The organism is Streptomyces chrestomyceticus JCM 4735 (genome assembly GCF_003865135.1).
Classification (GTDB): domain Bacteria; phylum Actinomycetota; class Actinomycetes; order Streptomycetales; family Streptomycetaceae; genus Streptomyces; species Streptomyces chrestomyceticus.
In genome coordinates this window covers 8,748,826-8,805,996 of sequence record NZ_BHZC01000001.1, presented here as the reverse complement: position 1 = coordinate 8,805,996, position 57,171 = coordinate 8,748,826, and the positions used below count along the sequence as shown (strand labels likewise).

Below are 57,171 nucleotides of genomic sequence, written 5' to 3'. Positions count from 1 at the left end.
CCGGTGTCGGCGAGCCGGGCGGTCCGTACGTCGACGGCGTCGGTGGCGCCCAGCTCGCGGGCCAGCGCGAGCCGTTCGGGTGCGATGTCGGTGACGACGACCTCGGTGGCGCCGAAGGCACGGGCCGTCTGGACGGCGACCAGGCCGATCGGTCCGGCGCCGGTGACCAGCACCCGCGAACCGGTGCCGACCCGCCCCTTGCGCGCCGCCCACACACCGACGGACAGCGGTTCCAGCAGGGCAGCGGTCTCGGCCGTCAGCGTGTCGGGGACGGGGCGGGCGAAGTGCTCGTCGATGACGACGTACTCGCACAGGGCGCCGTCGACCGGCGGTGTCGCGAAGAAGGACACGTCGGGGCACAGGTTGTAGCGGCCGTGGCGGCACTGCGTACAGGTGCCGCACGGGATGCCGGGTTCGAGCGACACCAGTTGCCCCGGCTGGTGCAGGGAGGCGCCGGGGCCGAGGGCGGCGACGGTGCCGCCGGGTTCGTGGCCGAGCACCATCGGGGCGCGGACGACGAAGTCGCCGATCCGTCCGTGCTCGTAGTAGTGCACGTCGGAGCCGCAGATGCCGACGGCTTCGACGCGGACCAGCACCTGCCCCGGCCCGGGGACCGGCACGGGCCGCTCCTCGATCCGCAGGTCCTTCGGCGCGTGGAGTACGGCGGCGCGCATGGTCGCGGGTACGTGGGCGGGCAGCGGTGCGGGCATGGGCGGGCGTCCCTCGGGAGTCGGCGGGCGGCATCGCGCGGATGACGGTGGACGGCGTGTTCGGCGGAGGTCTGCTGCATTGTTAACACATTTTGCGTGAAGTCGCTGGGGGCTGGAGCCGCGCGGGTCGGCCCGTCCCGGCGCCTTGTCCCCGGCGTCCCCGCCGCCGGTCCCCCGTTCCCGGCGCCCCGGTCTCCGCTGCCGGCACCGCGGCGGACCGATCGATTCCGGTCAGTGGCCGCTCGCCTCCTTGCTCTTGGAGGCAGTAGGACAAAGGCATGGGTCATTACCGGCCACTTCTCACGGTGATCGGATGGGCGCTGTTGAATATCAGCCGTCATGAGGCAGGCTCCCCCGACCGGTCGCGTGCGGGTGCCTTCCGTACGCCGTCCGCAGCGACCGCGGGACGGGCGCGGGTGCCTTCGAAGAGGCGACGAGGTGCCATGGTCCGGTGCGACAACGGCGTTGCCGGTTCCCGGCCGGAGGAGGGCGGTCCCCCACGGGGGAGCGAGCCGATGACCGGGGCCGTGCCGAGTGCCGCGCGTGTCGCGGAACTCCTCGTCAGGCATCTCGGGTGCGACGCGGCGCAGGCCCGTGCCTGTGCGAGCGGGCTGCTCGGACTGCTGGAGGCTCCCTCGGCGGCCGGCGAGGCGAGCATGCGGGGAGGGGGCATACGGCTCGAAGGCGTCGCCGATACGAACCTCCCGGGCCAGGCGGTGCCCGTCCCGGCGCGTTCCGGTGCCGGAGCCGTTCCCGGTGTCCCGGGGAACGGCTCGGCCGCCTCCGCCGGAACGGTGCGCGGCACCGGAAGCCTGACCGGCGACGCGGAACACCACGCCCTGCGGACCTCCCTGGCCGACGGCCGTGCCGGAACGGTCCCGCACGGCTGCGACCCCAGCCCCTCCCACGCCCCCGGCATCAGCCCCGGCCCGACCGACGACGCCGTGGACCTGGCCACCGCCCCCGGCCCGGTCGAACTGGCACAGCGGCTCTACGAACGGGTCAAACCCTCGGGCGCCACGGCGGTGCTGCTGGCCGTCCTCGACATGGAAGGCGTACTCCGGATGACCGGAGCCGCCGGCCCCGCCGCGCGGGCGGACGGCGACTGGTCGCAGGTGCCCCTGCACCGCGTCCTCCCGCTGGCCCGTAAGGCCGCAACGGACCACCAGGTGTGGCTCGACGACGAGTCCGGCGGCCGGACGCTGACCTGGATCTCGGCCAGGAGCGACGCGCCGGACACTCCCTGCCACCCCACCGGAGCCCGGGAATCCGCCATCGGCACGGGAGCGAGGACGGCCACCGGCACCAACGCCCTGGTCTGCGTCGTCAGGCCGGGCTCCGCGCCCCCGTCCCCCGCGGCCCGGGCGCGGCTGGAGGCGCTGACCGACTGTGCCGGGCGGCGGCTGCGCGGACTGGCCGCACTGGGGCTGCCGGACGACGGCGTGCGGGCGGCCTGGCTGGGCGCGGCCCTCGACGCCGTCCCCGTACCGGCGGCGCTGCTCTTCCCGGTACGCGGCCCGCTCGGCCGGGTGGTCGAGTTCACCGTCGACCGCTGCAACGCGCACGCCACCGGCCTCCTGGGCCGTACGCCCGAGCAGATCACCGGCAGCCGCCTGCTCGACGTCTTCCCCGGCATGCTCCTCTCGGGGATCTTCGACGCCTGTGTGACGGTCCTGGAGACCGGCGAGCCGCTGGACCTGGACCCGTTCCCGTACGAGGAGCCGCGGCGGGGCGTCCTGCATCCGGCCCTGCTGAGCGTGCGTGCCCGGCGGGTCGGCGGCGGGCTGCTGGTGAGCTGGCAGTTCCACGACGAGCAGGCGCGGCTGACGGCCCGTATCGACGACGCCGAGCGGCTGGCCGATCTCGGCTGGGCGGAGTGGAACCTGGCCACCGGCGAGGCCACCTGGTCGCGGCGGATGTACGACATCTTCGGCCTGGCCCCGGGCAGCGGCCCGTTGTCGCTCGGCGCGCTCTCCGGGTACGTGGTCGAGGACGACCTGCCCGCCGTCGTCCGGGCCGTGCAGTCGCTCTCCCGCAACCACGGCCCGGTGTGGTTCGAGGTCCGTACGCGTGCCGCCGGCCGGCTGCGCCACGTGAGCGTCAACGCCGAGCTGGTCCGCGACAGTCTCGGCAACCCGGTGGCGCTGCGCGGGGTCGTCCAGGACGTCTCCCGCGTCCGGCGGGTGGAGGCGGCGCTGGACGCCTCCCGGCGGGAGGCCGAACGCCGGCAGCTCCGGATGGCCGAGGAACTGCAACTGGCGCTGCTGCCGCGGGCCCACACCGCCCTGCCCGGCCTGCGGGCGGCCATCCGCTACCAGCCCGCCGAGAACTGCGCCCGCGTGGGCGGTGACTGGTTCGAGGCCACGCCGCTGCCCGACGGCCGGGTGCTGATCGCCATCGGCGACGTACTCGGGCACGGTCTCCAGGCCGCCGCCGGGATGGCGCAGTTGCGCAACGCGCTGCTCGGGATCGCGTACACGGGTGCCGACGCGGCGCACGTCCTCGAATGCCTCAACCTAGTCGCCTTCCATGGCCACGACGAGTCGCTGACGGCGACCGCCGCCGTCGGTCACTTCGACCCGGTACGGCGCACGCTGTCCTGGGCCCGCGCCGGTCACCCGCCGCCCGTGCTCGTACGCGGCGGACGGGCCACCGAACTGGTCAACGACGACGGAACCACCCTCGGCGCCAGCCTCGATCCCGGCTACGTCTGCAAGACGCTTTCCCTGACTCCCGGCGACCGTCTGATCCTCTACACCGACGGCCTGGTGGAGCGCCGCGCCGACCGGGCCGGCGACCGCGAGGACCTGCTGCTGGCCGCTGCCCGCCGAGGTGCCGCCGGCAGCCCCGAGGAACACTTGGAGACCCTGCTGTCCGTCCTGCACACCAATCCGGAGGACGACACCTGCGTCATCGTCCTCCACGTGGGGAGTTGAGCGACGATGCCCGTCACCACCCGCCGTGCCCCGGCCCGGGCGCGGCGCCCCGCGGCCCGTACGGCAGGTTCCGGCAGGCAGGAAGGGGACGCCCGTGGCTGACCTCGTCGTCGCCTGTTCCGGTGTCCGCCCCGAGCCGTGCGCGGCGGCTCCCACCCTGCTCTTCCGGTTGCGCGTCGAGGAACGCAGCGGCCTGGACGTACGGGCCGTGGCCCTCCGGTGCCAGCTTCGTGTCCAGCCGCACCGGCGGGTGTACAGCCGGCTGGAACAGGCGCGGCTGGCCGTCCTGTTCGGCACTCCGGACCGCTGGGCCGCCACGCAGCGGCCCTTGCAACTGGCCACCGTGACGGTGATGGTGCCGGGCTTCCGGGACAGTACGGAGATCGACGTGCCGGTGCCGTGCTCGTACGACCTGGAGGTGTCCTGCGGCCAGTACTTCCATGCCCTGGAGGGTGGCCAGGTGCCGGTGCTGATGCTGTTCAGCGGGACGGTCTTCTCGGCGGGGCAGGTCGAGATGGTGCCGTGGGACCAGGAGTGCACGACGGAGCTGCCGGCGGCCGTGTGGCGCGAGGTGATGGACCTGTACTTCCCCGGCAGCGGCTGGCTGCGGCTGCGCCGGGAAACCCTCGACGCGCTCCAGAAGTTCAAGCACGAGCGGCAGCTCACCACGTGGGAGGAGACGGTCAAGACGCTGCTCGACCGGGTGGGGACGAGTCCGGTGGACGGGGGCGGCTCCGAGGGCGGAGAGGGCCGAGGGGGCGGGGACGGCTGCGGCACTGAGGACGGAGAGGGCCAAGGGAACGGGGGCGGAACGCGGGACAGCCGCGGGGAAGGCCGGTAACCGCCGGGAACCCGCCCCTGGCCGGAAGGCGACGCGCCCATGACACCTGTCGAGACGGTACGTCTACTCTGCGGACCGTCCTGATGGATCTTCAGCGCGCGAAGGAACCCCCGCATGAACCCGAACCGCATACGCACCATATGCGCCGCTCTCGGCCTCGCCGCCGGCCTGCTGGCGGCGCCCGCGGCGAGCGCCGCGCCGCAGCCGGAGGACCGGGCCGCCACCGCACCGGCCGCGGCGTCGCGGCACCAGCCCGAGCCCTGCACGGGCGCGTACCACGGGGACGCCCGGCTCGGGCCGAAGTGGCTGCCCGGGAAGCAGCAGGCGCCCGTGGGCCCGCTGCTCAAGGGCTACCAGAGGACCGGGAAGCTGTCGGACCCGGCCTTCCTGAAGAAGTACTGGGAGGGGCCGGCGGACACGGGCGGCTGGAAGTACCCGCCCAACGACGGTTTCGGCGAGGTCAACGGCACGGTCGACAAGGAACCCGCGAAGCTGCGCCCGGGCCAGCGGCTGGACCGCTTCGGCTCGGAGTTCGGCGGCTTCCTGGCCCCGGCGGGCGACGCGTACGCCGAGCGCTCGCTGCCGCCGCAGAATCTCAACACACGCGAACCCGCGGCGCCTTGCGACTACCACGTCTACAAGGTCGCGAAGCCGTTCTGGGTGTGGCAGGGCAGCATCGCTCCGTGGTTCGAGCAGCCCGGCGGCGGACAGCAGATCAAACTGGACGCGGTGTTCCTCGACCCGGGCCAGGGGCAGCGGCTGAACGTGAAGTGGCTCGTCGAGCACGGCTTCCTCACCCGGGTGGCCACCTGAACGCCGGGGCGACAGGCCGCCGTGGTGAAGTGACCACCGTGGCTTCCTCCATGGACCGGGACGCCCCCCTCGACCGGCACGCGGTGCGCACAGCGCTGCGCGCGGCAGGGGTCGCCGACGGCCACTACCGCATCGAAGGCGTGCACGAACCGGTCCCCACGCCCCCGGACTTCCTGTTCCTGCGACAGGCACCGGACGGCGCGTGGGAGACCGGCGCGTACGAACGCGGCGCCCATCACGTCATCGGCCGCCACCCGGACGAAGCGGCGGCCTGCGCCCATCTGTTCCGTCTGCTCACCTGACCACCCCACCGGGTCGGGCGTCCGTCCTGCCCGTTTCGCCCGAACCGGTGACCGCTTGTTGTCCGATCCGGAATCTGGACCTCTGCCATCTTGACTGGTACAGACCAAGCGAGTTGAGTACCACCCAACCTGTGATCGCGCTTGCGAACCGGAGCGCGGTCCGTGGCCCTCGTCGTGCGCCGGACCGTCCGTCGCCGACCGAACGCGGCCCTGCCGCACTGAGGAGTGATCACATGTTGCTCAAGCAGCGTATAGCCGCCGTGCTCTCCGCCGCCGCCTGTGCCGCGACCCTCACCGTCGCTGCGCCCTCCGCCACGGCAGCACCCTCCTCCGGCTCCGCGGCACCCGCCGCGAGCTGCAACTTCTCCATCTGGACCGCCGGCAAGGCGTACCGCACCGGAGACATCGTCAAGTACACGAACGGTCAGTACTACCGCGCCACGCACGACAACCCGGGGTACGACCCGGTCATCAGCACCTGGTACTGGGAGCCGTACAACTGCGGTGGCGGCACCAACCCGTCCGGCTTCGTGGTGAGCGAGGCGCAGTTCAACCAGATGTTCCCGAACAGAAACCCGTTCTACACGTACAACGGTCTGAAGGCCGCCCTGAGCGCTTACCCCGGGTTCGCCAACACGGGCAGTGACACCATCAAGAAGCGCGAGGCCGCCGCCTTCCTCGCCAACGTCGGCCACGAGACGGGCGGCCTGGTCCACGTCGTGGAGCAGAACACCGCCAACTACCCGCACTACTGCGACCGCAACCAGCCGTACGGCTGTCCGGCAGGCCAGGCGGCCTACTACGGCCGCGGGCCGATCCAGCTCAGTTGGAACTTCAACTACAAGGCGGCGGGCGACGCGCTCGGCATCGACCTGCTGCGCAACCCGAACCTGGTCCAGACGGACGCGGCCGTCGCCTGGAAGACCGGCCTCTGGTACTGGAACACCCAGCGCGGCCCGGGCACGATGACGCCGCACGACGCGATCGTCAACGACCGCGGCTTCGGCGAGACCATCCGCAGCATCAACGGCAGCCTGGAATGCAACGGCGCCAACCCCGGCCAGGTCCAGAGCCGGGTCGACAACTTCAAGAAGTTCACCCAGATCCTGGGCACGTCCACGGGGGGCAACCTGACCTGCTGACCCCGCGCCGCGGCGGACTGAGCAGGTGAGCCCGCACACGGGAGCCGGCCCCGGATCGCGCACCTCGGCGGTGTGACGGCGATCCGGGGCCGGCCTCAGCGGCGCTCGTCCGGCGACCGGGCGTCGGAGTCCTGACCGCGCCGGCCGTCCTCGTCGCCCCCGTCGTCCACGTCCATCAAGGCGACCAGCGGGCTCAAGCGGCCGATCTCCACCAGGAGATCGCCCATCGCCGCCCGCGCCCCTTCGACGGCAAGGGCACCCTTCTGGGCCCACTCCTCGCCCTGCTCCCGGATACGGGCTTCGCCGACCGGGGACAGCGGCTCGTCGGAGCCGGGCAACGGCCCGCCGTACCAAGGCGTACCACGCCGTTCGGTCATGCCGCATTGTCCTCCCGGGATGCGGGAGATCGCCATGGTGAGCCGTGGCGGGCCAACGTGAGCCTTGGCCGTCCTCAACGGCTGCCCCGTACCGCACCGGGCTGCGGCCGTGCCCCCACGCTGCTCACCCCTCCCCCAGCACCGCCCGGATCACATGCCGGGCGTTGCACGCCATCGCCGGGTTCGTGCGCCGGTAGTACGGCAGCGCGATCAGCGCCTGCGAGAGGGTGCGGCCCCGGCCCCGGCGCCAGGTCGCCTCGTCCACGCCGAGCGCCTCGCGGAAGACCTTCCTGGCGTCGGGCGGCAGCAGGTTCCACGCCGGGAAGAGGTCGCAGGCCGGATCGCCCGCTCCCGCGCACCCGAAGTCGATCACTCCCGTCAGTCTGCCGCCGTCCACCAGCAGGTTGCCCGGCATCAGGTCGGCGTGCAGCCAGACCGGCGGCCCGTCCCACTCCGGGGCCCGCAACGCGTCCTCCCATACGGCGGTCACCGCGTCGCAGTCGACGTCCTCCTCCGGGACGCCGCGCAGTTCCTCGATCGCCGCCCTGGTCCCCGCGTCGAGCGCGGCGAACGGCCCGCCCCGGTGGGCCGTCGGCGCCCCCGGTAGGGTGACGCTCCGCATCGCCGCCACGAACCCGGCCAGGTCCCCGGCCAGCAGCACGGGGGCGCTCAGCGCCCCCGCCTCGGGGTTCGCGCCCGGGAGCCATCGGTACACCGACCACGGCCACGGGTATTCCCCGGCGGGCTCCCCGGCCCCCAGCACCTCGGGGACGGCCACGGGCAGCCGGGGTGCGAGGCGCGGCAGCCACTCCCGTTCCATCAGCACGTCCCCGGCCCCGCCCGCGATGAGCGGCAGCCGTACGACCATGCCGTCGCCGAGCCGGTACATGGCGTTGACCGTGCCGCCCGACGGGAACCGCCGCACGGCAAGCCCCGCCCATCGGGGGAACTGCCCGGCGACCAGCCGCCGTACGAGGTCCTCGTCGACGGGCTGCTGGGAGTGATGCATCTGCTGCCTTTGCTCGGCGCTCATGGGGCGCCATCCGACCGCCCCGCGTCGACCGGCGTCAAACGGTTTCCGGGGCCGTCGGACGATGAGCGTCAAAGAGATGTCCTGCGCACTGGGAGCCGCTGCGCGGGGACGCTCTGGCCGCCGGTGAGACCGCCCGTGAGGTGCTACCGGCCGGTGCCGAGTGGGTCAACAACACCGGTGGCCCGAACCTGCCGGACTTCCGCTTCGCGGCCGGGCCGTACGACGCCGAAATGGCGCGGCTCGCGCGGGGCTGAGGCGCTTCCGGCCGGGTTCCTCCCGGTCGACGCCCTGGCCCGGCCGTCCGCCGAACCGATCTTCACTCGCGGGAGTGGAGCTGTGCCCGGCTCCCGGCACCGGTTCCGCTTGCGCGGGACACTCGACGGGCCGGAGGGACGGGTCGGAGTGTCGGGGCGGAAGGTGGCGGCGGTGACGACGGAGGAACAGAACAGCCAGGGCCGCGAGCTGCCCGGAGCGGACGTACGCAACGAGGTGTCCGCGCCGGTCGGGGGCCATGTGGTGCAGGCCGGGGTGGTGCACGGCGGGGTGCACCTGCATCCGGGGCGGGAGCGCCCGGTGGTGCCGCACCAGTTGCCCGCCGCGCCGCGGGTGTTCACCGGCCGGGCCGGGGAACTGGCCGCGCTCACGGCCGCGCTGGACGACGCGGCGGACACCGGCGCCACGGTCACGATCTCGGCGCTCGGCGGCGCCGGAGGCATCGGCAAGACCTGGTTGGCGCTGCACTGGGCACACCGCCACCTCGACCGGTTCCCCGACGGCCAGCTCTTCGTCGACCTGCGGGGTTTCACCCCCGTCGGCGAGCCGGTGACGGCGACCGAGGCCGTACGCGGATTCCTCGGTGCCCTCGGCGTGGACCCGGCCGGCATGCCGACGGACCTCGACGCGCAGGTGGGGCTGTACCGGAGCCTGGTCGCCGGCCGGCGGCTGCTGATCGTGCTGGACAACGCCCGTGACACCTCGCACGTGGCCCCGCTGCTGCCGGGGAATTCGGCCAGTACGGTGCTGGTGACCAGCCGCCGTCAACTGGCCGGCCTGGTCACCACCCACGGCGCCCGGCCGCTGGACCTGGACGTGCTCCCCGAAGCCGAGGCCCGCCAGTTGCTGGCCGGTCACCTGGGCGACGCGCGGGTCGCCGCGGAGCCGGCGGCGGTGGACGCGTTCCTGGAGTGCTGTGGCGGACTGCCGCTGGCGCTGAGCATCGTGGCCGCCCGCGCCACCGCCCACCCCGGCTTCCCCCTGCGACTGCTCGCCGAGGAACTACGGGACCACACCACCCGGCTCGACGAGCTGGACGCCGGTGAGATTCCGCTGAACCTGCGGGCGGCGTTCTCGTCCTCGTACGCCGCGCTGACGGCCGAGGCGGCCGTCCTGCTCGGGCTGGTGGGGCTGGCGCCGGGGCCGGACATCGGCCTCCCGGCCGCGGCCTCGCTCGCCGGGCTGTCCGTGCCCCGGGCCCGCGCGCTGCTGCGGGAGCTGGAGACCGCGCACCTGGTGTCGCAGCCGTCCCCGGCCGCTACCGGATGCACGACCTGATCCGCCTCTACGCGTCCGAACAGGCCCACGCCCACCAGGCGGCGGACAGCCGTGACGAGGCGTTGCGGCGGCTGGTGGACTTCTACCTGCACACGGCCTACGCCGGTGACCAGGCGCTCGATCCGCACCGTGAGTCGGTGGCCCCGGCCCCGCCCCGGCCGGGCTGCCGCCCTCTGCCGCTGCCGGACGAGACAAGGGCGCTGGAGTGGCTGGACGCCGAACACCCCTGCCTGATGGCGGCGCAGCGGCTGGCCGTCGAGCGGCGGTGGCACCGGGCCGTGTGGCAGTTGGCGCCGACGCTGCACACCTATCACTGGCGGCGCGGGCTGCTCGCCGATCAGGCCGCCGTCGCGAGCGACGGGCTGGCCGCCGCGCGGCATCTGGGGGACGAGGCCGCCCAGGCTCCGGCGCACCGCCTGCTCGCCGAAGTGTGCGCCCTGATGGGCCGGCACGCCGAGGCGCTGGAGCGCCTGCACCAGGCGCTGGCCCTCGCCGAACGTACCGACGACGTGCCGAGCCAGGCACACACCCACCGCGTCCTCGCGTGGGCCTGGGGACAACAGGGGGAAGCCCGGTCTGCGCTGGATCACGCGACCCGTTCCCTCGCGCTGTTCCAGGCGCTGGAGGACCAGGAGTGGGAGGCGCGCGGCTTCAACCAGTCGGCGTGGTACTCCGCGCAGTTGGGCCACTTCGAGCAGGCGCGGGCGTACTGCGAGAAGGGCCTGCTGCTGCACCGCGGCCACGGCAACCGCAACGGTGAGGCGCTGTCGCTGGGCGTCTACGCCTACCTGGGGCTGTGCACGGGCCGGTACGCCGACGTCCTGGAGCACGGCCGGCAGGCCCTCGGTCTGCTGCGCGACATCGGCAACACCTACCACGAAGCCGTGTTGCTGCACGGCCTCGGCCAGGCGTACGCCGCCCTGGGCCGGCCCGGCGAGGCCCGTGAGGCGTGGGAGCAGGCGCTGGAGCTGTACCGGAGCCAGCACCGGTCGGGCGAGGCCAAGCGCCTGCAACTCCAGTTGTCCGAGCTGATCGAGCGGGAGCGGGAGGGCGAGCGGGACCCGGGCGAGGCGCGTCCGCCGGACACCCCTCCGCCTCCTCCCGACGGCCTTCCGCGCGAATAGGGCGGACGGGGGTGGCGCTGGTCGGCACGGCCGGCCGGTTCGCCGCCCTCACCCGGTGCGGCGGGGACGGGAACGGCACGGCGGCCGAGGCAAGGTGCCATGGGAGCGGATACGGCAGATATCGGCCACGGCTCAGGCGCCGGCCGCGCGCTTCGCCGATCATCCGCACGTCAGCCGGGTCGCGTGCCCGGAGGCCGCCGATCGATCCCGGCCACATGATCGCGTCCCGGCAGCCGCGCGACGGCTTCAGTGGCATGCTGTCCCTGCACGTCAACGGCGACTGGCAGCGTTCCCTGCGTACGGCAGAGAACGGCGAACTCTTCACCCGGGCCACGTCCTTGGGCGGGGTGGAGAGCCTGGTGGAACACCGCCGCGCCTTCGAGGGGCCGGACAGCACGTCCCCAAGGACATGATCCGTCGGTCCGGAGGACCCGGCCGACCCGGAACAGGCACCGGAACGCGCCGCAAAGGAAGACCGTTGAGTTCGGACACCACCAGCGACATACCGCCGACCGGCACCCCTGCCCCACCGACGGCCCCGGCCCCCGGTGGCGCCACGGAAGGCTCACCACCGGACGGCTCGCCCCGGATACGCCCGTCCCTGTTCCGCGACGCCTCGTTGTCGGCCGTGCTGGCCGGCTTCGTCGCCGTCGTCGTGTCGTACTCCGGGCCGCTGGTCATCGTGCTGGCGGCCGCCCACGCCGGGCATCTGGACCAGGGCCAGACCAGCTCCTGGGTGTGGGCCATCTCCATCGGCAGCGGCGTCACCTGCATCGCGCTCAGCCTGCGCACCCGGATGCCGGTCATCACGGCCTTCTCGACCCCGGGCGCGGCGCTCCTGGTCACCAGCCTGGGCGCGTACTCGTACGCCGAAGCCGTCGGCGCCTTCCTCGTCACCGGGGCCGTCATCACGCTCGTCGGGCTGACGGGGGTGTTCGGGCGGCTGATGCGGCAGATTCCGACGGCCGTGGTCTCGGCGATGCTCGCGGGCATCCTGTTCTCCTTCGGCACCGGGGTGTTCACGTCGCTGCGGACCGCGCCGTGGATCGCCGGCGCGGTCCTGGTGGCGTATCTGCTGGGCAAGCGCTTCGTCGCGCGGTACGCGGTGCTGCTGGCGCTGGCCGCCGGTGTGCTGTTCAGCGCGGTCACCTCGCGGCTGGACATCCACATCGACCATGTCGAGCTGGCCAAGCCGGTGTTCACCGCCCCGTCGTTCTCGGCCGGTTCGCTCATCGGCATCGCCGTACCGCTGATCCTGGCCACCCTGGCGTCGCAGAACGCGCCCGGTATGGCCGTACTCAGCGCGTCCGGCTACCGGCCCGACGACCGGCTGCTCATCGGCTCGACCGGGCTGGCCTCCACGGCCCTGGCGCCGTTCGGGTCGCACGCGATCAACCTCGCCGCGATCACCGCGGCGATCTGCACCGGCCCCGAGGCGCACCGCGACCCGCGCCGCCGGTACGTGGCCGGTGTCTCCTGCGGCTTCTTCTATCTCCTGGTCGGCGCGTTCGGGTCGACGCTCGTCGTGCTGTTCGCCGGGCTGCCCAAGGAGTTGGTCGCCGCGGTGGCCGGTGTCGCGCTCTTCGGTGCCCTGGCCGGCGGCCTGACCGCCGCGGTCAAGGAGGAGAAGGACCGCGAGGCGGCCCTGATCACGTTCCTCGCCACGGCGTCCGGGGTGACCATCGCGGGCATCGGTTCGGCGTTCTGGGGGCTGGTGTTCGGCGTCGTGGCGCACCTGGTGCTGACGCGGCTGCGTTCCCGGAAGGCCACGGCGGTCTGATCTCCGGAGCGGTGCCCGAGCCGTACGGGCGGCTTGCGCACCGCCGCCGGAGGCCGCTGCCCCTGCGGCGTTTCGGCCGGAACCGGGGCGTGCCCTCTGGCCGTACGGGCGCCGCGATCTCATCATGGGCGCATGGGAGACGACAGCGGGCCTGCGGGAGACGGCAGCGGCTACGGGGGCGGCCGCATCGAACCTCAGGGAGACAGCGGCTACGGTGTGCTCCTCCGGGACGCCCGGCGGCTGCTGCCGCGCATCACCGCCGTACGCCGTGAGATCCACCGCGCACCGGAACTGGGGACCGCCCTGCCCCGTACCCAGCAGACCGTGCTGCGCGAGCTGTCCGGCCTGCCGCTGACCGTCACCACGGGCGACCGGCTCACCTCCGTCACCGCCACGCTGACCGGCGCCCGGCCGGGGCGGACGCTCCTGCTCCGCGCCGACATGGACGCCCTGCCGCAGACCGAGGAGACCGGGCTCGACTTCGCCTCCGGCACGCCGGGCGTCATGCACGCCTGCGGGCACGACACCCACACCGCGATGCTGCTCGGCGCCGCCCGCCTGCTCGCCGCCCGCAGGGAACGGCTGGCGGGGCGGGTGGTGTTCATGTTCCAGCCCGCGGAGGAGATCTGCGGGGGCGCGCAGCCGATGATCGAGGAAGGCGTGCTGGAGACGCCGGACGGCGGGACGGTGGACGCGGCGTTCGCCCTGCACATCACCACCCGGCACCCGTCCGGCACCGTCCACCTGCGGCCCGGCCCGCAGTCCGCCGCCGCCGACATGCTGGTCATCACCGTCCACGGCCGGGGCGCGCACGCCGCCGCGCCGCAGCGGGGCCTCGATCCGGTGCCGGTGGCCTGCGAGATCGTCCAGGCGCTGCAGACGATGGTGACCCGTACGGTCAATGTCTTCGAACCGGCGGTCCTCACCGTCACCCGTGTCACCGCCGGTACGGCGACCAACATCATCCCCGACACGGCGGAGATCGCCGGCACCTTCCGCACCCTGTCCGACGCCACTCGCAAGAAGGTCCGTGACGGCATCGTCCGGGTGGCCGACGGTGTGGCGGCGGCGCACGGGCTGACCGCCGACGTGGAACTGCCGGACGTCACGCCGGTGGTGGCCAACGACCCCGGCTTCACCGACCTGGTCACCCGGGCGGCGACGGAACTCCTCGGAGCCGGGCAGGTCCGGCTGCTGCCCCACCCGATCATGGCCGCCGAGGACTTCGCCTTCGTCCTGGAACGGGTGCCCGGAGCCATGGCGTTCCTCGGCGCCTGCCCGCCGGGACAGACCGCGGGCCAGGTGCCCGACAACCACTCCAGCCGGGTCGTGCACGACGAACAGGCCCTCGCCTCTGGCGCCGCCGTGCACGGCGCGGTGGCCCTGGCCTATCTGAGTCCGGTCTGAGGGCGTAGGCGGCGTACGGCTGCGGGGCACGCGGACCGGCGGCCCCCTACCGGCCGAGTACCTGCTTCGCGTACGCCGCGACGCGTGCCCGCATCCGTTCGGCCGCCATGCCTTCCGTACCGGCCAGGTGCTCCACGAGGTCGGCGCGGGTGGCGGCCAGCAGGGCGTGCGCGGTGAAGCTGCTGTCGGCGGAGCCGCTCACGGCGAATTCGGGGAGGCCGTCCAGTGTTTGCCGGAGGGTGGTGTGCCACCACTGGTAGTGCTCCGCCTGGTACGGGCTGCCGCTGCCCGCTTCCTCCAGGGCGAGGGCCAGATGCCGGTTGGCCAGCTTGAAGCCGACGACGGCGTCGAGCAGGGCCGGTACCCGTTCGTGCGGCGGGGTGGCGGGGCCGAGCGGTGCCGGCCCGCTCTCGACGGCCTGGCGCAGCGGCGCGATCCGTGCCTCGACCAGGGCGCGGATCAGCCCGGTGCGGTCGCCGAAGCGGCGGAAGAGGGTGCCCTTGCCGACTCCGGCGGCGGCCGCGACGTCGTCCATGGACACGCCGCGCGGGCTGTCGCTGCGGGCGAAGAGGCCGTCGGCGGCGGCGAGTACGGCCTCCCGGTTGCGTGCGGCGTCCACGCGCTCCTTGCGTGCGGTCACGGCTCCTCCTTCGGTCGTCAGGGCACCCGTTCACAAAGCGGACCGCCGGTCCGTATGATGCTTCCGTCCAGCTAAGCGGACCTACGGTCCACATCATAGAGGGAGAGCCCGCCCATGCCCGTTTCCGTTTCCCGGGTCCGCCGGCCATGACGGCTCAGCGGAGCACCCGCCACCACCCCGCCGTCCTGGTCACCGGAGCCACCGGCACCACCGGCAGCCGCCTCGTGGCCCGGCTGGCCGCGCTCGGCTGCGAGGTCCGGGCCGCGAGCCGCCGTGCGACACCGGTGGCCGGCGCCCGCCCCGTCCGGTTCGACTGGTACGACCCGGCCACGCACGCCGAAGCCCTGCGCGACGTGGACCGGATCTACCTCGTACCGCCCGTCGGCGACCGCGACCCGGCCGCCGTCGTACTGCCCTTCCTCGACCGGGCCCGCGCGGCCGGGGTACGGCGCGTGGTGCTGCTCAGCTCCTCGGCCATCGCCCGGGGCGGCCCTGCCGTCGGCCGGGTGCACGACGCGCTGCCCGGGCTGTTCGGCGAATGGGCTGTCCTGCGGCCTTCGTGGTTCATGCAGAACTTCGGGGGCGAGCATGTGCACGCGCGCAGCATCCGCGAGGACGGCGTGATCGCGACCGCGACCGGCGACGGCCGCGTCGGGTTCGTCGACGCGGCCGACATCGCGGCGGTCGCCGCCCATGCCCTCACCGACCGGAGCGCCCCCTGCACCGACCTGGTCGTCACCGGCCCCGAGGCGCTCAGTTACGACACGGTCGCCACCGTCCTCACGCGCGTGACGGGGCGGACGGTGATCCACCAGCGCCTGAGCCACGAGCAGTTCCGCGACCGCCTGGCCGCCACCGGTGTCCCCGGAGAATTCGCCACACTGCTGGCCGACTTGGACCGGTCCGTCGCCGACGGCTCGGAGGACCGCACCACCGACACCGTCGAGCGCCTCACCGGCCGCCCGCCGCGCAGCTTCCTCACGTACGCGCGGGAGGAGCTGGCATAGACCGGTGCGGTGGGTGGAGCGCCTTCCCACGCGCGGAGCCGCGGGTCTGGAACCGGTACCCGCAGTACGCCTCGGCGTCGGTGAGGACCTGCGCGGTACTCAGGTCGTTGTCGCCCAGCAGGCTCTCCCGCCCGGCCACGGCGAGGGCCACCAAGCCGGGGTCGTCACTCGATCCGAGCAGGGTCACGGTTCCCGCCCACCAGAACTGCAGGCCCTGGTCGGTGGCCACGTTCAGGTCGACCTGAAGGTTCCGGCGTACCCCTGCCGCGCACGCCCGGTCCCACGGCACGGCACCCGGACGCAGGACCAGGTACGGCTCCAGCGCGGACCGGACGGCCGGCTGCCGCGCCGCGTCGACCTGCGCCGGCGTCAGCCCGACGCTCACCGCGGCGCAGGTGGCGGCGGTGAGCACCGCGCCGCAGCCGGCGAGGAAGCCCCGGATGCAGCGCGCAGCCGTTGACCGCGTGCGGCTTCGGGCGCGTGGTGCCGGTTGCGGTGCTGGTGCGGTCTGTCGCCGAGGGAGCAAGCGTACGGAAAGCAGGGAACGTACGGAGAGGACGGCGACGAAGATCACCATGATCGCCAGAGCGGCACAGACACCGCACAGCAGCATCCAGCGGCCGAAGACGACGGCTTCCCGCAAGGGCAGCCGCGCGCTGAAGCACGCTTCGATGTCGCTCCAGCCGCAGATCGCCAACTGCACGTGGAACAGCACCAGCGGAGCCGCACCCGGCGCCGCGGCGGCCGCGCCGAGCAGCAGCAAGGGAAAGGACCCGCGCATTCGGCGGCCGGGAGCCGGAGTGCCACGCCCCGTCAGCGCCACCACCAGCCCGGACAGCGCGATGCAGCCGGCGCCCACCAGTGCGGTGGGGAGAAACGCGGCATAGCCGGATTGCAGGGTGGCCGGATTGGCGCCGCTGCGGGCCTGTGCGTCCGCGCGTTGCAGCCCGGACAGCAGGTCCGCGTGCAACGGGCTGCCCAACAGCAGGAACACGGGGATCACGGCCAGCGCGCACAGCCCCACCACCCACCACCGCGGGCCCGGCACCGGCACGTCAGGACGGTGGGCCGCCCGCCACCCCGCTCCCCGGCGCAGCCCGCGCAGCAACCAGGGAGCGGCGGCGAACGCGACGGCCGCGCCCAGGGCGCCGACGGTGAGGTTGTCGATGACCCGGCTCAGGAGGCCCGCCGCCAGATAGCTGCCCGACGTCTGCGCGAACAGCAGTCCCGACAGGTCGAAGAACCAGCGCCCGAGCAGATAGCCGAGCAGCGGCGGGCCCACCAGCAGCGCCGCGATCACGGCACCCGGGCGCGGCCGCACCTCGCTCGCCAGCCACCACTCGGCGGTCAGCGCCTGCCAGGCGGTGAAGCCCCACACCATGGCCAGCAGCACCGCGCCCCAGGCCACCCCGACCGCCGGAGCGTGCTGCACCACGGACCGCCACACCGCGACGGGCGGTGTCAGCGGCAGCAGGACCTGCCCCGCCAGGATGCCCGCGGTGGCGGCCGCCGCCAAGGGGAAGGTACGGGCGGGCGGCCCGCCCTCCACCACGGACCGCCATACGGCACGCCACACCGCGAGCCCGAGCACACCGGAGAGCAGCACGGCGTAACACGTACCGATCAGCCAGGGTTGCAGCCGCGGGCCCGGCGCCCACAGCGAGTCCACGACCGACGACAGCGGCTGGTAGCCGAAGCCGACCAGGATTCCCGCCGCCCCGCTTCGAACAGGGAAGGAACCAGCAGGCTGGTGGGGTGGGTGACGCGGTGTTCCCGCAGGGCCCAGTCCGGGTGGTACGAGAACCAGCGCCGGAGGCGCGACAGGGCGCGCGTGCGTGCCGTGCCGGTGACGCCCTTGCGGAGGGTGCCTTCGACGGTGGCGTTCCCGGTGGCGGTGGGCAAGGCCGCCGCGGTCCGTAGGACCTGCGGGTAGTCCGGGTGCTGTACGGCCGCGTCCGCCAGCAGTTCCCGCGCCCGTAGGACGGCTGCCCGCTCGAACCAGAGGAGCAGCAGTGCCACCGCGGTCTCGGCCACCGCGTACCGGATGTCGAGCGGTCCCAGCAGGAGGGAGGCCAGGAGCGCGGGCAGGGCCACGGTCGCCAGGAAGGCCCACCACAGGGCGATGGTGAGCTGCGTGATGCCGATGTCCCGGTTGCGGACATGCGCCAACTCGTGGCGCAGGACGCCGGGCAGCAGATGGGGGTGGTGTGCGTGGTGCACGGCGAGCGCCAGGGACAGCACGATGCGGTAGCGGCCCGGGAAGCCCACGCAGCGGCCCGTACGGCCGGGCTGGAGCGGGGCGAAGACCACGGTGACGGAGGCGGGCGCCGCCTCCTCGGCCAGCACCTGCCGTACGGCGTCGACGGCTTCCGTACGCCGTGGGTCCGCCGCCAGTCGGTCGAGGCCGAGGGCGGGGCCGGTACGGGCGCGCCGCGCGTGGCCGAGGTAGAGCACGAGCGCCACCGCGCAGGTGAGGAGGACCAGGGCGGCGGTCCTCAGGACGACGGACGCGGCGATTCCGTGGACGCAGCCTTCGAAGTCGCGGGTGAGGACTGCCGCGTCGGAGGTCTCCGTCGCGCCCGCGGCCGTGCTCCTGAGCGTGTCGGCGCAGGCGGTCTGCTGTGCCTGCCGGGAACGGCCGAGGGCTTCCTCGACCATGAACAGCGTGCCGGCGTGCAGCATGGTCGAGGCCGCGACGACGGTGACGGCCAGCAGGGCGAAGCGGGTCGCGGTCGCGGACGGCGGTGGCGGCGTACCCGGCCGCGGCCTTCCGCCGTGCGGGCCCGGTACGGCGGCGGTGCCGGTCACGGCCGGTCATTCCGCCGGCGCGGGGGCGGGCGCGGGGACGGCCGGGGGCGGCCCGGTGGCGGCGGGCGGCTCCAGCTCCGCGCGGACGGCCGCGGCGATGGCAGCGGCCTGCCGGGGTGTGGCCGCCTCGCGGAGGGCGGCTGCCGCGATCTGCCGTTCCAGTGCGTCCCAGTCGGCGCCGGGCGGTGCCGTGAGCCGGGCCCGGTCGGGTGCCGGGCGTTCCCGCCGCCACCGTCCCGGCCACCACCACCGCCGCTGTCGCTGTCCGGTGGTGGTGCGCAGCCAGCCGGCGAGCAGGTCCGAGGCCGTGCCGGTGAGCACCGCCAGGACGACGGGGGTGACCAGGGCGGCCGCCTCCGGGACGCCGAAGCCCGTGGGGATCCGGCGGCGGTACGGCCGCTTCGGCCAGTACGGCCACCGGCCGGGCCGTCGCACCGCGGTACTCGCGAAGTACGCGTCGGCGGTCAGGCCGAAGTACGCGGACTCCTCCGGGGCGCAGCTCGCCACCACCCGTTCGGCGAGGTCACGGACGGTCGGTGCGGGCGGGATGCCGCCGTCGGCCGATACGGGCTTTTCGTCCATGAGGTCCCCGAGGCTCGGACGGACGAGCCGAGGTTCCAGACTAGGCATCCCGCACCGGGTGGCCAAGGCGAACGGTGAACTACCGTCCTGCCGGACGCTCCACCCCGTCACCGCCCGCGCCGCTTCCGCCGTCGCCTGCTCCTATCTGGGCGCCGGTCGCTTCGAGCGCCGTGGTGACCGGCTGGAAGAAGGTCTCGCCGCCCTGTGTGCAGTCGCCGCTGCCGCCGGAGGTCAGCCCCACGGCCGCGTCGCCGGAGAACATCGGCCCGCCGCTGTCTCCCGGCTCGGCGCACACGTCCGTCTGGATCAGCCCGTCGACGATGTCGCCGTTGCCGTAGTTCACCGTGGCGTCCAGGCCGGTGACGGTCCCGTCCGAGAGTCCCGTCGTGCTGCCGGACCGCTGTACGCGCATCCCCACCGCGGCCTCCGCCGCCCGGGTAATCCGCTGGGTGCCGCCGTTCCGCAGGTCGACCGCGCTGTCCGGCCTGGCGGCCGGGTCGTCGTAGGTCACCAGGGCGAAGTCGCTCGCGGGGAACCGGGCGTCGGCCACCGTACCCAGCGGCTGTGCGCCTGCCTGGTCGGCCGTCCAGTTCGCGCCGGCTTTGCCGCAGTGCCCTGCGGTCAGGAAGGCCGGGGCGCCCTGGACGGTGACGTTGAATCCCAGCGAACAGCGCACGTTGCCACCAAAGATGGCGCTTCCTCCTACGGGCAGCGCTCCCGTACTTCCGTCACCTTGTCCGGCCGAGCCGCCGCCGGAGCCACCGGAGGCGCCGGGATCTCCCGTACCACCCGAGCCACCAGAACCTTCCGAGCCGCCGGAGCCCTCCGAGCCGCCGGCATCGGTCGCCGCTCCCCCGACGCCGCCCCCGCCGTGATACCGCCGGAACTCTCCCGCCGACCGCTTGATACTCGCCATGCCACCACCGCCCACCCTTTCGACCGCTGCGGTGAGAGCGGCGAGTTCCGCACCGGTGACCGTGCGGTCGGCGACGACCGAGACCTGGTTGGTCCTGGGGTCGATGGACCACGCGGTCCCGGGGATGGCCGCGGTCTCACGCAAGGCGCGCGTGGCCGCCTGTAATTCGCTCATGCTGTTGCGTACGACGCGCGCCACGGCGCCCGCCGCCTCGACCTTTCCGACGTCGTCCGTCGACAGCACGTTCATCACGAGCCGTCCCTTCCCGGCGTCGAGGTACCAGCCCGCCGTCCGGTCGGCGCCGAGTTCCGCTTTCAGGGACGAGGCGGCCAGCGCGGCCGACGCGGCGGAGAAGGTCCGCTCCGGCTCTGGCCGTTCCGGGCTCGCGTTGGCCTGCGGCAGTACGATCGCCGCCGCCACGAGGGCTGTCGCCGCGCCGCCGACGAGGACGCCGGTCCGCTTGTTCACCTGTCGACGGCTCTCGCTCGCGTATCGGTGGCTCACTTCTCTGACCTCCAACTGGGCCACAGGGGAGCACACGGGGACGTACGCCGTGGTGGCGCAGTGGCCCCCGTGCACGGTGGGCACCCAGTTCTACGGAGGACACAGAGGTACCGACTCAGTGCTCCGCGCAACGCGATGAATTCCGCCCGCCCGGTGCGCCGCCCCCTTACACTGCCCCGCTCGCGCGCCGTACCGGCGGACGGGCCGGGTTCAGAGGTTGTCGCCCCAGCCGCCCTGGATCATGGTCTGGAACGCCCACTTCCCGTCCCGCCGGATCAGGATGTCGGCGTACCGAAGCTGCTGGCTCCGGCCCTCCTGGGTCATGGTCGAGTCCGTGAAGACCACGGCCATCGAGGGTGAGAGGAAGACCGGCGTCCGGGTGGAGGTGAAGGTGATGTCCTCGCTCCCCTCGCCCATCACGTGGGTCATCGTCGCGACGTACTGCTCCCGGCTCCACTGCGCCGAACGTCCGTCGCCCGCCGAGTCGTCGCTCACCAGGTTGAGCGGGAACACCGCCATCTCGGCCATGCGCTCGACGTCGCGCTTCGCGCTCCGCGCGTCGTACTCCGCGAACCAGGCGTCCAGGCTCGCGCGGTCCTCGTCGGTCGGTACGTAGCCGGTATCGGGCAGAAAGGTCACGCGTGGTTCCCCTCGTTCGGTCTCGGGCGCGCACCCGTCACACGTGGCTGCGCAGAAGGAAAGTACGCCCGGCGGGTCGGCTAGTCAAGCTTGATTAGCTGAGGGAGGAGAGAGCACCTTGAGCCGCCGACCTCCGCTCCCGTCGAACGCGCGTGATCCGCCTCAGCACTCGAACCGGTGGTTTCCGATCCCCGTACGAGTGAGACGGCCTGCCGGTCCCGGGTGGCCGCAGCGACGCTCTCCACGTGCCGGGGCGGCCCTCGCCCGGCACCGGAAGGTCGACATCTCCCTATCTCGACAAGGAGTCATGCATATGAGCCTTCGCCGTTCCCTGCTGGCGATTCTCGGCGCCACGGCCCTCGCCCTCGGCATGTCCGTCGCGGGCGCGCCCGGCGCGTCCGCCAACCCCTGCGGCTTCTACGAGACTTCGAGTGACGCGTACTACAACCACTGCACGAGCGACGGCTCACGCGTGATCATCGAGGTGGAGGTGTTCGGTCCCAACTACGAGCGCTGCGTGGGCCCGGGGGTCACCTGGCTCGGCTCCGCCGGCAAGATCGACGGCGCGCATTACGTGGGGCGCACCTGCTGACCCATTCGTAGCGGCCGCCCGCACGGGCCGATGAGCTGATGAAGCCCCTGGCAGCGTCCGCCGCGCAGACAAGCCGGTGGACGCTGCCAGGAGGGACTTCAGCGTTGGAGGAAGGTGAAGAGGTTCTCCCAGCGCTGGACGATCTCGTCGGTGGCGTAGCGCTGGATGTTGGTGCGGGCGGTCTCGCCCATGCGGTCGCGCAGGGCCTGGTCGCTGATGAGCGTGTCCAGGTGGCGGGCGAGTTCGCTGGTGTTGCCGGGCGGGGCGAGCAGGCCGTCCTCGCCGTGCCGGATGATCTCGCGCACCCCGGGGGCGACGTCGAAGGCCACGCACGGCACGGCGGTGGCCATCGCCTCCATCGGCGCCAGCGGGAAGCCCTCGCCGCGGGAGCTGAGCACGAACACCGACGCCTCGCGCAGCGCGCCGGGCACGTCGCTGGTGCGGCCCATGAAGGCGACGCTGTCGGCGATGCCCAGCTGCGCGCTCTGCTTGCGCAGCGCCGCCTCCTCCTCCCCCGCCCCGTACAGGCGCAGGGTCCACTCGCGGTGGCGGGCGGCGATCAGGGCCCAGGCCTCCAGCAGCAGGTCGACGCCCTTCTCCTCGTGCAGCCGCCCGATGCTGGCCACCACCTTCGCCGTGCGCGCCGACGGCGTCTCGGGGAAGAAGGGCAGGGGGTTGGGCATGAAGCCGACGTTGTCCAGGCGCTGGCGGATCCAGGCGTCCGCGTCCTCGCGGGTCAGCGCCAGCATCCGGTCGACGTCCTTGTAGAAGGTCTTCACGCGCGTGAAGCGCGAGGACTTGCGGCAGGTCTCGAAGGACTCGTGGCTCATGCCGATCACCGTGTGCCCGCACGTGTCGGCCAGCGCCACCCACTCCATCGCCCAGACCTGGGTGACGATGACGACCGCGCCCGGCCGGGCCGCGGCGAACAGCGCGGAGAGTTTGGCGGCCTGGGCGCGCATGCCCGCCTCGCGGGCCGCCCGGCGCCGGTGCTCGGCGAGGTTGGCCCGGTCCTTGAGCGTGCGCACCGGCCGCACCTGCGGCGGGTGCTGGTCATAGAGCGTCGTGGTCGCATACGGCAGACCGTCGGCCAGGGGGCGGGCGCGGCCGGGCGGCGGCGGGGTGATGCCCACCAGGTGCACCCGGTGGCCGCGGGCCGCGAACAGCTCCGCCATCTGGTGCGACCAGCTGGTGATGCCGCCCAGTTCGTTGACGCTGTTGGAGACGAAGAAGATGTCCCGCACCGGCACAGCCGGGGCGGCGCCGCCGGCGTCGGGGGCCGGGTGCGGGTCGGCGGGTATGGGGGTGGTGGTCATCAACGGCTCCAGTGGGAGAAGAACTGCTCGACGAGGGTGCGGGCGGCGTCCCCGCGCTCGTACTCGCCGAAGTGGGCAACGAAACGCTTGCGGGCCGCGGCGTACTCCGGCCCGCCCGCCCCCAGGCCCTGAAGCGCGGCGAAGAAGGCCTCCTCGGTCTCCACCAGCGGGCCCGGCGCGTGCTCGCGCAGATCGAAGTAGGTGCCGCGCTGCTCGTGCACATACGCCTCGTAGTCGTAGGTGAAGAACACCATCGGCCGGTCCAGCAGCGCATAGTCGAACATCACCGACGAGTAGTCGGTCACCAGCACATCCGCCAGCTCCAAAAACGGCGCCACATCATGATGCGCCGAGACATCGAGGACCGAGCCGGCCACCGTCGGCGGCAGCGTGACATGGTTGAGATAGTGCGAGCGCACCAGCAGCACATACCGGTGTCCGAACCGCTCCGCGAACCGCTCCACATCGAACGGCAGCTCAAAGCGGTGCGAGCGCCCCCCGCTGGTGCGGAACGTCGGCGCATACAAAATGACCTGCTTGTCCGCCGGGATGCCCAGCTCCGCCGCCAGCGGGCCGCGCACCCGCGCCCCGCCGACCTCCTCGGCCTTGCGGGCCTGGACCAGGGCGTCGTTGCGGGGATAGCCCACCCGCAGCAGCGCCCGCTCCGGCAGCCGGAACGCCTTGGCCAGGGTGCGCACATCATGCTCCGAGCGCACCAAGAACCGGTCGAAGCGGTCCAGCGCCCGCTGCTGCTCCGCCTGCTGCGCCCGCGTCAGGGTCTTCTGGGCGGGCTGGTCGAAGCCCATCTTCTTCAGCGCCGACCCGTGCCAGGTCTGCAGATACGTCGTCTCCGGGCGCTTGGCCAGCTTCAGCGGGAAGGACTGGTTGTCCACCCAGAACTCCGCCTGCGCCAGCGCCTTGAGATACGGCAGCGACCACCGCCGCACCAGCGTCGCATCCGCCGGGAAGGCCCCCGGATCCCCCGAGTAGGCCCAGTACGCCTCGAAATCCAGACCCTGGCGGCGCATCTCCTCATACAGCGCCCGCGGACTGTCGCTGTACTGCCGGCCCAGGTGGCTTTCGAAGACCACCGTGCGCTTTTTGACCGGCAGCCGCGAAAACACCTCGTGATACGCCCGCAGCTTGGCCTCCCCCGAGGTCAGCTGCTTACGCAGCGCCCGGGCCCGGCGGTAGCCGGACTTCGCCAGCGCCCCCGGCCGGCCCTGGACCGACTTGGTGATCAGCTCCCGGGCCCGCTCCCGGCCCGGGTCCTCGCCCACCAGCTCGAACGCCAGATGCCCCTTGGCCGAGACGTGCGGGCGCACATGGTCGGCGACCATCCGCGTCAGCCGCGGCCGCACCGGCAGCGGCCGCCCCGACAGGTCGGTGTCCGCCACACTCAGCCGCGTCGTGGTCCGCACCCCGTCCGCCTCAAGCACCAGGCGCACGTCCCACACCGCGTCGATGATGCCCAGCGGCCGCAGCCGCCCACTGACATCGGCCACCGCCTCCCACTCGATGACCTCCCCCGCATGCCGCACCGCGGCCACCGGGAAGGTGAACGCCTGCAGCCCCCGGCGCCGCGCCGAAAACTGCAGCTCCGCCCGCAACTGCGCCCCCTCGCCGATACGGCCCAGGGCGTTGGTGATACGCCCGGCCAGCCGCACCCCGCCGCCGGCCGCCGCCTCGAAGGCGGTCAGCTGGTTGCGCAGGAACATCTTCTCCAGCGGCCGCGTGTGATACCCCAGCTCCGTGACATCCAGCACCTGGCGGCCCAGCGGATCGTCCAGGTGCTCGGCGCACCAGAACACCCGCCCGTCCCGCTCGGCCAGCGGCACCGCCACCTTGCCCGGATTCAGCAGCGCGTCCACCGCCGGAATCAGATTCGCCCAGTCCCCCCGCCCCAGCAGATACCCGCAGACCGCCTGCAGCGGCTGCGCCCGCCCATAGGCCTCGGGATCCAGCGTCGCCAGATACTGCGCCGACAGCCGCGCGAACTCCGCCCGGTACTCCGCATCCCGAAACGGCAGATCCCGCAGGTGCAGCACCAGATCGTGCTTGAGGAACTTCACATCCTTCGCCACCCGCATCTCGGCCATGCCCCGCTCCGCGAGCATCGCATCGATCCGCCGGTGCACCTCCAGCCGGTGCGCGTAATTGGTCATCTCATGACGCCGGTTGGTCACCGACTTGACCGCCGCCGCCTGATGCACATGCCAGAAATACACCTGATTCGGAATCAGCGTAATCCGCGACGCCGCCAGATACGCCTGCGCGATGAACTGCAGATCCTCATAGAACATGCCCTTGGGAAACCGCAGATCATGCTCCAGCAGAAAATCCCGCCGGTAACACTTGTTCGTCGACAGCGTGTCCCACACGAACAGATCCGGCAGCTCCGCCACCGACTCCAGCGTCCGCGTCTGCCGGTACAGCCACGCATACCACTCATTACGCTTCTCCACCGGCGCGTCCTTGTGCAGCCGCACACACAGACCCGACACCAGATCCGCCCCCGTCGCCTCCGCGGCCTCCACCAGATTCCGGCAGGCATTCCGCTCCAGCACATCATCACTGTCCAGGAACATCACATAACGCCCCACCGCCTCCCGGACACCCCGGTTACGCGGCTCACCCCCCGCCCCACTGTTCTCCTCCAGCCGAAACGCCCGCACCCGCCCCGGCCACCGCCGCGCCAGACCCTGCGCCACCGCAAAAGAACCATCCGTACTGCAGTCGTCGACAATCACCACCTCGACATCACCGAACGACTGCCCCAGCACCGACTGCACCGCAGCAGGCAACCGCTCGGCATCGTTGTAGACGATTACGACGACAGATATCTCAGTCACAGAACACCATCTCTGAAGTAAACAGATTCCCGGGGCGGCGCGGTCGCCTCGCGGAAGGGGCGGACCCGACGGCCGCGCCGAAAGGGCGCTGCGCACGAACGCGGGCGGTCCGTGCGCAGGCCGACCGTCGCGTCGGGGGCACCCGGTCAAACGGTCACAGGGTCAGCACAACTGGTCGCGGGTGGGCCGGCTCCCTCCGGACGGTACGGAGCCGCCGAGTGGAACGGCGTCCCGGGCGCGCCCGCCCGCGCGGCACCGCGGCGCTCCGCAGCGGCCCGCCGGGCGCCCTGTGGCGGTCGGCGTGCGAGGTGCGTGACGACGTGTGCGCTGCGCTGGCAACCCGGTTCCCCCCTGTGAAGAGCGCCACCCGCCCCGCATGTCCGGAAGACGGACGGCATCAGCCGCTTTCCGGGACGATACCGCCAGTCGACTGATTGCCGGGTATGAGGTGAATACCTGTGACGGAACGATCGGATAACAGGACCGTCCGTCACCGCGCGGCCACGCAGTGCGTGCGGGCGGCCAAGCGGCGGATATCGGCCAGAAGATCATCGATCATCCGACTGTCCGCCAAAATGATCTTCTTCGGTCACATCCGGACTCCGTCGGGTGGTTACGGATTACCCGTGTCCGCACCTACACTATTTCTTCTCGCACCTCGCCTGACCTGCGAAAACAAAGCACCGTCCGACACCGACGGGCCGGTTCCGGAGCGTGAGGGGGAAGCCCTGTGTTCTATCAGGTTCTCAAGTATGTGTTTCTGGGGCCGTTGCTGAGGCTGATTTTCCGGCCGCATGTGGAAGGGCTGGAACATGTGCCGCCGACCGGGGCGGCCATCATCGCGGGAAATCATCTCTCGTTCTCGGACCATTTCGTGATGCCGGTGATCGTGCCACGCCGGGTCACCTTTCTGGCGAAGGCCGAGTATTTCACCGGCCAGGGAATCCGGGGCCGGTTGACCGCCGCGTTCTTCCGGGGCATCGGGCAGATTCCGGTGGACCGGTCCGGCGGAAAGGCGGCGCAGGCCGCCCTGAAATCCGGGCTGGCGGTGCTGCGGAAAGGGCGGGTGCTGGGAATCTATCCGGAGGGCACCCGGTCGCACGACGGCCGGCTGTACAAGGGCCGTACGGGCGTGGCGGCGATGGCGATCAAGGCCCAGGTGCCGGTGGTGCCGTGCGCGATGATCGGTACGTTCGAGGCGCAGCCCACCGGTCGGCGGCTGCCGCGCGCCATGCGGATCACGATCCGTTTCGGCAAGCCGCTGGAATTCGAGCGGTTCGCCGGGCTGGACGGCGAGCACGCCGCGCTGCGCGCCGTCACCGACGAAATCATGTACGAGATCCTGCGGCTCTCCGGGCAGGAGTACGTGGACATGTACGCGAACGAGGCGAAGGCGCAGCAGCAGGCGCCGCGCGGCCTGACCCGGCGCCTGCGCCCCGAGCGCGGTGTCAGGTCTTCGGATTGAGCTTCAGGCCGAAGTGGTTGAGGATGTCCGTCGCCTCGGTCCAGTACAGATAGTTGCCCGCATTGGTCTGGTACGGGCCCGCCAGCGCCGAGACGATTCCGCGCGCCTGGCGTACGGAGCCTTTCGGGGTGAACACCAGGGCGCCACTGTCCCCGTGTGCGGCGGCCCACGGTTTGCCGGGCAGTCTGGTGCCTTCGACGCCCCGGACCTTCCAACCGGTGTCCAGCTTGTAGGTGATGTCGTCGTTGGTGACCTTGATGCCGCAGACGGTTTCCCGCTTCATGAAGAACGAGGCGGCGCCGTTGTGGCAGACGAAGTCACCGTTGTGCGAATAGGCGACGCTGGTGAGGGGCCGGTAACTGGTCGTCTCGCTCACAGCGGCGTTGTTGCCGGCCCCGATGAGCAGTTCGGCGTCCCAGCCGGTCGCCACGCCGTTCACCGTACCGGTGTAATTCCCCGTCAGTCCGTTGAGGCCGTCGTAGAACTTGCCGAAGGCGGGAGTGGCGCCGGAACCGGTGTATATCTTGGTGCCGTTGGCGAAACAATGGGCGGCCGTCACCATGACGGGCTTGTTGTCCTTCTTGCGTACGGTCGGCAGCCCCGCCGAGCAGTACTGCCCGCCGTCGGTCAGCACATCACCCGCGATGAATGGCGTGGCGTCCTTCCACTTCACGTCGGCCCAGGTTCTGGCGGCGGAGGATATCCGCCGCCCCTGCTTGAAGACGAGCGGCACCTCGTGCGCCGGTGCGGCGCTGCGCGCGCTCGGCTGCCGTCGCGCCTTCGCCTCCGCCTTGGCCGCCCTGGCCGCCGCATCCGGGTTGTCCACGGCTATTTCCAGGGACGAAGCATCGGCCGCGACGGCCACCGTGTGGATGGTGTACGGCAGTTCTCCGGCCTTTTCCCGGGCGAACAGCCGGTCGCGCTCCGCGTGCAGCGCCCGGCGAGTCTGTCCCGCCTGCACCGGAACGAGTCTTCGGGTGTCGGCGCGGTGGTCCGCCGCCGATACGGCGGTGCGGAATGCGGCGGCCCGGGAAAGGTCGGTCAGTTGGACCTGCACGGTGCCGCGAGGCGCGTCGATGCGTACTCCCGCGTAAATGTCCGCCGCCTTACCGCCCGAACCCACGCGTGCCACGGCGTCCGCCAGGGTACGCAGCGGCGCGAGCAGTTTCTCCTGTTTCTCCGGTGCCATGGCCGCTATCTCGGCTTCGGTGACCGGCGGGTGCGACGTGGCCGGCCGGGCCTGGGCACCGGGCGTCATGGTGGTGAGCAGCGCGAGTCCGGCCGCGCCCAGCGCCGTTGCGGTCTTCGCGGTGGTCTGCACGGGTATCTTCACTGGCCCCCCAGCTCGTCGGCATGCCTGACCGGCACACCGCGCGGCCCGGCGTCAGCGATGTCACGGACGGGGCCGAAGCGGTGGCGTGCGGCAGCGGGAGCATATAGCAGCGATCAGAACGCATGTCCGGCGCCATGGGGCCGACAGTCGAACAGCCGCCCGGGAGGGGCGGCTGTTCAACGGAATCGATGAGCGGAGGGCCCGGCCCGGCCGTCTGTGCCGGTCAGCGGACCCAGCCCGTGTAACTCTGCCGGCCCCCGTGCCGCTGGTGGCCGGACGGGCGGCCACGCTCGCCGGGTTCCAGTGCCGAGGCGACGGCCCGTACGAGCCAGGCGTTGACGGACAACCCCTCCTGGCCCGCCGCGTCCTCGACCCGGGTCTTCAGGTGGGCGGGCAGTCGGAAGTTGATCCGCGCCGTGCCACCCTCACCCCCGTCGGCGGGGGCGGGGGCGGGAGCAGGCGCGGCGGCCCAGGCGCCGCCCGGTGCGCTCTCGGGCTCGTCCCGCTCGTACGGCTGCGGGGCCGGCGGCGCCGTCACCACGAACTCGGGGTCGAGCCCGCGCAGCCGTACGTCGACGGACCCCGGCGCCAGGTCCCGGGTGACCTCCCCCATCGCGGCGGACAGCGCGTTCAGCAGGGTGAGGCGGGCGGCCGACTCCAGCGGCGCGGTGAGCCGCTCGGCGAGGGCACGCGCTTCGTCTCCCCCCGCGTCCGCGGCCACCGCGAGCTCGTGCCGGAGGTTGTCGACGTAGGGCGTGAGATCCATAACGCCATGGTGGCACACCTATGGCGCCATATTTCCCCGGGCGGCACCACATGAGCCCTGTCCGTCCGTTATGCCTTGCCCGGCTCCGGGGTGGCGTGCGGGGCGCACGTCACGTCCTTGGCGTCGGTCTTCCCGGTCAGGAAGTAGGTGTCGACCCGGTCGTTGATGCAGGGGTTGACCAGACCGGCGACGCCGTGCGAGCCGGCGCCCTGCTCGGTGATCAGGCGCGAGCCCTTGAGGCGCCGGTGCAGCTCGACGGCACCGCCGTACGGAGTCGCCGCGTCCCGGGTGCTCTGCACGATCAGGACGCTGGGCAGGCCCTTGCCGGTCCGCACCTTGACCGGAGTCCGCTGCTTCTCCGGCCAGGTGGCGCAGGGCAGGTTCATCCAGGCGTTGGCCCAGGTCATGAAGGGGGCCTTCGCGTGGGTACGGGTGTTGTCCCGGTCCCACTTGCGCCAGTTGGTTGGCCACTTGGCGTCGTTGCACTCGACGGCCGTGTAGACCGCGTTGCTGTTCTCGGCGGCGGCGTTACCCGCCTTGTCGCCCAGGTCCGGGCCCGCGTTCTGGATCAACGGCTTCGCGTCGCCCGACAGGTACGCGCTCCACACCTGGGCGGTCGAGGCCCACGCGGAGTCGTAGTAGGGCGCGTTCTGGAAGAAGCTGGTCAGCTCGGCCGGTCCGACGACGCCACCGATCGGGTTCTTCTTGGCGGTGGCGCGCAGTTGCTCCCACTTCGCCTGGACCTCGGCCTCGGTGGTGCCGATGTGGTAGACGGCGTCGTGCTGGGCGACCCACTTCTTCCAGTCGCTCCAGCGCGTCTCGAAGGCGAGGTCCTGGTCGAGGTTGGCCTGGTACCAGACCTTCTCGCGCGACGGGTCGACGACCGAGTCGACGAGCATCCGGCGGACGTGGTCCGGGAAGAGCGTGGCGTACACGGCACCGAGGTAGGTGCCGTAGGAGACGCCCAGGTAGTTGAGCTTCTTCTCGCCGAGAGCGGCCCGGACGACATCCATGTCCCGGGCCGTGTTCGGCGTCGTCAGGTGCGGCAGCAGGGCGCCACCGCGCTCCTTGCAGCCCTGTGCGTACTCCTCGGCCAGCTTGCGCTGGGCACGCTTGTCGGCCTCGCTGTCCGGCACCGGGTCGGCCTTGGGCGCCTTGACGAACTCCTGCGAGTCGGCGCAGGAGACCGGGGCGGAGTGGCCGACGCCGCGCGGGTCGAAGCCGACGAAGTCGTACGCCTTCGCGGTCTTCGCCCACACCGCGTTCTTGCCGGTGACGCGGGTCGGGAACTTCATGCCCGAGCCGCCGGGCCCGCCGGGGTTGTAGAGGAGGGAGCCCTGGCGCTCGCTCTTGCCGCCGGTGTTGCCGATCCGGTCCACGGCGATCTTGATGGTGCGGCCGTCGGGCTCGGCGTAGTCGACCGGGACGGTCACGTAGCCGCACTGGATGGGGGCCTTCAGGCCCCAGTCGGCCGGGCATGCCTGCCAGTCGATACCCTGTGCGGCCGCGCGGGCGGCGGCGGCCCGCACGCCGCGGTCCTCGGCCGAGCCGCGGTGGTGCCGCTGGTCCGCGCCGGCGGGCGTGGCGGATATCGCTCCGGCTATGAGCGTGCCGGTCACCAGGGCTCCGGCGGCGCCGAGCGCCGTTGTTCGTCTCATGTGGGGGTCCCCCTGTACAAAGCGCCGCGCGAGCGACGGTGATTCACAGAGCTGCACGGGGATCCTGTCTCCTGCCACCCCTCTGTGAACAGGGCTCACTTCCATTTCTTTACCAAACCGCAGGATTCGCTCGGCGATCTGTGATATTGACGGGCGCACCATGGCTTACGACCTGGTTTGTGGCCGGATGTACGGCTTGACATCCGTCCCGGCCCTGAGGCCGTCCGGCTCGGGCGGCGCGTCGGCGAAGGGAAGATGCGGTGCACGTCTGGTACGTGTCGTACGGCTCCAACATGCACGGCGCACGGCTGCGCCACTACCTGACGGGCGGCCGCCCGCCGGGCGGTCTGCGGACGTGTCCGGGATGCCGTGATCCCCGGCCGCCCGCCCGTTCCGTGCCGGTCGTGCTGCCGGGCACCATGTACTTCGCGCTGGAGTCACTGAACTGGACGGGCGGCGTGGCGTTCTACGACCCGGACGGGCCGGGCGAGGTGTGGGCCCGTGCCCACCTGGTGACGCGGGGCCAGTTCTCCGACATCGCCGCACAGGAGATGCACCGGGTCCCGGCGGCGGACCTGGACCTGGCGGAAGTACTGGACCGGGGACGGGCGCAGTTCGGCCCCGGCCGTTACGAGACGCTGGTGCATCCCGGCGCGCTGGACGGGCTGCCGCTGCTCACCTTCACGGCGCCGTGGGGCGCGGGCGAGGTCCCGCGCACGCAGCCGACCGACGCCTATCTGGCGCATCTGTCGTCGGGGCTGCGGGAGGCGGGCGGGTGGGACGACGAGCAGATCACGGAGTACTTGGACCGGTGCCGGCTGGGCCTGACCGTACGGCCCGGGACGGGCAGGCGGCGGGGGCGTTCCGGGCACGGCACGGGACCTGTCTGCCGGGCCCTGGAGGTGGACCGCCGGGTGCCGGAGCCGGAGGCCGAGAGCCAGCGACCACGCTGGGTTCACGGCTCGTAACACATTTCGCCCGGCCCGTCAGCAGTCCATACGAATCCTGAACACACCCAGCCGCACTAACCGGACATTCGCTCGACGGCCGAAAAAATGGTCGCCGGGTGAACGTTTGGTGAGGATGTAGCAGGTCACCTCAGGGCAGGGTGGACCGGAGAGAACGGACGGTTTACGACAAAACATTCGCACAGCGTCCGGAATGCGGATCAAGCTGTCCGGAAACCCTACGGTCGTTTTGACCCGCCCCCTCTTCATCACCAAATGTCAGCCATGTGACCACCTCACGAGCCTCCGGCAGCCGCGCCGGTGACGGGCTCCTCCGCCATCGCGACTTCCGGCTGCTGCTCGCCGGAGCCGCGGCCAGCCAGGCAGGCACCCAAGTGGCCCTCGTGGCCCTGCCCCTGGTGGCCGTCGTCGGGCTGCACGCCTCGGCTTTCGAAGTGGGCCTGCTCACCGCGGCCGAGACCGCCGCGTTCCTGCTCATCGGGCTGCCGGCGGGCGCCTGGGTGGACCGGGTCCGGCGGCTGCCGCTGCTGATCCGTACGGATGTGGTGCGCGCGATGGCGATGGGCAGTGTGCCGCTCGCCGCGGCGTGCGGCGCCCTGACGATGGCCCAGTTGTACGTGGTGGCCTTCGTCACCGGCGTCGCCACCGTGTTCTTCGACGTCGCCCACCAGAGCTACCTGCCGAGGGTACTGCCCGGTCCGCAACTGGTGGCCGGCAACGGGGCGCTGGAGACCGCGCGTTCAGCGGCGCAGGTGGCCGGGCCCGGACTAGGTGGCGGCATCGTCCAACTGCTCGGGCCGCCGGTGGCCGTACTGGCCAACGCGGCCGGATACCTCGCGTCCGCGCTGTTCCTGCGCGGCATCCGCGTCCGGGAGCCGGAGCCCGAGGTCACGCCGGGTGTGTCGCTGTCGGCGCAGGTCAAGGAGGGCCTGGCCTTCGTGCTGCGGCACCCCGTGCTGCGCATGATCGCGCTGACGACCGGGGTGGCGAACTTCTTCTCGGCGATGCTCGTCGCCGTACAGACCGTGTTCCTGACCCGCGAACTGGGCCTGCCGCCCGGCGTGCTGGGGCTGATGCTGTCCGCCTCCGCCGTCGGCGGTCTGACCGGGGCACTGTGCGCCGGGACGGTCGCCCGGCGGCTGGGGCAGGCCCGCATCATCTGGCTCGCGCCCCTGGTCACCGGGCCGTTCGCCCTGCTGTGGCCACTGTCCGGGCACGGCGCCGCCGCCGGATGGTTCGCGCTCGGCTCGGGCGCCGTCTTCTTCGGCGCGGTCGTCTACAACGTGGCCCAGGTGAGCTTCCGGCAACTGCTCTGCCCCGACGCGCTGCTGGGCCGGATGAACGCCACGCTGCGGTTCATGGTCTGGGGGACCATGCCGCTCGGCGCGCTGGCCGGTGGTTCCATCGCCGGAGCGGCCGGGCCCCGGGCCGCCGTATGGGTGTGCGCGATCGGCTTCCTGCTCGTACCGATCCCCCTGCTGCTCTCCCCCCTGCGCAAGCTGAGGGACCTGCCGGCCGCCGGAGAGGCGGCACACGGAACGGGAACCGGAGCGGCCTCCGAGGCAGTTGATGCGCCCGGAGCGGCCGGCTGACCCACCCGCCGACGTGGGTCAGCCGGCCGGTGGGCCGGAGCCTGTGGTCCGGCCGCCGTGCCCCGCGTGGTTCCCGCGTGCGCGGCTGCGCCCGCACGCCGCACACCGCTCGTTCATCTCGTACGTCACACGCGGCCCATACGTCTCGTACGTGTCCGCTCTGTCTCGTACGCCTTACACGTCTCGTACGCAACGCCCCGTCCGCGGCGGCGCGAAGGAGGTCATCGTGGACCCCAGCACGACAGCCGGTATCAGCACCGGCCAGCCGGCCGGCACCGGCGTCCGTACCCGCTTCACCACCGGCGCCGGTGTCCGCCGGGTCACCGGCAACATCACGGAGCAGTACCTCGCCCGCTACGAGAAGGCCGCCGCCGGGGTGAGCGACCCGGCGGCGCTGCTGCCCGTCACCGGTGCGCAGCGCCGGTTCCTGCTCGCCCGGCGGCTGGCGCCCGGCGGCCGGCCCGATGTCGTACCGCTGTTCTTCGCCTTCCCGCGCGGCACCATCGACCTGGAGCGGCTGCGCGCGGCCGCGGGCTATGTGACCGCGGCGCACCCCGCGCTGCGTACCCGGCCCGACGTCCTGCGCGGTGCGCCCGTCCAGCGGCTCGGTGCGCCTGAGGCTCAGGTGAACAGGGTGACTCCGCGGCCCGGCGAGAGCGCGGCGGCGGCCCTGCGCCGGACGCTGCTGGCCTGGTCGGCCGAAGGGCCGCCGCTGCGGCTGTTCCTGGCCGATGCCCACGCGGACGCCGGTGCTTACGCCGACGCCGACGGCGCCACGGGCCCCGTGGAGATCCTCGCCCTCGCCCTGGACCACGCCGTGTGCGACGAGCAGTCGCTCGGCCGGATCTCCGCCGATCTCGGCGAGGCGTACGGGCACGGGCTGGGTCCCGGCGATGTGCCGCAGGACCGTGCCGCGGTGGAAGTGGCCGGGTACCGGGAGGCCGTACGCCTGCAACTCGACGCGGAGCAACGGGCGTCGGGGCCGGACGCGCTCGCGTACTGGGCGCGCAGGATCGCCCCGGCGCTCGCGGGCGGTGACGCGAGTGCGGGTCCCGGCCAGCCCGCGACGCAGCAGACACAGCAGGCCCAGCAGAGCCAACAGTCCCAGCAGGCGTCCGCACCGGCTGCGCCCCGGCCCACCGGCTCACTCCAGGCGCGCCTGCCGGTCCGTGACGGTGACGGGCGGGCCACGGCCTTCCCCGTACTGCTCGGGGCGTGCGGCAGTGTCGCGCGCGCCCTGGCCGAGGCGGGCGCGCCCGGCCGTACGCCGCTGCTCGGTTACCCCTGGGGCGGCCGCCCCGCCGCGGCGCCGCCCGTCCTCGGCTGCTTCCTCAACACCGTCGTGCACCCGGCCTTCGCCTGCGGCCCGGACGACCTGACCACCACCTGGTGGGACGACCTCGACCACGCCGACACCCCGTTCGACGAGGTGGTCCGGGCCGCCCGGACGGCCACCGTCCCCTGGACGGGGCAACTGGACGGCCTGCTGACCTTCGAGGACCTGCACCGCCGTCCGCCGCTGGAGCTGGACGGCGTCGCGGGCCGGGAGGTGCACATCGACGGGCGGCCGCTCCAGGCGCCGTTCGCGGTCTCCGTCTCGTACGGGACCGATCTGCTCGTCCGGCTGGCCTGGGACCGGGACGCCTTCCCGGACGGGCTCGTCCACGACGCCTTCGCCGCCCTGACCGCCGAGTTGTCCGGGGAGCCGACCGAATCGTCCGGTGAACCCACCGAACCGTCCGGGCGGCCCGCCGAGTCGTCCGGCCAGCCCCGTACCCCTTCCGCCACCCCGGTGGCCTGACCCGCACGCCGGCACCCCGGCCCCCACCCAGGGCCGGCCCGGCTCCGCCGTACCGCACCACCCCGCCCGTCCCCGCGTCCGACCGACAGCGGGCGCCGGGCCGTGCTCACCCTCATCCACCACCCGAAGGATGGACCATGTTCGGACTCTCACCGTCCCAGGACGTCGTCTGGCTGCACGAGCAGATGCTGCCGGGCAGCCGTGCCTACAACTTCACGGCGTCGATCGACCTCTGGGGCCGGCTCGACGAGGCGGCCCTGCGCACCGCGCTCGGCGCCACCCTGGACCGGCACGCCGGCCTGCGCCTCGAACTCGTCGAGCGGCCGGGCGAGGTACCCGAACAGCGGGTACGCGAACGATGTACGCCGCGGATGCGCACCGTGGACCTGTCCCAGGAGGCCGACCCGGAGGCCGCGTTCCAGGAGCTGCTGCGGGCCGAGGCCGAGACGCCGCTCGACACCACCGAGGCGCCGCTGCTGCGCTGGTGCCTGGCCCGGCTGGGCGAGCGGCACCACCGTGTCGTGCACGTCGAGCACCACCTGATCCACGACGGTCACTCCTTCGCGATCCTGCTGGACGACGTGTTCACCGTGTACCGGGGTCAGGTGCTGGGCGAGCCGGTGGAGCTGTCGGCGGCACGCTCGTACGAGGAGCACGCGCGCGCCGCGGCCGTCGCCGACCGGCAGGCGAGCCTGGCGCACTGGACGGCCGAGCTGTCGGACGCCACCTTCGACCTGCCGCTGCCCGGTCTCGCCCGGCCCGGTGCGCAGCGCCGCCACGCGGGCGGGCAGCTCCGCCAGGCCATCGGTGCCGACCTGGCCGAGCGGCTGCGGGAGAGCAGCCGCGCCCAGGGGCACACGCCGTTCTCCACGCTGCTGAGCCTGTTCGCGGAGCTGTTGCGCCGGCACAGCGGACGGACCGACATCGTTGTCGGTACGGCGGTGGGCAACCGTCCGGTGGGCTTCGAGGGCACCGTCGGCATGTTCGTCAACACCATCCCGCTGCGCCTGCGGCCGGACCCGGCCGCCGCGGCGCTGGAGACGGTGGACGAGGTCACCGACACGCTGATCCGGGCGCTGCCGCACCAGGAGGTGCCGGTGCAGGAGCTGACCCGGGCGCTCGGGCGGCACACCTCCGGCGCGGACAACCCGCTGTTCAGCGTGATGTTCAGCGCGCACGACGCGGCGCTGCCGGAGATCGAGGTGCCGGAGCTGGAGGTGGCGCTCTACGAGGGCTTCAACACCGGTACCACGCGCTTCGACCTGGACCTGGTGCTGATGCCGGACGACCGGCGGACGGTCGGCCCACGGCAGGGCGCCGCGGGGATGACGCTGGTGTGGGACTACGACCGTGACCTGTTCGGCGAGGACGTGGTCCGGCTCCTGTCGGAACGTTTCCTCGACGTCCTGCGCGCCTACCTGGCGACGCCGGACGCGCCGCTGGCCTCCCTGGGGGCCTCGCTGGGAGCCGACCGGCAGGAGGCCGGTGCCGGTGACGCGGAGAGCGGTGCGGCCCTCCCCACCGACGAGGTGCTCGACCCGGTCGCCCGCCAGGACCCCGCCCGCCCGGCCCTCGTCGGCGGCGCCCAGAGCCTGACGTACGGTCAGCTCGGTGCCCAGGTCGACGACCTGGCGCGCCGGCTCCGCGCGGCCGGAGTGACCGAGGGCCGTCCGGTGGCCGCCGTCCTCCCGCGCGGCACGGACTCCGTCGTCACGCTGCTCGCCTGCCTGCGGACCGGCGCCGTGTACTGCCCCCTCTCCCCCAACGACCCGGCCACCCGCCTGAAGACGCTGGTGGAACGGCTGAACCCGGCGCTGGTGCTGGCCACCCGGGAGAGCGCGCTGTCCCTCCCGGCCGAAGGGCTGCCGGTGGCGCTGCTGGACGGCCCCGCGTTCCCCGAAGCTGCGGCCCCGGCTCAGGACGCGGGCCCGGACGCCTTCAAGGACGCCGCCTACGTGATCCACACCTCCGGCTCCACCGGCCTGCCCAAGCCGGTCGTAGTGAGCCGGGCGGCGCTGGCGCAGCACGCCCGCGCCACGGCGGACCGGTACGGCCTGACGGAGCGGGACCGGGTACTGCTCTTCGCCCAGCCGTCCTTCGACGTGGCGCTGGAGGAGGTGCTGCCGTCGCTGCTGGCCGGTGCCTGCCTGGTGCTGCCGCAGCGCGAGGTGCCCACCCCGGACGAGCTGACCGCGGTCCTCGCGGCCCGTCGCGTCACCGTCGCCAACCTGCCGACCAGCTACTTCCTCGCCGTACGGCAGGAGCTGGGCGAGGCGCTGCGGGACGGCCGCTGGGCGCCGCGCACGATCGTCCTGGGCGGTGAGCGGCTGCCGGTCGGTGCGCTGCGCGAGCTGTTCGACGCCGTGGACGCCGCCGCCGGGTCGCCGTCGGTCGCCGTCCTCAACGCGTACGGCGTGACCGAGGCGGCGATCACCAGCACCGTCCACGAGGTGACCCGCGCGGACCTGCGGGACGGTGCCGAGGTGCCGCTCGGCGTGGAACTGCCGGGCACCCGGGTGCATGTGCTCGACACCGGGCTGCGGCCGCTGCCCGCGGGCGCGGTCGGTGAACTGGCCGTCGCGGGCGCCGGGCTGGCCGACGGGTACTTCGGCAACGCGCAGGCCACCGCCGAGCGCTTCGTGACGCCGGACGCCCTGGGCGGCGAGCGGGTGTACCGCACCGGCGACCTCGGCTACCGGGACCTGGCCGGGCGGCTCTGCTTCCTGGGCCGCCGCGACAACCAGGTCAAGCTGCGCGGCTACCGCATCGAGCTGGAGGAGGTGGAGGCCGCCGCCTCCGCCGAGCTGGGCGGCCGGTCGTCCGCCGTCGTGCTGGACCCGGGCGGGCCCGCCGGGCCGCGGCTGATCGGCTTCCTGGAGTCCCGCGCCGGGGACGGTGCCGGCCTGGACGAGCAGGAGCTGCACGCCGCGCTGTCCCGCCGGCTGCCCACCGCGCTCGTTCCGTCCCGCTGGATACGGCTGGACGCCATGCCGACGCTGCAGGGCGGCAAGCCCGACCGCGCGGCCCTGACCCGCCGGGTGGCCGAACTGCCGCCCGAGGAGGCGGCCGGGAGCACCGCGGCCGAGGGGTCCGGTGAGCCCGCCGACCCGGAGGTGGCGCTGCTCGCCGAGGCGTGGCGTGAGGTGCTGGGCCACGACGACTTCACCCCGGCGTCGCACTTCTTCCAGATCGGCGGCCACTCCCTGCTGGCCGCGCAGCTCGCCGCCTGGCTGGAGCCCCGGCTCGGCAGCCGGCCGCCGCTGCGGCTGTTCTTCCAGAACCCGGTGCTGGCCGACCAGGCCCGTGCGGTGCGGGAGGTGGCGGCGTGAGCAGCTCCCCCTCGTCGGTCCTGGAGGCCGGCCACCGGGAACTGGTGGCGTCCTTCGAGACGTTCATACGCAAGGAGCTGGTGCCGCTGGCGGCGGACCTGCCGGAGGACGCCGACCTGCCCCCGGCCGAGCTGCGGGACTATGTGCGCCGTCGCTCGGCGGCCCTCGGCTTCTACGCGGGCGACTATCCCGAGGAGCTGGGCGGCTCCGGTATGCCGTTCACCGCCGTGGTGCTGCTGCACCACGCGGCGGGCCGCAGCGGCTGCCCCCTCGCGCCGTACGCCCTCGCCGGTTCCGACGGCCCGAGCCCGCTGCTGCGGCACGGTACCGCGGAGCAGATCGAGCGCTATCTCAAGCCGCTGGTGCGCGGCGAGGCGGTGCGCTGCCTGGCGCTGACCGAACCGCACGCGGGCTCGGACGCGTTCCAGCTCACCACCACGGCCGTGCGGGACGAGGCGACCGGCGAGTGGGTGCTCAAGGGCCGCAAGACCTTCGTGAGCAACGCGGACCGGGCGGACTTCACCCTGGTCATAGCCTCGGCCGGAGGTGAGCCGACGGCCTTCGTCGTGGAGGCGGGCAATCCGGGGCTGCGGATCGGGCAGCGGTACGACGGCATGTCGGGCGAGCCTCTGTACGAGCTGCTGCTGGAGGACGCGCGGGTGCCGGAGGACGCGGTGATCGGCGGCCCCGACGGGGTCGGTTCGGCGCTCGGCAACGGCATGGACAGCCTGTCCCGGGGCCGCCTGGTGGTGGCCGCGATGTGCGACGGCATCGCCGAGTACGCGCTGGAGCAGGGCATCGCGTACGCCCGTGAGCGGCGGGCCTTCGGCGAGCGCATCGGCGCGTACCAGCACGTGCAGGAGCACCTGGTGACCAGCCGCGCGGAGATCGAGGCGGCCAAGCTGCTGACGCTGGCCTGCGCGCGGCTGGTGGACGACGGCACGGAGGCGCCGGAGAACGCCGCGCTGGCCAAGCTGACCTCGTCGGAGACCGCGGTGCGGGTGGTGGACCGGGCCCTTCAGGTGCACGGCGCCACGGGGTGGGTGCGCGGGCACCCGCTGGAGTTCCTGTACCGCTATGTCCGGTCGATGACGATCATCGAGGGCACCTCGGAGATCCAGAAGGTGATCGTCGCCCGGTCCATGGGTCTCGGCTGAGCCGTCCGCCCCCTGGGGCCCCGGGGCCGGACCACCGCCCCCGGCCCCGCCCCTTTCGAATGCGTGAACTTGCGAACCGCAGAGGAATCATGAGTACTTCAGCGCACGAGCGTCCCGGCAGCAGTCCGCAGGACGACCTGCTCAGCATCGCGTACGGCGCCGCACCCGGTACGCCGGCGGGGGCCGCCGACCGGTCCGACATCCTCGCCCGGTACGAGCACTGGGTGCGCGGCACCCCCGACGCGCCTGCCGTCGAGGACGGCGAACTGTCCTGGAGCTACGCCGAGGTGGACGCCCTGGCGCACGTCGTGGCCGAGTCGCTGCGCGGCCGGGTGTCCCCCGGTGACCTGGTCGGTGTGTGCCTCGACCGCTCGGCCGCGCTGGTCGCGGTGGCGGTCGGGCTCGCCCGGCTCGGTGCCGTCTACCTGCCGCTGGGGCCGCGCCCCGGCGAGCACCGGCTGACGGCGGTGACCGAGCGGCTGGGCGTGGCCTGCCTCGTCGGCGACCCCGCGCTGCTGCCGACGGCGTACCGTACGGGGGCCGGGACGAGCACCCTGTCCCTGCCGCTGCCTTCCGAGGGCGCCAACGCGGCCGGCAGCGTCGTGGCCGCGTTCCGCGCCGGGCCCGTCACCGCCACCGCGCCGACCGCTCCGCCCGGCACCTTCTACGCCGTACTGACCTCGGGTTCCACCGGCACCCCGAAGGCCGTCGCGGTGGGCCGTCCGTCGCTCGGCTCGCTGCTGGACTGGTACCACGCGTACACCGGGGCCCGGCCCGGGGATCGGCACAGCCTGCTGATCGGGGTCTCCTTCGACCCGCACCTCAAGGAGCTGTGGGCGGCGCTCACCTCCGGTGGCACGCTGAGCGTGCCGCCCGAGGAGGTGCGCTGGGACCCGGACGCCCTCACCGGCTGGTGGCGGCGCGCCAGGGTGTCCGTCGCCATCCTGCCCACGCCGCTCGCCGAGACCGTCCTCGAACGGCCCTGGCCCGAACTCCCCGACCTGCGCCACCTGGTGGTGGGCGGCGACCGGCTGCGCCGCCGTCCCGCGCCGCAGGTCACGGCCCGGGTGCACAACGCCTACGGGCCCGCCGAGGCCACCGTCGTCACCACGGTGCACCACGTCGGGGCCGACGAGGGCGACACCGCTCCCCCGCCGATCGGCACACCTGTCGACGGCGCCGTCGTCTGCGTCACCGACGAGGCGGGCCGGGTGGTCCCGCGCGGCGAGGCCGGTGAACTGCGCATCGGCGGCGATGTGCTGTCGCTCGGCTACCTGGACGCGGACCTGACGGCGGCCCGTTTCGTGGCCCCGCCGGACGGCGTCACCGGGACCGCCCGGGTCTACCGCACCGGCGACCGGGTACGGATGCGGCCCGACGGGGTGCTGGACTTCCTCGGGCGGCTGGACGACCAGGTCAAGGTGAGCGGCGTACGCGTCGAACTCGCCGAGGTGGAGGCCGCGTTCGAGCACCACCCGGGCGTACGGCGGTCCGCGGTCGCCGTGCGGACCGCCACGGGCGGGGTCACCCGGCTCGTCGCCTTCGTCCTGCCCGTCCCCGGCGCGCCGGTGCCGACCGCGGACGAGCTGATCCGCGAGGCCCGCGGCTGGCTGCCCGAACAGGCCGTACCGGCCGTCGTACGGTTCCTCGACAGCTTCCCGCTGGACGCCAACGGCAAGGTCGACCGGGCCGCACTCCTGGCGGCCGAAGAGGCGGCGGCCGACGGAGCCGCGGCTCCGGAGGGTGACGGCACACCGCAGTCGCCGACCGAAGAACTGGTCCTGCGGCTCTGCCGCGACCTGCTCGGCAACCAGGTCCTCGGCACGGGCGACAACTTCGCCGCGGCCGGCGGCAACTCCCTGTCCACCGCCCGGCTGCTCACCGGCATCGAGGAGCACTGCGGCGTACGGCTGCGGGCGCCCGAGGTGCTGCGGCAGCCCGACCTGCGGGCGCTGGCGGCGCTGGTGGACACCCGGCGTGCCGCCGCCGACCTGGCGGGGGTGTGAGATGACGGCCCTCACGACCGGCCTGCCCGGACTCGTCGCGCACTTCGCCCGCACCACCCCCGACGCGCTCGCGGTGACCGACGGGGAAACGTTCCTGACGTACGCGGAACTCGCCGCGGAGGCCCGTGCCTTCGCCCGGGTGCTGCGGGACCGCGGCGTGCGCCCCGGCGCCGCCGTCGGCGTCCTGCTGCCGCACTCGGTGCCCCTCGTGGTCACCCAGCTCGCCGTCTGGTGGGCGGGCGGGCACTACGTACCGCTGGACGCCGACTACCCCGCGCCGCGCATCGCGACCATGCTGGAGACGGCCGGAGCGGCACTGACGGTCGGTGACAAGGACCTGGTGGAGGCGGCGGGCATCCCCGGTGACCGGGCGCTGCCGCCGCCCGCCCGCACGGCGGAACACACCGGGGACGACGCGCCCGCGCCCGCCGAAGACGCCTACGACCCGGACGCCGTCGCCTACGTGATGTTCACCTCCGGCTCGACCGGGCAGCCCAAGGGCGTGGCCGTCACCCACCAGGGCATCGCGCGCCTGGCGCACCGGCCGGAGTACGTGACCGTCACGCCCCGCGACCGGGTGCTGTTCCACTCCCCCGTCACGTTCGACGCCGCCGCCTTCGAGGTGTGGGCTCCGCTGGCCAACGGCGCCGCGGTCGCGGTCTCGACCGCCGACCGGCTCTCGCCGACCGGCCTGGCGCGGGACGCGGAGCGCCTCGGTGCGACCGTCACCGTGCTGACCACCGCTCTCTTCCACCACCTGGCCGCCCGCCGGTCCCCGCTCTTCGGGGTGCTGCGCGGCGTGCTGGTGGGCGGCGAGGCACTGTCCGCGCAGCACTCGCGCTCCGTACTGCGCGCCCACCCGTGGCTGGAACTGGTCAACGGGTACGGGCCGACCGAGGCGACCACCTTCGCCACGGCGCACCGCGTGACGGACGCCGACTGCGACGCCCCGCCGCCCATCGGCCGCCCGATCGCCGGGACGACCGCGTACGTCATGGACGAACACGGCCGACCGGTGGCGCCGGGCGTACGCGGCGAACTGTGGCTCGGCGGCCCGCGGCTGGCACTCGGCTACGTCGGACAGCCGGACCGTACGGCGGAAGCCTTCGTCGGCCACCCGACGGCCGGGCGGCTCTATCGCACCGGCGACGTGGTATCGGCGCGCCCCGACGGCACGCTGGACTTCCACGGCCGGACCGACGACCAGATCAAGGTCCGCGGCTTCCGGATCGAGCCGGGCGAGATCGAGCACGCGCTGCGCGAGCACACCGGGGTCGCCGACGCGGCCGTGGTCGTCCAGCGTCCGGCGCCGGACGACGCGCGGCTGGTGGCCTTCGTCGTACGGGAGGACGGTGCGGCCGCCGGAGCGGCGGCACTGCGCGCCCACCTGGAGGGCCGCCTGCCGGCCCATCTCGTGCCCAACGCGTGGGCGTTCGTGGACGCGCTCCCGATGACCGGCGTCGGCAAGGTGGACCGGCGGGCGCTGGCCGGCCGGACGGTGGAGGGGGGCGGGGAACCGGACGGTGGCGCGGAGGCCGGGAGCCCCCCGGCCGCTGTCGACGGCCTCTCGCCCCTCCAGCAGGTCGTCGCCGACCTGTGGAGCCAGGCCCTGGGCCACCCGGTGGACGACCCCGAGGCGGACTTCATCGCGCTCGGCGGGCACTCGCTGCTGGCGCTGTGCGTCGTGGAGGACCTCCGCGAGGACCTCGGCGTGGAGCTGTCGCTCGCCGACTTCTTCGCCGCCCCCACCGTCGCCGCCCAGGCGGCACACGTCGAACGGGCGCTGCTGCACCTGCACGAGGGCCCGGGCGCGCCCGGCGACGGGCCGACCGCCTCAACCGCTTCGGAGGACCTGCGATGACCACCGCTCCGGACACTGCCCGCGAGGCGGCGCTGCTGCGGATCGCCCGTCAGCGACAGGCCGCCAAGCGCGGAAGCGTGGCGCCTACGGACGCCACCGACACGCAAGACACAAAAGGCACAGAAGGTCCCGCACCGCTCTCCGCGGCCCAGCGCCGCATGTGGCTGATGGACCGTCTCGGCGGCAGCGGCGCCGCGTACCACGTACCGTTCGCGGCCCGGGTGCGCGGGCCGTTCGACCCGCAAGCCCTGGGGCGGGCGCTGACCGCTCTCGTACGCCGTCACGCGGTGCTGCGTATGCGGTACGGGCAGCGTGACGGCGAGCCGTACCAGGAGGCGCTGGACGCTGGTCCGGTGCCGGTCGAGGTGGTGACGGCGGACGGTGACGTGGCGGAGCTGCTGCGGGAGGCCGCAGAGCGGCCCTTCGACCTGGCGAGCGGTCCGGTGCTGCGCGCGCTGGCCGTACGGCATGCCGCCGAGGACCACACCGTGCTGCTGACGCTGCATCACATCGCCATCGACGGTGGCTCGCTGGCCATTGTCGCGCGCGAGCTGGGCGCGCTGTACGAGGCGGCGCTCGACGGTGACGACGCGCTGACCGGGGAGCTGCCCGGCACGCTCGCCACCCCGGCGCCGCAGTACGCGGACTACGCGCGCCGCGAGCACGCCGCTGTGGACGCCTTGGAGAACGGCCTGGAGTTCTGGCTAGGGCGACTCGCGGGCGCCCGGCCAGTGCCGCTGCCCGCCCCGGCCGCGGACTCCGGCGCCCCGGCCCGGCGCGGACAGGCCGCACTGCTCGCCGAGCCGCTGCCGCCCGCCGTCCTCGAAGGGCTGCGCGCGGTGGGCCGGGAGCACCGGAGCACGCTGTTCACCGTCGTCCTGGCCGCCGCGTACGCCGCCCTCTTGGAGCAGACGGGCCGTACGGACCTGGTGCTCGGCTGCGCGGGCAGCCACCGCGACCGGGCGGAGATCCGGGAGCTGGTCGGCCTGTGCGTGAACACCCTGCCCGTCCGGGTGGACGCGCGGAGCACCGGCACCTTCGGCGAGCTGCTGGACCGGGTACGGGACGCGCTGATGGAGGCGCAGCAGCACCGGGACGTGCCGTTCGACCTGATCGTCGAGCGGCTCGGCGCGGCGGCCCGCGGGGCGGACGGCCATCCGCTGGTGGACGTCACGGCCGATGTGCTGCGGGCGCCTGCCGCCCTGGAGCTGCCGGGTCTGGTGAGCGAACCGGTCGAGGTCGACCTGGAGACGGCCAAGTTCGGTCTCGGCTTCTACGTGGAGGAGGACCGCAGCGACGGCGCGCCGCCGCGCTGCCTGGTGCAGTACGACCGGGCGCGGCTCGACGAGCGGACGGCCCACCGGCTGCTGCGCGGCTTCGCCGACCTGCTGGCGGCGGTGGCCGCCGACCCCGGCCACCCGCTCGCCAGGCCGCAGTGCGCATCCGGCGCCCCGGACGGCGCGGCGACGGCCCACCCGGCAGAGCGGTGCCTCCGCGACCGGCCGGAAGTGGCCGAAGCCTTCCTGCTGGAGATCGACGGCCGCCCGCCGCTCGCGTACGTCGTGCCGAGCCGCACGGGCTCCCTCGACCCCATGGGCCTGCGGGCCGCGTTGCGTACACGGTTGGCTCCCGAGCTGGTCCCGGCCGCGGTGACGGTCCTGGACGTACTGCCGCGTACGGCCGACGGTGGCGTGGACCGCGGCCGTCTGCCGGGCGCACCGGCGACGGCCGCGCCCTCCGCAACCGTGGGAGTGCGCGGACAGGCCGTACTGGACGCGTTCGCCGAGCTGTTGGGGCGGCGGCCCGCGCTGGACGACGACTTCTTCCTGCTCGGCGGGCACTCGCTGCTGGCGGTGCAACTGGCCGACCGGCTGCGCGAACGGCTGGGCCTGCCGCTGACCGGCCTCGACGTGATGGAGCACCGGAGCCCGCGCGCCATCGCGGCCCTGCTGGACGAGCGGAGCGAGGAACGCGCGACGGCACTGGCCGCCGTACAGAGCGCGGCCCGGCCCGCGGACGCGCCTGCTCGTGCCGCGCGGCCTGCGGCGGCCCGCACCGGGACGGTCCTGGTCACCGGCGCCACCGGCGGCGTGGGCGCCTTCGTCCTGCGGGAGCTGGCGGCACGCGGCCGTCCCGTACGGGCGCTGGTACGGCCCGAGTCGGCGCACCTGCTCGCGGCGGACGGCATCGAGGTGTGCGAAGGGGACCTCGGCGACCCGGACAGCCTGCGGTCGGCCGCCGCCGGCGCGGACGCGGTGATCCACGCCGCCTGCACCTTCACCTCCCCCGAGGTGGACCTGGCGGCCATGCGCGCCGCGCTGGACGGGTGGCGGCGGGGCACCTTCGTCTTCGTCAGCAGCGTGGACGCGTACGGGCAGCCGCCGGTCACCGAGGTGACCGAGGAGACCGCGCCCACCGGGCCGTTCACCGCGTACGGCCGGGCCAAGCTCGACTGCGAACGGATGCTGCTGGAGGCCGCCGGGACCGGCGGGCGGGGCGCGGCCGCCGTGGTGCGGGTGCCCATCGTGTGGGGCCCGCACGCCAGGCTGCGCGACCAACTGCGCTGGGGCGCCACCGGCCAGTTCTTCCAGGCCGCGCGGAACGGCGAGCCGATCGAGCTGCCCGCACGGGAGCGCGGCTGGTACGGCGCGCCCTGGGTGCACGGCGCGGCGCTGGCCCGTGCGCTGGTGAGCTGCGTGGAGCGGCCGGGCGGCGGCGTGGTCAACGCGGTCGGCGGCCACGTCGACTGGCGCGACTTCGCCGCCGAGCTGATCCGGCTGCTCGGCAGCTCCAGCGAGATCCACGCCACGCATGCGGGCGCGGACGGCGCGGCGGAGCACGGCACCGGCGCGGCGGCCGGGCCGGACTTCCTGCTGCACCACCGCCGCCGCTACCGTCCCGCCCGCACGCTCGCGGACGAACTGACGGAGCGTCCGGGCGAGGACTGGCGGTCGGTGCTCGCCGCGATGCTGGAGGTCTGACCGGCTGTCGGAGCCGTCGGCCGGACGGGCTTTTCCTGCTTTTCGCAGATTCCTGTCTCCCCGACGGCACCGATGCCGCGCATCGGCCGTCTTCTTGGGTGCGGCGCTGCTCTCTCCCCCAGGAGCAGTGCCGCTTCGCGCCCAGAAGGCGTCCGTCCCCGCCCCCACCTGAGGAGACACCGTCCGATGCGCGTCGCTCCGGCCCTCCCCCGTACGCTCGCCGCCCTGGCCCTGGTCGTCGTGCCGGCCCTCGGTACGGCGCTCCCCGCGACGGCCGCCGCACCCGACGTCACCGACACGGTCACCTACACCCCGCAGGAGCGCCGAGCGGCCCTGGCTCACTGGACCCCGGCCCGTATGAAGGAGGTCGGCAGCGCCGTCGATCTCGGGCCGACCGGCCCGCTGACCAAGAAGTGGACCGGCGCGCCGGTGAAGACCGTCGGCCGGCTCTTCTTCGTCAACCAGAAGGGCGAGGACACGTACTGCACCGCCACCGCGGTCAAGAGCGGCAACCGCTCGGTGGTCATGGCCGCCGGGCACTGCGCGCGGCTGCCCGCCTCCCCCGACAACACCTACTCCGACCTGGTGTTCGTCCCGGGGTACGACAAGGGCGCGCGCCCGTACGGCGTCTTTCCGGTGCGCGCTTCCGTCACGCCGCGCTCGTGGGCGCAGGACGGGGAGAACGACATCGCCGCATTCACCGTGGACCCGGTGGGCGGCCGTACGCTCACCGCCACGGTCGGCGGCCAGCCGGTGGCCTTCGGCCGTCCGGCGGGCGGCCGGATCACCGCGTTCGGCTACCCGGCCACCCGTCCGCAGCGCGGCGAGGAACTGCTGTACTGCGCGGGCCCGTCGAAGGCCGCGCCGCGCCAGGAACTGAGCGTTCCCTGCGACATGAGCGGCGGTGCGAGCGGCGGCCCCTGGCTCGCCGACTTCGACCCGCGCACTGGCCTGGGCACGCTCGTCTCGGTCAACAGCCACGGCGACGCGCTGGACCACAGCACCGCGATGTACGGTCCCGTGCTCGGCGCCACCGCGCGGCAGGTCCACGAACGGGCCGAGCGCGCCTGAGGCGACGAGGGGCGGCCCGCAGGGCGCCTCACTCCGAAGCCGTTGGGAGGGCTACCCCGCAGCCTCCAGGAGGCGCCGCACCCGCAGCCCGTCCGGTGCGACAGCGGTCGTCAGCACGGCAGGCCCGGCCAGCGGGCTGCGGATGCCCTGCCCTTCCCCGGGTCCCGTGCCGAGCAGCAGCACCTCGGCCGGCCGGTCGTCGTACGCCGGGTCCACGACCAGCAACTGGCCCGTGGCCCGGTTGCCGGCGAGGACCGCGGCGGTGTCCCAGCCCGGGGCGCCGGGCCCGTACGCCGTCTCCTGGTCGAGCAGCGTACGTCCGGCCCGGCGGACCGTGAGGCGGCTGCTCAGCCGTCCGGTCCGTTCCCCGCTGCGCCCCAGCACCTGCTCCTCCCGCAGCACGAGCCGCGCGGTCGGCGCGAGGTGCACGGTCGTCGTCATCCGCAGGTCGCTGCCCTCGGCGGAGATGAGCGGTTCCGGCAGCCACTCCAGCCGGGCCCCTTCGCCGACGGTCAGCTCCACGTCGTACGTGGCGTGTCCGCCGGTACGGCCCGGCAGCGCGACGGTCGCCGCGGCCGCCGTGACGCACAGGTCGGCGCCGTCCTCGGCGGTCACCTCGACGCGCAGCCGGTCGCCGCCGAGCGGGGCGCTCATGGCGCCGACGACGCACACCCGGGCCTGCTTCCCGTACGCACGGACGCGGCGCAGCGCGAGCGGCCCCTCGCTGTCCAGTACGGGCAGGCAGGTCGTGCCGTCGGTGCCGGCCCGCGCGGTGATGCGGGCCGTGGCGCGCAGCCCGTGCGCCACCGGAGCGGGGTCGGGCACGCGTACCGGCCCGGGGTCCCGGGGCCGGGTCCGCTCGGGAGGCGCGAGGGTCATGCGGGGCCCGCGGTCCAGTCGGCGAGGCGTGCGCGGACCCAGTCCGTCACCGGCTGGACGCCGTTCTCGCCCTTGAGCGAGGTGAAGGTGACGGGCAGGTCGCCGCGCTGGGCCTTGGCGTCGCGGGCCATGCCCTCCAGGTCGACGCCGACGTACGGGGCGAGGTCGGTCTTGTTGATCACGAGGAGGTCGGCGGTGGTGACGCCCGGGCCGCCCTTGCGCGGGATGTCGTCGCCGCCCGCCACGTCGATAACGAAGATCTGCGCGTCCACCAGGCCCTTGGAGAAGGTGGCGGTGAGGTTGTCGCCGCCGGACTCCACCAGGATCAGGTCCAGCGGTCCGACCGCGTCCTCCAGGTCCTCGACGGCTTCGAGGTTGGCGGAGATGTCGTCGCGGATGGCGGTGTGCGGGCAGGCGCCGGTCTCCACGGCCGTGATGCGCTCGGCCGGCAGCACCGCCTCGCGCAGCAGGAACTCGGCGTCCTCCCGGGTGTAGATGTCGTTGGTCACCACCGCCAGGGACAGCTCGTCGCGCAGTGCGCGGCACAGCGCGGCGACGGTGGCCGTCTTGCCGGTGCCCACCGGACCGCCCAGCCCGATCCGCAGCGCACGCCGGGTGCCGTCGGAACGCACGGGGGACGCGGCGCTGTAGCTGTGCCGGTGCGGGAAGCGTTCGTCGAGGTCGTGGTCGAGATGCATGTCGGCTCCGTGAATCGTTTCGGTACGGGTAGCGGTGGGGTTGCGGGGGCGGACGGTGTCAGGGACGGAGCAGGGCTACGAGGCGAAGAGCCGTACCGGCCAGGCCGCGTGCTGCTCGGCGGTGATGTCGAGCAGCGGCGCGGACGCCGCCGGCAGCGCGCCGATGCCTTCCAGGGGCACCCGGCGTGCCGCTTCGACGGCCTGCTCGGCGACCCGGTCGAGCGGTGCCGCCAGCCGGGCCAGGACCGCGGTCGCGTCGAACGGGTCCAGGCTCAGCAGGCGTACGGCGGCGGTGGCCGGGCCGCTGACGTTCTCGTAGGCGGCGGCACCGGCCGCGTCCAGCGGGTCCAGCCCGGCCGACCGGGCCGCCAGCCCCAGTACCACGGGCTGATGCGCGCCGCGCGGCCGGGCGGCGGCCAGCGCGTCCAGCTCGGCCGAGGGCCAGGTGGCCCGGGCCGCTCGCATCATCTGCCGCCCGAGCCGGCGCGCCGTGTGCCGCAACGCCGGTACGGGCGTGCGGGCGTCGGCCGCCTCGTCCAGCGCGAGCGGGTCGCACCCGGCCGCCGCCGCGGCTGCCAGCGCGGCCGCGACCAGTCCCGCGGTGTGCAGCCGCCCCCGGCAGAACTCCTCCAGACTCGCCGCGTCCCGGATGCGTCCCGCCTCGACGGCCGCCTCGGCACCGCCGGAGTGCGCGTGCCCGCCCGCCGGGAACCGGCCGTCCGCCAGGACCAGCAGCGCTGCCCTGCTCATCGCCGTACCTCCTGCTCCGGCCGCTCGTTCATGCCCGGCCCGTTCAGAAGAGGAAGTAACGCTGGGCCATGGGCAGTTCGGCGGCCGGAGCGGGCTCGACCACGTCGCCGTCGATGGCGACCGTGAAGGTGTCGGGATCGACGTGGACGCGGGGCAGCGCGTCGTTGTTGCGCATGTCCGCCTTGGTCACGCCGCGGGTGCTGCGGATGGCGTGGAAGGACTTGGCCAGTCCGAGCCGTTCCGGCAGTCCGTCCGCGACGGCCTGCTCGGACACGAAGTTGACGGAGTTGCTGCCCGGCGCCCGGCCGATGGCCCCGAACATCGGGCGGGGCAGCACCGGCTGCGGGGTGGGGATGGAGGCGTTGGCGTCGCCCATCTGCGCGTACGCGATCTGACCGCCCTTGAGGACGAGCTGCGGCTTGACGCCGAAGAACGCCGGGTCCCAGAGCACCAGGTCGGCCAGCTTGCCCTCCTCGACCGAGCCGACCTCGTGGTCGATGCCCTGGGCGACGGCCGGATTGATGGTGTACTTCGCGACGTAACGGCGGGCACGGGCGTTGTCCGCGTGCAGGTCGCCGGGCAGGGTGCCGCGCCGCTTCTTCATCACGTGCGCGGTCTGCCAGGTCCGCAGCACGACCTCGCCGATGCGGCCCATCGCCTGGGCGTCGGACGACATGATCGAGATGGCGCCGAGGTCGTGCAGGATGTCCTCGGCCGCAATGGTGGAGGGCCGGATACGGGACTCGGCGAACGCCAGGTCCTCCGGGACGGCCGGGTTGAGGTGGTGGCAGACCATCAGCATGTCGAGGTGCTCCTCGACGGTGTTGACGGTGTGCGGCCGGGTCGGGTTGGTGGAGGCGGGCAGCACGTTCGGCTCGGAGACCATGGCGATCATGTCGGGCGCGTGCCCGCCGCCGGCGCCCTCGACGTGGTACGCGTGGATGCCGCGGCCCCCGATGGCGGCCAGGGTGTCCTGGAGGAATCCGGCCTCGTTCAGGGTGTCGGTGTGGATGGCCAGTTGCGCGCCGCTCTCCTCGCAGACCCGCAGACAGGCGTCGAGCACGGCGGGGGTGGCGCCCCAGTCCTCGTGGATCTTGAACCCGAGGACGCCGGCCCGCAGTTGGTCCCGCATCGAGGCGGCGGACATGGTGTTGCCCTTGCCCAGCAGCCCCACGTTGACGGGCAGTCCGTCCATCGACTCGAACATCCGGGCCACGTGCCAGGCGCCGGGGGTGATGGTGGTGGCCTTGCTGCCCTCGGCCGGGCCGGTGCCGCCGCCGACCAGGGTGGTCACGCCGGACGCGAGCGCCTCGTCCACCTGCTGGGGGCAGATGAAGTGCACATGGGTGTCGACGGCACCGGCGGTGAGGATCTTGCCGTTGCCCGCGATGACCTCGGTCTCCGGGCCGATCACCAGATCGGGGTGGACGCCGTCCATGGTGTCCGGGTTGCCGGCCTTGCCCAGCGCGGTGATCCGGCCGTCCCGGATGCCGACGTCCGCCTTGACCACACCCCAGTGGTCCAGCACGACCGCGCCGGTGATCACGGTGTCGGGCGCGCCCTCGGCGCGGGTGGCGCGGGACTGGCCCATGGACTCGCGGATCACCTTGCCGCCGCCGAAGACCGCCTCGTCACCGGCCCGGCCGGGGCCGCCCGCCCGGTCCTCGGTGATCTCGACGAGCAGGTCGGTGTCGGCCAGCCGCACCCGGTCGCCCACGGTCGGGCCGTACAGATCGGTGTAGGCGGGGCGGGTCAGGTCAGCCATCGAGCGAGCCTCCGGTCTCGCCGCGCAGGCCCGCGACGATCCGCTTGCCCCCGACGGGGACGAGTTCGATCTCGGTGGGGATACCGGGCTCGAAGCGCACGGCGGAGCCGGCGGGGACGTTCAGCCGCTTGCCGTGCGCGGCCGCACGGTCGAAGTCGAGGCCCGGGTTGGCCTCGGCAAAGTGGTAGTGGGAGCCGACCTGGACGGGGCGGTCGGCGGCGTTCAGGACGGTCAGCCGGGTGACGGGGAGCCCGGGGTTCAGGCGTACCGGGTCGTCGGCGTGCAGGATCTGGCCGGGAATCATGGTCGCTGCTCCCGCGCTCAGTTGATGGGCTCGTGGACGGTGACCAGCTTGGTCCCGTCGGGGAAGGTGGCCTCGACCTGTACGTCGTGGATCATCTCCGGGACGCCCTCCATGACCTCTTCCCGGGTGAGCACCTTGCGCCCGGTCGACATCAGCTCGGCGACCGTACGGCCATCCCGCGCGCCTTCGAGGATGTGGACGGTCAGCAGCGCGACGGCCTCCGGGTGGTTGAGCCGTACCCCGCGGGAGCGCCGCTTCTCGGCCACGTCGGCCGCCACATGGATCATCAGGCGTTCCTGCTCGTGCGGGGTCAGTTGCATACCTTCACCTCACCGTCTTCGAGCTGGGCGCATCCGCCCAGGTCACGGGTGGCGATACACCCGCAAAAGCAGATGTATCACACAGTAATTAAAGGCGGAGCAAACTGCTCACCAGCTCCGCTCCATCAATGACCCGTCGGCCGCAGGTTAGTTCGGCGCCGTTTCACCGGCGTTAACGCGGCGGGTCGGCGGCGGAACTTCACCGGCCGGACCCCACAGGCGGCACGAGGCGGTCCACACACCCCTCGGATTTATCATGCTCATGTCAAACACTGGAGCCGCACCGCCGCCCCGATCGCCCGCAGCGGCGGACAGCCCGCGTCCAGCCGTCCGCGCCGCCCGGTCAGTGCTCCGCGGCCCCCGAGCCGCTGTGCTCCCCCGCCGCACCGCGGTGTTCCGCCGCGATGCCGAAGCGCCCCCACTCGGCGGGCGGAGCCGGAAACGGCCGCACCGAGGAAACCGTGCTGATCACCTGCTCCTCCGCCGCTGCCTCCTCCGCTTCCCGGCACGCGTCGAGGCGCTCCAGGTCGGCGGCGGACACCAGCCCCACCAGGGGCTTGCCGTGGCGCGTGACGACCACCCGCTCGCCGCCGTAGACGACGCGGTTGATCAGGTCCGCCAACTCCGCCCGGGCCTGCGTCACCGGAATCTCATAAGCCATGCTCCTAGCTTAGGTCGCGTCCACGACATCCCGGCCAGGGCCGTGACCGGCCGGATACGGCGGACGGCTCCGGCGCGCCACAGGGCCGACGGGCCCGGTGACCCGATGGCCCGGCAGCACTGCCGGGCCATCGGTACGCGCTCGGACACTCAGGTGGCGGTGGTGTGGTCGGTGGATTCGCGGCTGCCGCACTTGGCCAGGCCGCGACTGATCATGTAGCCGACGGTCAGCAACGTGATGTAGAACCACGCCTGGTCGGCGGGGAAGCGGTCCACACGGGAAGCGTCGCTGCCGACGACGGCGGAGGCGACCAGGACCGCCACGACGGCGGCGACGTAGACGAAGAACTCGGTGCTCTTGAACGCGGGCTTGGTCTCCGTGCTCGCGTGCCGCTCGGCGCGGGCGGCCCGGGAGCGGCCGGATTCCGGATAGCCGGCGGATGAAGCGGTAGCCATCGCGTCCTCCTGGACTCGATTCGGCCCGAGGAGCTCGGGTCCGCCCGGCGGGTACCCGGGCGGTCCGGTGCGGAACGGCGCTTTCCGTACGGGCGGATTCCGCAGGGACCCCTTTGGCCAGGGGCCCGTGGGCCAGGTGTCGCCTCGTGCTGCCCGGCGGGGCTCCGGCGGCGGACGCGTGGGGCGGCGGAGGAGGACCGGCACGCCGTGACGCCGGGCCGGTGCCGGAGCGCCCGGGGACTTCGGCCGGAACGCGGCACCGGCGGCGTGCTCCGGCCGGGCCCCGGAGACACGACCTCACGGGCCGTCACGTCATGCGGCCCGAGCCCCACCTGACGCCCCATGGGTTTTTCGCTCTCAGCGAGCGTCCGGAGCCGCACCCGCCGAAGGCATTGCTTTCGCCCGGCGGGACGTGCTCCCATCTAGCCCACGTACATCCTGTACATTTTTTACAGACGCTCAGGGAAGAGGAGCTCCCCATGAACGGCCCCCAGGCCCGATACGTCCTCCCGGAGTTCACCGAACGCACCTCCTACGGGGCCCGGACCCTGGACCCGTACTCCAAGCTGCTCGGCGAGCGGATCGTCTTCCTGGGCACCCCGGTCGACGACGCCGCGGCCAACGACGTGATCGCCCAGCTCATGCACCTGGACTACGACGCCCCCGACCGGGACATCTCGCTCTACATCAACTCCCCCGGCGGCTCGTTCACCGCGATGTCCGCGATCTACGACACGATGCAGTTCGTCGGCTGCGACATCGAGACGGTCTGCCTCGGGCAGGCCGCCTCCGTCGCCGCGGTGCTGCTGGCGGCCGGCGCGCCCGGCAAGCGCCTCGCGCTGCCGGGCGCCCGCGTCCTCGTCCACCAGCCTTCGTTCGAGGAGCCGGTGCAGGGGCAGGCCGACGACCTCCGCATTCAGGCGGACGAACTGCTGCGCACCCGGGCACTGCTGGAGGAACTGCTCGTACGGCACACCGGCCAGCCCCCCGAGCGGATCACCGAAGACCTCGAACGCGAGAAGGTCTTCAGCGCCGAGGCCGCCATGGAGTACGGCCTCATCGACGGGCTCACCCGCAGCCGCAAGCAGCACCCCGCGACACCGGGCGCGAGGTGAGCCCGGAATGTGGCCGCCCGAACTGCCGCCGCTGCCCGCGCTGACGCGCGCCGAGGGCGAGGTCATCGACAGCTACCTGGCGGTCCTGGACCTGCTGGGCCGCATCAACCCCGCCCGCGGCACGGACACGTACGGCGGCCTCCGTGCCGCGCAGGCCCTGGTCGGCAAGACCACCGCGCTACGGGACGCGCTGGCGCTCATGCACGACCGGGGCGAGAGCGAGCTGCACGCGGCAACGCTGGCGCAGGCCCTGCGCGTACTGGACGGTGAGCGCCGCGCGCGGCTGATCTCCGTACCGCCGCCGCAGAGTTGACGCGCCGCGTCCCCGTGCGGACGGGGACGCGGGCGCTTTCCCTTCTCGCCCCTGGCGCACCAGAGGCCCACCCCGACCCGCGCGGCACACGCCGGACAGAGGAGACAGAGGCGGCCAGGAGGTGCCGGAGCACCGCAAGGGCCCCACCCGTTCGACGACACGACGCCCGATCGGGCTCGCCCGAACGGCGTAGCCGCTGGGTCGCGTGCGGTGCCACACGGCTTGCGCGGCGTACGTACGTGTCGCCCGGAACGTGACGTTCCGGGGCTGGTACACGGATCCTCACCCGTCGCGGGCCTCCCCCGGGACGGCGTCCGTCCACCCGAACGGCGCAAGCGTGACCAAGCTCACATACAGCCGTTTCTGCTCGGAATCCGGGCGCGAGATGCGCAACGATCGCTTCGACGACAAGCCCCCGCCACAGCGGTGGGGCGGTCCGGGCGGACGCCCAATCCTGCCGCCGTACCGGATGTCTGGCCGATGCGCCTGGACCGGCAGGAGCGGAGGACCCGAGCACGACGGGACCGCCGGCCACCGCGGCCGGACGGCCTCTTGGGGTGAAGTCGTCACCACGACCGGGCATCTTCGCCTGCCCGAACCCGACAGGTACTCCTTCGCAGGCGGCTGACGAAGGGTTGCGCATGACTGCGCGTACCAGCACTTCCCCTCTGCTGGCGCGGGCCGGAGTGATCTCCTTCCTCGCCCTCGCCACGGTCGGCGGGACACTGGTCGTACCAGGGGCCACCGAGGACGCGACAGCCGCGTCCACCTCGGCCTCGGCACTGCGGATCGCCGCTTCCAAGAAGGGAGCGCCCTACAAGTACGGAGCCAGCGGGCCCTACCGATTCGACTGCTCAGGGCTGACGCTGTACTCGTTCAAACGGGCCGGGAAGCGGCTGCCGCGCACCGCTGCGGCCCAGTACAACCGCACCCGGCACCTGTCGGCGTCCGCGCGCCGCGCCGGTGACCTGGTCTTCTTCCACTCCCGCCGCGGCATCTACCACGTGGGGATCTACGCGGGGGCGGGCAAGATCTGGCACGCGCCCAAGCCCGGCACCGTGGTGCGGCTGGAGCGCATCTGGTCACGCAGCGTCTCGTACGGGCGGGTGGGCTGACCGCGCCGTCCCGCCAGGGCGGGTGTGGGGAACCGTACGGCTACGAGCCCCACACCGCCCGCACGCGGGGCGTACGCGGGCGCACCTCCCGCACGCCCGTGCGCGTCCGAGGAGTGATCAACGCGTCGGCGGATACCCGCACGCAATGACCCCCCTCACCGACGAGCACCGGAACGAACTGCCCGCACACCCCGAACCGCCGGGAACGAGTGAAGCGTCCGAGCCGCACCGGCCGCCCGGCTCCGCCCGGTACACCGTGTGCGCGGACCGCAACGAGACGCCCCTGGAGCGCTACGACCGCAACTTCGGCGAACTGCTCCAGGAGCTGCGCGTCCTGCAGACCGGCGTGCAGATCCTGTTCGCCTTCCTGCTGACGCTGGCGTTCACCCCGCGTTTCGTGTCCCTGGACGCAACGCAACGCGCGTTCTACGTGGGCACGTTACTGCTGGCCGTACTGGCGACGCTGCTGCTCACCGCGCCTGCCGCGGTGCACCGGGTGCTGTTCCGGCGGCGCGCGAAGGGGCTGATCGTGGAGGTCTCCGCGCGGCTGACGGCAGCCGGGATGGCGGTCCTCGCACTGGCGCTGGCCGGTGCCGTGCTCCTCGTCGTCGACGTCGTACTGGGGCGCGGGGCGGGAGTGGTGGCGGGTTCGGTGACGCTGGTGACGTGCGGCGGCCTGTGGGCGCTGCTGCCCCGCGTACTCGGCCACCGGAACGGGCACCTCAAGCCGCCGGCGCGCGACTCGTCCTCCTGAACGCCAGGGGGCCCGGGGGTGGCCTCCTGGTGCGGCGCTCCGGGCGCGGTGCCGTCGAAATCTTTTGTGACCTGGTCGTCCTTGCTTTGATGACGGAGAACCGATGGAGTCTCCTCAGCACGTGAGGAGACCCATGCACAGGCACCTGCCCCAGTACACGCACACCAGGACCGACTCGTGAA

General features: G+C 73.1%; 49 protein-coding genes and 1 riboswitch (2 of these 50 cut by a window edge). Of the genes, 27 read left to right on the top strand and 22 right to left on the bottom strand.

Annotation, left to right across the window (positions count from 1 at the left end; all coding sequences use genetic code 11):
* Positions 1 to 710, bottom strand: the 5' portion of a protein-coding gene (locus EJG53_RS38050; protein ID WP_125048700.1) for an NAD(P)-dependent alcohol dehydrogenase. Its footprint begins 343 nt before the window's first position; the window shows 710 of its 1,053 coding nt (coding positions 1-710); its start codon is at positions 708 to 710; its stop codon lies beyond the left edge, outside the window.
* A gap of 515 nt (positions 711 to 1,225) precedes the next feature.
* Here EJG53_RS38050 and EJG53_RS38045 point away from each other — a divergent pair.
* From EJG53_RS38045 to EJG53_RS38025, 5 genes are all read left to right on the top strand, one after another.
* On the top strand, positions 1,226 to 3,646 hold the full coding sequence (locus EJG53_RS38045) for a PP2C family protein-serine/threonine phosphatase (protein ID WP_125048699.1): 2,421 nt from the start codon (positions 1,226 to 1,228) through the stop codon (positions 3,644 to 3,646).
* A 94-nt stretch (positions 3,647 to 3,740) separates the two neighbouring features.
* Positions 3,741 to 4,487, top strand: coding sequence for a DUF6084 family protein (locus EJG53_RS38040; protein ID WP_174856508.1), 747 nt, complete (start codon positions 3,741 to 3,743; stop codon positions 4,485 to 4,487).
* 114 nt (positions 4,488 to 4,601) lie between these two features.
* Positions 4,602 to 5,300, top strand: a complete 699-nt coding sequence (locus EJG53_RS38035) for a TNT domain-containing protein (protein ID WP_125048698.1) — start codon at positions 4,602 to 4,604, stop codon at positions 5,298 to 5,300.
* Between the two features lie 50 nt (positions 5,301 to 5,350).
* Positions 5,351 to 5,602, top strand: a complete 252-nt coding sequence (locus EJG53_RS38030; protein ID WP_125049854.1) for a hypothetical protein — start codon at positions 5,351 to 5,353, stop codon at positions 5,600 to 5,602.
* A 233-nt stretch (positions 5,603 to 5,835) separates the two neighbouring features.
* The gene (locus tag EJG53_RS38025) at positions 5,836 to 6,744 is read left to right on the top strand and encodes a glycoside hydrolase family 19 protein (protein ID WP_125048697.1); all 909 of its coding nucleotides are present in this window, start codon (positions 5,836 to 5,838) and stop codon (positions 6,742 to 6,744) included.
* 95 nt (positions 6,745 to 6,839) lie between these two features.
* Here the strand turns inward: EJG53_RS38025 and EJG53_RS38020 are convergent, their stop codons facing one another.
* Entirely contained in the window at positions 6,840 to 7,121 is a 282-nt protein-coding gene (locus EJG53_RS38020; RefSeq protein ID WP_125048696.1) for a hypothetical protein, read from the bottom strand.
* Positions 7,122 to 7,245: 124 nt separating this feature from the next.
* Positions 7,246 to 8,130 carry an aminoglycoside phosphotransferase family protein gene (locus EJG53_RS38015; protein ID WP_125049853.1) on the bottom strand — a complete coding sequence of 295 codons (885 nt, stop codon included), beginning with the start codon at positions 8,128 to 8,130 and terminating at the stop codon, positions 7,246 to 7,248.
* 450 nt (positions 8,131 to 8,580) lie between these two features.
* Between EJG53_RS38015 and EJG53_RS38010 the strand changes: the two genes are divergently transcribed.
* The 5 genes from EJG53_RS38010 (at position 8,581) to EJG53_RS37990 (ending at position 14,016) form a co-directional block, all read left to right on the top strand.
* Positions 8,581 to 9,705, top strand: coding sequence for an NB-ARC domain-containing protein (locus tag EJG53_RS38010; RefSeq protein ID WP_167515229.1), 1,125 nt, complete (start codon positions 8,581 to 8,583; stop codon positions 9,703 to 9,705).
* Positions 9,693 to 10,829, top strand: coding sequence for a tetratricopeptide repeat protein (locus EJG53_RS38005; protein WP_125048694.1), 1,137 nt, complete (start codon positions 9,693 to 9,695; stop codon positions 10,827 to 10,829). The genes EJG53_RS38010 and EJG53_RS38005 overlap by 13 nt, the downstream gene beginning before the upstream one ends.
* 215 nt (positions 10,830 to 11,044) lie before the next feature.
* A complete protein-coding gene (locus tag EJG53_RS43070) occupies positions 11,045 to 11,242 on the top strand; it encodes a PLP-dependent transferase (protein WP_244955511.1) in 198 nt (65 codons plus the stop codon).
* A 65-nt stretch (positions 11,243 to 11,307) separates the two neighbouring features.
* Positions 11,308 to 12,609 carry a benzoate/H(+) symporter BenE family transporter gene (locus EJG53_RS37995; RefSeq protein ID WP_125048693.1) on the top strand — a complete coding sequence of 434 codons (1,302 nt, stop codon included), beginning with the start codon at positions 11,308 to 11,310 and terminating at the stop codon, positions 12,607 to 12,609.
* 132 nt (positions 12,610 to 12,741) lie between these two features.
* Complete coding sequence (locus EJG53_RS37990; RefSeq protein ID WP_244955510.1) at positions 12,742 to 14,016, top strand: M20 metallopeptidase family protein; 1,275 nt, start codon at positions 12,742 to 12,744, stop codon at positions 14,014 to 14,016.
* A 46-nt stretch (positions 14,017 to 14,062) separates the two neighbouring features.
* Here EJG53_RS37990 and EJG53_RS37985 read toward each other — a convergent pair whose 3' ends face one another.
* Positions 14,063 to 14,656, bottom strand: coding sequence for a TetR/AcrR family transcriptional regulator (locus tag EJG53_RS37985; RefSeq protein WP_125048692.1), 594 nt, complete (start codon positions 14,654 to 14,656; stop codon positions 14,063 to 14,065).
* 146 nt (positions 14,657 to 14,802) lie between these two features.
* Between EJG53_RS37985 and EJG53_RS37980 the strand changes: the two genes are divergently transcribed.
* Positions 14,803 to 15,663, top strand: a complete 861-nt coding sequence (locus EJG53_RS37980) for an ergot alkaloid biosynthesis protein (protein ID WP_125048691.1) — start codon at positions 14,803 to 14,805, stop codon at positions 15,661 to 15,663.
* Here EJG53_RS37980 and EJG53_RS37975 read toward each other — a convergent pair.
* The 5 genes from EJG53_RS37975 to EJG53_RS37955 all read right to left on the bottom strand — a co-directional run bounded on the left by EJG53_RS37975 (position 15,635) and on the right by EJG53_RS37955 (position 21,112).
* Positions 15,635 to 17,332: a hypothetical protein gene (locus EJG53_RS37975; protein WP_125048690.1), complete on the bottom strand. Its 1,698-nt coding sequence runs from the start codon at positions 17,330 to 17,332 to the stop codon at positions 15,635 to 15,637. The genes EJG53_RS37980 and EJG53_RS37975 overlap by 29 nt on opposite strands.
* Positions 17,287 to 18,471, bottom strand: a complete 1,185-nt coding sequence (locus EJG53_RS37970) for a M48 family metalloprotease (protein ID WP_125048689.1) — start codon at positions 18,469 to 18,471, stop codon at positions 17,287 to 17,289. Before EJG53_RS37970 ends, EJG53_RS37975 begins: the two co-directional genes overlap by 46 nt.
* 6 nt (positions 18,472 to 18,477) lie before the next feature.
* Complete coding sequence (locus EJG53_RS37965) at positions 18,478 to 19,053, bottom strand: hypothetical protein (protein WP_125048688.1); 576 nt, start codon at positions 19,051 to 19,053, stop codon at positions 18,478 to 18,480.
* Between the two features lie 79 nt (positions 19,054 to 19,132).
* Positions 19,133 to 20,473, bottom strand: a complete 1,341-nt coding sequence (locus EJG53_RS37960) for a S1 family peptidase (protein ID WP_125048687.1) — start codon at positions 20,471 to 20,473, stop codon at positions 19,133 to 19,135.
* 210 nt (positions 20,474 to 20,683) lie between these two features.
* On the bottom strand, positions 20,684 to 21,112 hold the full coding sequence (locus EJG53_RS37955; RefSeq protein ID WP_125048686.1) for a DUF4440 domain-containing protein: 429 nt from the start codon (positions 21,110 to 21,112) through the stop codon (positions 20,684 to 20,686).
* Between the two features lie 313 nt (positions 21,113 to 21,425).
* Here EJG53_RS37955 and EJG53_RS37950 point away from each other — a divergent pair, with 313 nt between their 5' ends.
* Positions 21,426 to 21,704, top strand: a complete 279-nt coding sequence (locus EJG53_RS37950; RefSeq protein WP_125048685.1) for a DUF6355 family natural product biosynthesis protein — start codon at positions 21,426 to 21,428, stop codon at positions 21,702 to 21,704.
* Between the two features lie 98 nt (positions 21,705 to 21,802).
* Here the strand turns inward: EJG53_RS37950 and EJG53_RS37945 are convergent, their stop codons facing one another.
* Together EJG53_RS37945 and EJG53_RS37940 are read right to left on the bottom strand one after the other, a co-directional pair.
* On the bottom strand, positions 21,803 to 22,954 hold the full coding sequence (locus EJG53_RS37945) for a glycosyltransferase (protein WP_244955728.1): 1,152 nt from the start codon (positions 22,952 to 22,954) through the stop codon (positions 21,803 to 21,805).
* A gap of 65 nt (positions 22,955 to 23,019) precedes the next feature.
* On the bottom strand, positions 23,020 to 25,872 hold the full coding sequence (locus tag EJG53_RS37940) for a bifunctional glycosyltransferase/CDP-glycerol:glycerophosphate glycerophosphotransferase (RefSeq protein WP_125048683.1): 2,853 nt from the start codon (positions 25,870 to 25,872) through the stop codon (positions 23,020 to 23,022).
* Positions 25,873 to 26,602: 730 nt separating this feature from the next.
* Here EJG53_RS37940 and EJG53_RS37935 point away from each other — a divergent pair.
* The gene (locus EJG53_RS37935) at positions 26,603 to 27,337 is read left to right on the top strand and encodes a lysophospholipid acyltransferase family protein (RefSeq protein WP_125048682.1); all 735 of its coding nucleotides are present in this window, start codon (positions 26,603 to 26,605) and stop codon (positions 27,335 to 27,337) included.
* Here EJG53_RS37935 and EJG53_RS37930 read toward each other — a convergent pair.
* The 3 genes from EJG53_RS37930 to EJG53_RS37920 all read right to left on the bottom strand — a co-directional run bounded on the left by EJG53_RS37930 (position 27,321) and on the right by EJG53_RS37920 (position 31,094).
* On the bottom strand, positions 27,321 to 28,658 hold the full coding sequence (locus EJG53_RS37930) for a S1 family peptidase (RefSeq protein WP_244955509.1): 1,338 nt from the start codon (positions 28,656 to 28,658) through the stop codon (positions 27,321 to 27,323). The genes EJG53_RS37935 and EJG53_RS37930 overlap by 17 nt on opposite strands.
* 235 nt (positions 28,659 to 28,893) lie before the next feature.
* Positions 28,894 to 29,436, bottom strand: coding sequence for a hypothetical protein (locus EJG53_RS37925; RefSeq protein WP_125048681.1), 543 nt, complete (start codon positions 29,434 to 29,436; stop codon positions 28,894 to 28,896).
* A gap of 68 nt (positions 29,437 to 29,504) precedes the next feature.
* The gene (locus EJG53_RS37920; RefSeq protein ID WP_125048680.1) at positions 29,505 to 31,094 is read right to left on the bottom strand and encodes an alpha/beta hydrolase; all 1,590 of its coding nucleotides are present in this window, start codon (positions 31,092 to 31,094) and stop codon (positions 29,505 to 29,507) included.
* Between the two features lie 260 nt (positions 31,095 to 31,354).
* Between EJG53_RS37920 and EJG53_RS37915 the strand changes: the two genes are divergently transcribed.
* From EJG53_RS37915 to EJG53_RS37875, 9 genes are all read left to right on the top strand, one after another.
* Complete coding sequence (locus EJG53_RS37915) at positions 31,355 to 32,062, top strand: histone deacetylase (RefSeq protein WP_125048679.1); 708 nt, start codon at positions 31,355 to 31,357, stop codon at positions 32,060 to 32,062.
* A gap of 266 nt (positions 32,063 to 32,328) precedes the next feature.
* On the top strand, positions 32,329 to 33,654 hold the full coding sequence (locus tag EJG53_RS37910; RefSeq protein WP_125048678.1) for an MFS transporter: 1,326 nt from the start codon (positions 32,329 to 32,331) through the stop codon (positions 33,652 to 33,654).
* Between the two features lie 226 nt (positions 33,655 to 33,880).
* Positions 33,881 to 35,455 carry a condensation domain-containing protein gene (locus EJG53_RS37905; RefSeq protein WP_244955508.1) on the top strand — a complete coding sequence of 525 codons (1,575 nt, stop codon included), beginning with the start codon at positions 33,881 to 33,883 and terminating at the stop codon, positions 35,453 to 35,455.
* Between the two features lie 137 nt (positions 35,456 to 35,592).
* Positions 35,593 to 38,784: a non-ribosomal peptide synthetase gene (locus EJG53_RS37900; RefSeq protein WP_125048677.1), complete on the top strand. Its 3,192-nt coding sequence runs from the start codon at positions 35,593 to 35,595 to the stop codon at positions 38,782 to 38,784.
* Positions 38,781 to 39,941, top strand: a complete 1,161-nt coding sequence (locus tag EJG53_RS37895) for an acyl-CoA dehydrogenase family protein (protein WP_125048676.1) — start codon at positions 38,781 to 38,783, stop codon at positions 39,939 to 39,941. The genes EJG53_RS37900 and EJG53_RS37895 overlap by 4 nt, the downstream gene beginning before the upstream one ends.
* 89 nt (positions 39,942 to 40,030) lie before the next feature.
* Positions 40,031 to 41,947 carry a non-ribosomal peptide synthetase gene (locus EJG53_RS37890; RefSeq protein ID WP_125048675.1) on the top strand — a complete coding sequence of 639 codons (1,917 nt, stop codon included), beginning with the start codon at positions 40,031 to 40,033 and terminating at the stop codon, positions 41,945 to 41,947.
* Position 41,948: 1 nt separating this feature from the next.
* Positions 41,949 to 43,808, top strand: coding sequence for a non-ribosomal peptide synthetase (locus tag EJG53_RS37885; RefSeq protein ID WP_125048674.1), 1,860 nt, complete (start codon positions 41,949 to 41,951; stop codon positions 43,806 to 43,808).
* Entirely contained in the window at positions 43,805 to 46,789 is a 2,985-nt protein-coding gene (locus EJG53_RS37880; protein WP_125048673.1) for a condensation domain-containing protein, read from the top strand. Before EJG53_RS37885 ends, EJG53_RS37880 begins: the two co-directional genes overlap by 4 nt.
* A 186-nt stretch (positions 46,790 to 46,975) precedes the next feature.
* The gene (locus tag EJG53_RS37875) at positions 46,976 to 47,860 is read left to right on the top strand and encodes a trypsin-like serine peptidase (RefSeq protein WP_125048672.1); all 885 of its coding nucleotides are present in this window, start codon (positions 46,976 to 46,978) and stop codon (positions 47,858 to 47,860) included.
* Between the two features lie 51 nt (positions 47,861 to 47,911).
* On the opposite strand, the gene EJG53_RS37870 is transcribed toward EJG53_RS37875, so the two are convergent.
* The 8 genes from EJG53_RS37870 to EJG53_RS37835 form a co-directional block, all read right to left on the bottom strand.
* Complete coding sequence (locus EJG53_RS37870) at positions 47,912 to 48,739, bottom strand: urease accessory protein UreD (RefSeq protein WP_125048671.1); 828 nt, start codon at positions 48,737 to 48,739, stop codon at positions 47,912 to 47,914.
* Positions 48,736 to 49,437, bottom strand: coding sequence for an urease accessory protein UreG (ureG, locus tag EJG53_RS37865; RefSeq protein WP_125048670.1), 702 nt, complete (start codon positions 49,435 to 49,437; stop codon positions 48,736 to 48,738). The genes EJG53_RS37870 and ureG overlap by 4 nt, the downstream gene beginning before the upstream one ends.
* 75 nt (positions 49,438 to 49,512) lie before the next feature.
* The gene (locus tag EJG53_RS37860) at positions 49,513 to 50,187 is read right to left on the bottom strand and encodes an urease accessory protein UreF (protein WP_125048669.1); all 675 of its coding nucleotides are present in this window, start codon (positions 50,185 to 50,187) and stop codon (positions 49,513 to 49,515) included.
* Positions 50,188 to 50,230: 43 nt separating this feature from the next.
* Entirely contained in the window at positions 50,231 to 51,952 is a 1,722-nt protein-coding gene (locus tag EJG53_RS37855; protein ID WP_125048668.1) for an urease subunit alpha, read from the bottom strand.
* On the bottom strand, positions 51,945 to 52,256 hold the full coding sequence (locus EJG53_RS37850; protein WP_125048667.1) for an urease subunit beta: 312 nt from the start codon (positions 52,254 to 52,256) through the stop codon (positions 51,945 to 51,947). Before EJG53_RS37850 ends, EJG53_RS37855 begins: the two co-directional genes overlap by 8 nt.
* Before the next feature lie 17 nt (positions 52,257 to 52,273).
* Positions 52,274 to 52,576: an urease subunit gamma gene (locus EJG53_RS37845; RefSeq protein ID WP_030017664.1), complete on the bottom strand. Its 303-nt coding sequence runs from the start codon at positions 52,574 to 52,576 to the stop codon at positions 52,274 to 52,276.
* Positions 52,577 to 52,919: 343 nt separating this feature from the next.
* Entirely contained in the window at positions 52,920 to 53,237 is a 318-nt protein-coding gene (locus EJG53_RS37840; RefSeq protein WP_125048666.1) for a type II toxin-antitoxin system Phd/YefM family antitoxin, read from the bottom strand.
* Between the two features lie 149 nt (positions 53,238 to 53,386).
* Positions 53,387 to 53,692 carry a hypothetical protein gene (locus EJG53_RS37835; protein ID WP_125048665.1) on the bottom strand — a complete coding sequence of 102 codons (306 nt, stop codon included), beginning with the start codon at positions 53,690 to 53,692 and terminating at the stop codon, positions 53,387 to 53,389.
* A 479-nt stretch (positions 53,693 to 54,171) separates the two neighbouring features.
* Between EJG53_RS37835 and EJG53_RS37830 the strand changes: the two genes are divergently transcribed.
* The 5 genes from EJG53_RS37830 to EJG53_RS37810 form a co-directional block, all read left to right on the top strand.
* Complete coding sequence (locus EJG53_RS37830) at positions 54,172 to 54,807, top strand: ATP-dependent Clp protease proteolytic subunit (RefSeq protein ID WP_125048664.1); 636 nt, start codon at positions 54,172 to 54,174, stop codon at positions 54,805 to 54,807.
* A gap of 7 nt (positions 54,808 to 54,814) precedes the next feature.
* A complete protein-coding gene (locus EJG53_RS37825; RefSeq protein ID WP_125048663.1) occupies positions 54,815 to 55,120 on the top strand; it encodes a hypothetical protein in 306 nt (101 codons plus the stop codon).
* Positions 55,121 to 55,593: 473 nt separating this feature from the next.
* Positions 55,594 to 55,758: riboswitch (cyclic di-AMP (ydaO/yuaA leader) on the top strand.
* A 3-nt stretch (positions 55,759 to 55,761) separates the two neighbouring features.
* Complete coding sequence (locus EJG53_RS37820; protein ID WP_125048662.1) at positions 55,762 to 56,235, top strand: C40 family peptidase; 474 nt, start codon at positions 55,762 to 55,764, stop codon at positions 56,233 to 56,235.
* 145 nt (positions 56,236 to 56,380) lie between these two features.
* Positions 56,381 to 56,989: a DUF6328 family protein gene (locus EJG53_RS37815; RefSeq protein ID WP_244955507.1), complete on the top strand. Its 609-nt coding sequence runs from the start codon at positions 56,381 to 56,383 to the stop codon at positions 56,987 to 56,989.
* 177 nt (positions 56,990 to 57,166) lie between these two features.
* Positions 57,167 to 57,171 carry the start of a hypothetical protein gene (locus EJG53_RS37810; RefSeq protein WP_125048661.1) on the top strand. 544 nt of this gene lie beyond the right edge of the window, so 5 of the gene's 549 nt are visible here — the first part of the coding sequence; the start codon lies at positions 57,167 to 57,169; its stop codon lies off the right edge, out of view.

What these genes read in the sequence shown, in the direction of transcription:
- EJG53_RS38035 (WP_125048698.1), top strand. Translation starts at nt 4,602, where the DNA reads ATGAACCCGAACCGCATACGCACCATATGCGCCGCTCTCGGCCTCGCC.
- EJG53_RS37845 (WP_030017664.1), bottom strand. Translation starts at nt 52,576, where the DNA reads ATGCAACTGACCCCGCACGAGCAGGAACGCCTGATGATCCATGTGGCG.
- EJG53_RS37990 (WP_244955510.1), top strand. Translation starts at nt 12,742, where the DNA reads ATGGGAGACGACAGCGGGCCTGCGGGAGACGGCAGCGGCTACGGGGGC.
- EJG53_RS38025 (WP_125048697.1), top strand. Translation starts at nt 5,836, where the DNA reads ATGTTGCTCAAGCAGCGTATAGCCGCCGTGCTCTCCGCCGCCGCCTGT.
- EJG53_RS37875 (WP_125048672.1), top strand. Translation starts at nt 46,976, where the DNA reads ATGCGCGTCGCTCCGGCCCTCCCCCGTACGCTCGCCGCCCTGGCCCTG.
- EJG53_RS37885 (WP_125048674.1), top strand. Translation starts at nt 41,949, where the DNA reads ATGACGGCCCTCACGACCGGCCTGCCCGGACTCGTCGCGCACTTCGCC.
- EJG53_RS38020 (WP_125048696.1), bottom strand. Translation starts at nt 7,121, where the DNA reads ATGACCGAACGGCGTGGTACGCCTTGGTACGGCGGGCCGTTGCCCGGC.
- EJG53_RS37825 (WP_125048663.1), top strand. Translation starts at nt 54,815, where the DNA reads ATGTGGCCGCCCGAACTGCCGCCGCTGCCCGCGCTGACGCGCGCCGAG.
- EJG53_RS37820 (WP_125048662.1), top strand. Translation starts at nt 55,762, where the DNA reads ATGACTGCGCGTACCAGCACTTCCCCTCTGCTGGCGCGGGCCGGAGTG.
- EJG53_RS38030 (WP_125049854.1), top strand. Translation starts at nt 5,351, where the DNA reads ATGGACCGGGACGCCCCCCTCGACCGGCACGCGGTGCGCACAGCGCTG.
- EJG53_RS37830 (WP_125048664.1), top strand. Translation starts at nt 54,172, where the DNA reads ATGAACGGCCCCCAGGCCCGATACGTCCTCCCGGAGTTCACCGAACGC.
- EJG53_RS37835 (WP_125048665.1), bottom strand. Translation starts at nt 53,692, where the DNA reads ATGGCTACCGCTTCATCCGCCGGCTATCCGGAATCCGGCCGCTCCCGG.
- EJG53_RS38005 (WP_125048694.1), top strand. Translation starts at nt 9,693, where the DNA reads ATGCACGACCTGATCCGCCTCTACGCGTCCGAACAGGCCCACGCCCAC.
- EJG53_RS37965 (WP_125048688.1), bottom strand. Translation starts at nt 19,053, where the DNA reads ATGGACGAAAAGCCCGTATCGGCCGACGGCGGCATCCCGCCCGCACCG.
- EJG53_RS37950 (WP_125048685.1), top strand. Translation starts at nt 21,426, where the DNA reads ATGAGCCTTCGCCGTTCCCTGCTGGCGATTCTCGGCGCCACGGCCCTC.
- EJG53_RS37980 (WP_125048691.1), top strand. Translation starts at nt 14,803, where the DNA reads ATGACGGCTCAGCGGAGCACCCGCCACCACCCCGCCGTCCTGGTCACC.
- EJG53_RS37860 (WP_125048669.1), bottom strand. Translation starts at nt 50,187, where the DNA reads ATGAGCAGGGCAGCGCTGCTGGTCCTGGCGGACGGCCGGTTCCCGGCG.
- EJG53_RS37925 (WP_125048681.1), bottom strand. Translation starts at nt 29,436, where the DNA reads ATGGATCTCACGCCCTACGTCGACAACCTCCGGCACGAGCTCGCGGTG.
- EJG53_RS37855 (WP_125048668.1), bottom strand. Translation starts at nt 51,952, where the DNA reads ATGGCTGACCTGACCCGCCCCGCCTACACCGATCTGTACGGCCCGACC.
- EJG53_RS38045 (WP_125048699.1), top strand. Translation starts at nt 1,226, where the DNA reads ATGACCGGGGCCGTGCCGAGTGCCGCGCGTGTCGCGGAACTCCTCGTC.
- EJG53_RS37890 (WP_125048675.1), top strand. Translation starts at nt 40,031, where the DNA reads ATGAGTACTTCAGCGCACGAGCGTCCCGGCAGCAGTCCGCAGGACGAC.
- EJG53_RS37870 (WP_125048671.1), bottom strand. Translation starts at nt 48,739, where the DNA reads ATGACCCTCGCGCCTCCCGAGCGGACCCGGCCCCGGGACCCCGGGCCG.
- ureG (WP_125048670.1), bottom strand. Translation starts at nt 49,437, where the DNA reads ATGCATCTCGACCACGACCTCGACGAACGCTTCCCGCACCGGCACAGC.
- EJG53_RS37900 (WP_125048677.1), top strand. Translation starts at nt 35,593, where the DNA reads ATGTTCGGACTCTCACCGTCCCAGGACGTCGTCTGGCTGCACGAGCAG.
- EJG53_RS43070 (WP_244955511.1), top strand. Translation starts at nt 11,045, where the DNA reads ATGATCGCGTCCCGGCAGCCGCGCGACGGCTTCAGTGGCATGCTGTCC.
- EJG53_RS37880 (WP_125048673.1), top strand. Translation starts at nt 43,805, where the DNA reads ATGACCACCGCTCCGGACACTGCCCGCGAGGCGGCGCTGCTGCGGATC.
- EJG53_RS38015 (WP_125049853.1), bottom strand. Translation starts at nt 8,130, where the DNA reads ATGCATCACTCCCAGCAGCCCGTCGACGAGGACCTCGTACGGCGGCTG.
- EJG53_RS37850 (WP_125048667.1), bottom strand. Translation starts at nt 52,256, where the DNA reads ATGATTCCCGGCCAGATCCTGCACGCCGACGACCCGGTACGCCTGAAC.
- EJG53_RS37840 (WP_125048666.1), bottom strand. Translation starts at nt 53,237, where the DNA reads ATGGCTTATGAGATTCCGGTGACGCAGGCCCGGGCGGAGTTGGCGGAC.
- EJG53_RS37920 (WP_125048680.1), bottom strand. Translation starts at nt 31,094, where the DNA reads ATGAGACGAACAACGGCGCTCGGCGCCGCCGGAGCCCTGGTGACCGGC.
- EJG53_RS37815 (WP_244955507.1), top strand. Translation starts at nt 56,381, where the DNA reads ATGACCCCCCTCACCGACGAGCACCGGAACGAACTGCCCGCACACCCC.